Below are 57506 nucleotides of genomic sequence, written 5' to 3'. Positions count from 1 at the left end.
GGTGGCTCGTATCATGCCCAGCAGGATGCGGATGGTGGTGCTCTTTCCCGCCCCGTTCGGGCCGAGAAAGCCGTGCACCTCTCCGGCGGCCACGGTGAGGTCGAGTTCGTTGAGGGCGCGTGTCGGCCCGTAGGCCTTGACGAGCCCGGAAATGGCGATAGCAGAATCCATGAGGTTTCTCCGATGGCGGATCTTGTTGAATACGGGTGTCAGGCGAGCCGGCCGGTCACCGTCGCGTCGAATTCGCGGTCGGAGAGGGACCTGTTGAGGTTGAGGAGTGCCTCGGCCTGCCAGCCCACGACGTAGCGGGTCTCCGGCCGGGCCGACTCGACGGCCTGCCGGATCGTCGTCGCGACCACCTCGGGGTCCGAGGCCGGGCTGTCCACGCCTGCCTGCGGCTCGGCCGCCTGTGCCATGGCCTCGGCCATATCCCGGTAGGCGCCGGCCCCGGAGATCTCCCGCAGTTGCCGCGCGGTCCCGGCCTCGAAGTCGGTCTTGATGATGCCCGGCTGGACGACGACGACGTCGATGCCGAACTGTCCGACCTCCATGCGCAGGGTGTCGGAGAAGGCCTCCAGGGCGTGCTTGGAGGCGTAGTACCAGGCGCCGAGCGGAAGGGCGATCTCGCCGCCGATCGAGGAGACGTTGACGATCGTGCCCGAGCCCCGCGCGCGCATGTGCGGGAGGACGAGCTGGGTCAGCCGGGCCGGCCCGAACACGTTGACCTCGAACTCGTCTCGCGCCATCGCCATCGGCGTGTCCTCGACCGCGCCGTGGACGACGGCTCCCGCGTTGTTGACCAGGACGTCGATCCGCTCGTGCGCATCCAGGACGGTACGGACGACCCGCTGGAGGTCCTCTTCCTTGGTCACGTCCATCGGCAGGGCGTGACCGCCCGCTTCGCGGATCGCCTCCATCTGGTGCACCCGACGCGCGCCGCCGTACACGATGTGGCCGCTCCGTAGGAGTTCGAGTGCGGTGGTGTGGCCGATGCCGGATGAGGCGCCGGTTACGAGGCATACTTTGGCAGCCATGTCGATTCCCTCCACGTGAACGGTCATCGTTCACGTATAAGGAAAGCTACGGATGCGTTTGTGGATTCGGCAAGTTGCGAATGTCGTTATCGCAGGTCAGGAGGGTGCAATTGGCGAAATGACGGTGCTGGCAAATGCAACAACTCCCTGCTGTGTGTCGCAATCAATGAGAACCGGACGCATACTTGGGCGTGCGGTCCGCCGCCCATCGACAAGGAAGTGCCGGGAGGGCGCATGCCAGGAGGCCACCTCACGTACGAGGACCGTCGCAAGATCGCTGAGGGGCTGGTGGAAGGACTCACCTATGCGGAGATCGCCCGTCGCCTGGGACGACCGAGGTCGACCATCGGCCGCGAGATAGCCCGCAACGGTGGCCCGCACGGCTACCGTGCGGCTCGGGCCCAGCAGGCGACCGGACGGCGTGCCCACCGCCGGCCGCACTCGCCGCTGAGTACGCCGGCCACCGCGGATATCAGCGGGCGTGACCCTCAGGCCGTACAGGAATTCGAGCGGAAACTCGCCGGGGCGATGTCAGGGATCCCGCCGATGGCGGCCAAGGTGATGGTCTGCCTGTTCACCAGCGACAGCGGCGACATGACCGTCGTCGACCTGGTCGAGCGGCTTCGGGTCAGCCCCGCGTCGATCTCCAAGGGGATCGGCTGGCTTGAGGAGGTGGGGCTGGTCAAACGCGAGCGTGACAACCGGCGTGACCGGTACAGCATCGACGTTGACGTCTGGTATCGGGCCTGGTTGGTGGGCATCCGGTCGATGACGCTGTGGGCCGACACCGTCCAGGAGGGCGTCGACGTTCTCGGCGTCCAGACTCCGGCCGGCTCCCGGCTCCTGATGGCAAGCCGGTTCTTCCAAGTCCTCAGCAACGACATGAACCAGGCAGCCGAACATTACCGGCAGATCTTCTCCGGCGCCGGGGACGTCAAGGACTGAACCGCCATGGGAGGTCAGGCGGCCGATCGGCGTACGCCGGGGTGCGCATGGGTGAGTTGCACGATCACCGGCATGTCCGAGACGACCGCGACCGCGTAGGGAGTGCCGGGGGACAGGGCATCGGAAGCCGCCAGGTCTTCCAGGCTCAGGTCGCTGGTGCGCTGCGCGGGCACCGTCGCGCGGTAGGGGCCGAGCGGCTCCTCGCCCGTCGCGCAGAACGTGAGCTCGACGTGGGCGTTCTTGGGGCTGACGTTGAACAGGCAGAGCCGGTCGCCCCTGACGCACCCGTCGGCGATCGCCATCTTCCAGTTTCCCACCAAGGTGCTCATTTGCGACTCCTGTCCTCTCCTGCGACATTCGTCCAGCTACCCCGACAAGAGCGGATATATCGGATTAAGAGCCGGTGAATGAGTCCAGCGAGCATCCGCGAGCGTATTGTCGGGGATCATCGGCGGTGTGAAGATCGGGGAATGGCCCCTTCAAAAGCCGTTCTCTCCGCGCTCGCCGTCGCCACTTCCGCATTGCTGATCAGCGGAAACGCCGAAGCGGCCGCGGATGTGCCGTTACCCTCGGCGATCTTCCGTGCCACGCACAACAGCTACTCGGGCAACGTCAGCGGCGCCAAGAACTCGATCGCCTACCAACTCGACCACGGCATTCGCTTCCTCGAACTCGACATCCACGACAACGGTTACGCCACCTCGCACGACTACTCCGTCGGCCATGACTCTCCCGGCAACCAGGTCGACCACAACGGAAACCCCGCCTCGAACCTCCTGCGCGACTGGCTCGGCGTGATCAACACCTGGTCCGCCCAGCATCCCACCGCCGCACCGATCGTCGTCGCGCTCGACATCAAAGACGACCTGACCGACAACACCTCGTACGCCGCCGGCAACCTGGCCGCGCTCAACCAGGAGCTCACCTCCGTCTTCGGCTCGCGGCTGTTCTGGGCCAAGGACTACCCGGCGAGCCCGCCGTCGGTGGACACGCTGCGCGGCCGGGTGCTCCCCGTGATCTCCGGCGACGGCACGACCCGCGCCCAGTACAAACGCGACGTCGGCTACCACCCGGCCGTCGCGATCAACGGTCGCGGCCAGGTCGTCGAGGTGCACGACTCGGGCGCGGGCGCGCTCTGGTACTGGAGCGGCACGTACGGCGCCGACGGCCGCGTGACCTGGTTACGCCACGGCAAGTACGACAACGGCGTCACCCCGTCCGTCGCGCTGAACGACAACGGCGACCTGGTCGAGGTCCACCAGTCCCAGACCGCGACCACCCTCTGGTACCGCGTCGGCCGCCTCGACGCCGGCGGCGAGATCACCTGGTCGGCCAGCCACCAGTACGACAACGGCGTCCTGCCGACGGTCAGGTTCACCGACGCGGCGGGCACCCAGCTACGCGAGATCCACCGCAGCCAGAGCAACAGCCAGAACTGGGACTGGGACGGCGTGCTCGACGCCGCCGCGGCGACGGTCTCCTGGAGCGGCAACGCCAAGACCTCCGACGCCCGCTACGACGCGACCACCTCGACCAGCGGCTCGTCGCGCGTGCACGTGTGGACCGGCGCCGACGGCCCGACCCCGGCCCAGACCCTGCGCCTGGACACCGACAGGGTCGCCGGCGAGCGCATCCGCTACCAGCAGACCGCCTTCGACGAGTTCCAGAAGGGCGACAGCGCGGAGCTCCAGCAGGGCGCGCTGTTCTACGCGGCGTCGGCCGGCGAGTCCTCGTTCATCACCGCGGCCCGGCAGGCGGGACGGCTCGTGCGCGGCTGGGACTTCGACTCCGAAGACGACGCCACCGACCCACTGGCCAACTATCCGGCGTCCAACCACCCGTACGACAGCTGGTACCAGGACCTCCTCACCCGCTCGGGCGCCGTCGAGTAGTCAAGCGGAATTGGCCCGCGCGGCCTCACACGGCGTTCGGCGAAGCAGGGCCGAGACGTGGTCGCGCACCAGATCATGGAAGCGGTACCGGCAGGGTGCGGGCTCCTGCAAGAGGTGGACGTCCAGCAGCTGGTCCAGCTGCCGCCTCGCCCGCACCACTGTCGTGTGCTGCACGGCCGCGGCCTCGTCGACCCCGAACTCGGTACCGGCCTGTGACCCCAGCACCCGGTACACGCATCGCTGATCCTCCGAGAGTCGCTGATAGGACAGATCCAGGGCGGCGGTGACGCTGTGGCGCCCGGTTGTCAGCTCGGACAGCCGATCGTCGTTCAACCGGTCGAGCAGATGCCGCACGCTCCACGTCGGACGTGCCCGCAGCCGGACGGCGGCGATGCGGATGGCGAGCGGGAGCCGCCCACACCGCTCCACGGTCTCTGTCAGCACGCCCGCCGGCGCGTCCGCGACATGCTCCCGCCCGACCATGCGGGTGAACAGGGCGACCGCCTCCTCCAGCGGCAGGACGTCCAACGACCAGGTTCGCGTGTCGTCCAGGCCGATCAGCCTGCGGCGGCTTGTGACGATCAGCAGGCAGCCCGGTCCGGCGGGCAGCAGCGGGCGGACCTGGTCCTCGTCGGCGGCGTTGTCCAGCACGATCAGGACTTCGCGGTCGGCCACGACACTGCGATACAGCGCCGCGCGGTCATCGATATGCCCAGGTATGCGGTCATCAGGGATGCCAAGTGCGCGGAGCATGCGGGCGAGCGCGTCACGCGGATCGACGGGTGTCATTTCCCGGGTATGTCCGTGGAGGTTCACGAACAGCTGGCCGTCGGGAAACCGAGAGCTGAGCAGGTGGGCGGCATGAACGGCCAGCGCCGTCTTTCCGACGCCGGCCATGCCGTCAATGGCGATGACCGTCGCGGTGTTCGCATTCTGATAATCCGACAAAGCCGTCAATTCATGCTTTCGGCCAACAAACGCCGCAACATCGGCCGGTAGCTCTCGCGGAATGGTCACCGCTGCCGGCGCTGGGCAGGTCTCTTCCGGATCAACGCGTTCAGGGGAAGCCGACGGGCCGCGAGCGACGATGGCGAGCATCGCGCGCTCCTCGCTGTCCAGCTCCAGCGCCTCCGCCAGCAGCAGGATCGAGGTGATGCGCGGCTGCTGAAGCACGTTGTGCTCCAACCGGCGGACGGTCCGAACGTTGAGGCCGGTACGTTGGGCCAGTTGCTCCTGGGTCAGCAACGCCCGCCCCCGCCATCGGCGCAGCAGCGCCCCCAAAGACAACTCGGCCTCGGGACACCGTATGACTTCCGTCGGTAGGGAAGTGGTCAACCGAACGTGATTGCCGTTCATCGATTTGTGCTCCTATCCAGGGAGCCGCCCCGTTTTCTCTCGCCGCCCCTGGTCGGCGAGATCCCCAAGTACATCGAAAGCGCTTTCCAGCTGTTCACGCCACTGTTGGACGAAAGCAAACGGAATCGGACGGCCTTGAGACGGATGAGACGATCGCGACCTGCGGTTATCTCTCGGCTCGGCCGCGACCGATGTCTTGCGGTTTGAATGCAATTGATGAGCATCGCCGCAATTCGCCAGAATGAAGGCCATGAGCGACGGGGACGAGGGCGGCAACCGCCAAGCCCAGGTGCTGTCACCGTCCGACGACGGGGGCGAGGTATGCCCCTACCAAGGACTTGTGCCGTTCGAGAGGGAGAAGACCGAGTTCTTCTTCGGCCGCGCGCGGGCCACGCACAGCCTCGTCGACCGCCTGGGCGCGCGCCTGGACGGGCACGGGACCGTCCTGCTGGTCTCGGGTGCCTCGGGCGTGGGCAAGTCGTCGCTGTTGCGGGCGGGGCTGCTGCCGGCGCTGGCTCAGGAGACGCTGCCGGGCTCGCGGCATTGGCCGCGCCTGCTCATCACACCGACCTCGACGCCGCTGCGGGCGCTCGCCGAAGAGTGGGCGAAGGCGTTCGGCGAGTACGTCGAAACGGTGTACGAGCAGCTGCGCGATGATCCAGGACGGATGGCGTCTCTCCCGGCGGACGGCCGTCTCATCCTGGTGGTCGATCAGTTCGAGGAACTGTTCACCCTGGTGAGCGACGAGCAGGAGCGCCAGGTGTTCGTCAGGGCGCTGCACGCCCTGGCCGAAGGCCCGCGGGGCGCCGGAGTGATCGTCGGCGTACGCGCGGACTACTGGGACCGCTGCGCGGCCTATCCGCAGTTGGCCGAGGCCATCCAGGACGGCCAGGTCATCGTCGAGCCGATGTCGGAGTCGGACCTCCGGCTGGCCATCACCGGTCCCGCGGCCGCCGTGGACCTGGAGATCGAGCCCGGTCTGGTGGAGACCATCCTCGGCGAGCTACGCGTCGACCAGGCCGCCGGGGACGGCTACGAGGCCGGCGCTCTGCCCCTGCTCTCGCAGGCGCTGCGCAACACCTGGGAGAGACGTGAGCACGGCCGGCTGACCGTCCGGGGGTACGAGGAGTCCGGCCGGGTCCGCGACTCCGTACAGCGCACGGCCGATGAGATCCTCGACCGGCTGTCGGCGGAGGACCGCAAGACCGCACTCAGACTCTTCCGGCGCATGACACTGATCACCGCGGGCGGGCGGGTGGCCCGGCGCAGGGCGACGCTGACCGAGATCCACGCCGCCGCGTCGGCGCTGTCGGCGGATCGGCGCGGCCAGGTGACGGCGCTGCTGTCCGCGTTCGCCGACCAGCGCCTGCTCACCCTGTACGAAGACGCCGTCGAGATCGCCCATGACGCGCTCCTGATCGCCTGGCCGACCCTGCGCCAGTGGCTCGAACCCGACTTCACCGCGCAGACGGTGTACGACAGCCTCATCGACGACGCCGCCCAATGGCGCGAGCACCACCGCGACCCCGCCTTCCTCTACCGGGGCGCCCGGCTGCTGGCGGTACAGGACAGCCGGCACCGCTGGGACCGCGACCCTGACAGCTTTCCGCCCCCCGGCCCGGCCGCCGAGGGCTTCGTCGCGGCATCGACGCGGGCGGCACGACGTACCGGCCGCCGCCGCCGGCTGGTCATGGCCGGTCTCGCGGTGCTGTCGGTCCTCGCTCTCATCGCGGCCGGCGCCGCCGTCAACGCCGCGAACGAGGCCGATGTGCAGCGCGGGGTGGCGCTCTCCCGCCAGATAGCGGCGCAGAGCGAGATCACCGGAGACGTCCCCCTGTCCTCACTGCTGGCCGTGGCGGCGTGGCGAATCGCCGACACCGACGAGGCCCGCAACCGCGTGCTGGTCGCGGCGACGCGTACCGGCCGGGGGACCCTCACCGGGCACACGAGAGGCGTCACGGACCTGGCGTTCAGCCCCGACGGTTCGTTCATCGTGACCGGAAGCGACGACGGCACCGCGCGGTTCTGGGACGTGGCGAGGCGGCGGCAGCTCGGCGCCCCGATCACCCGCCCGAAGTACGAGTGCTCAGAGGTCAAGCTGGCCCTGAGCCCCGACGGGCGTACGCTGGCCACGGCATGTCTCGACACCGTCCGGTTCTACGACGTGGCCACCCGTCGCGACCTGGGCGCCCCGCTGGATCACGAGGAGGTCGTGTCGGCGCTCGCGTACAACCCGGACGGGAAGACCCTCGTGACCGGCGACTTCAGAGGCGTCGTCCGGCAGTGGGACGCGACCACGCACCGTCCGCACGGGACTCCCATGGGCCGCGCTGACCACGGACCGGACCTCGCGTCCATCATCAGGGCGGTGGCGTTCAGCCCGGACGGAAAGACCCTGGCCGTCGCGAGCAAGAAGATCGCACAGCTCTGGGACACCACCACGTCCCGCCGGCTCGGCGCCCCGCTCGCCGGGCACACCGAGAACGTCATGAATCTCACCGTCAGCCCCGACGGCACTACCCTCGCGACCGTGAGCTGGGACCACACCGTCGGGCTGTGGAACGTGGCCACGCGGAAGCAGACGGGTGCGCTCAGGGACCGCAATACCGGTTTCAACGCGATCGCCTTCAGCCCCGACGGCACCCGGATCGCCACCGCCGGAGCCACCGGCCGTACCGTCCTGTGGGACGCGGTCAGTCGCCAGCAGCTGACCGCGCTCGCCGACAATGGCAGCGGTGTCGAGCGCGTGGCGTTCGGCCCGGACGGGAAGATGCTCGCCGCCGCCGGCGACGACGGCGTGATACGGCTGGCCGACCCCCAGATCCACCTGCAGGTCGGGACCTCGATGCCCGCGCAGTCCGCCGTCGCGCTGAGCCCGGACGGACGGATCCTGGCCACCGGCGTCGCCGACGCGATGGACCCCGCGATCCAGTTGTGGGACGTGGCCACCCAGCGTCGCCTCGGCCCGCCGCTGCGCCCCCAGGGCGCGCGTCGTTCCGTGTCCATGATCGAATTCACCCCCGACGGGCGGACGCTCCTGACGTCCGGCTCGAACGGCCTGCGGCTCTGGGACGTCGCGAGCCGCCGCGAGATCGCCCATGAGGCGACGTTCAAGGGCCTGGCCAGGCTCAGCCCCGACGGCAGGTACGTCGCCGTCCAGCAGGACAAGGCCATCGCGTTCTGGGACGTCGCGCGCCGCCGGGAGACCGGGCCGCGCATCAGCGTCCCCGGGCACACCGACCTCGTCACGGCGATGGCGATCAGCCCCGACGGCTCGACCCTGGCGATCACGGGATACGACAACCAGGTGCGCCTCTTCGATGTGGCCACCCGCCGCCCGATCGAGGGCTCGCCGCCCGCGGCCAACGGCGGGTTCGTCAACGACCTGGCGTTCAGCCCCGACGGGCAGACGCTGGCACTCACGGCCGCCGACTCCAGCGTCCGGTTCTGGGACGTGGGGCGGCACCGCACGCTCGGCATCGCCCTGATCGCCGAGGACGGCGCGATCAACACCTTCGCCTTCAGTCCGGACGGACAGGTCCTCGCCACCGGCTCCGCCGACGTGGTGCGGCTGTGGGACGTGCGGAGCCACCGGCAGCTGAGCACCCCGTTGACCGGCCACACCCGCGCCGTGACCGCGATCACCTACAGCCGGGACGGGACGACCATCGCCACGGTGGCCGGTGACGGGACCGCGCGGCTGTGGAACGTCCGCCTGCCCGCCGACCCGGTGGCCGCGGCGTGCGCCAACGCGGGCCGCACCCTCACCCGCGACGAATGGGCGAGCTACGTACGGGGGGAGGCATACCAGCAGACGTGTCCATGACCCAGGGGAACCCCACTGGAATCCACGGAGAGAGAGCGAGCATGTTCCTGCGAGGCTTCCGGCGACGGACGGGTAAGCCCGTCCCGGAACTGGCCACGTTGTTCCGCTCGATCGTCACAGAAGGCCGGGACTTCCACCCGATGGCGTCCGACTTCCTGGAACACTTCATGGACGGCGCCGGTGCCTCCAGGACGATGTCGCTGCGCTGGCTGCGCTCGTTCAAAGTGATCAAGAAGGCTGAGCGCAAGAACCAGAACCGGTTCGAGCGGCAGCTCGTACGAGAGGCGAAAGTGTTGCGCGACGGCGCGTCGACCTGGCTGCACGACTACTGGGACGCCCGGATCAACGCGTTCATCGGCACGGAGCTCTTCTACGTCAGCCGGATGAGTCTGCTGCGCTCGCAGGGCTCGTTCGTCCTGACCCGGGCCGGGCTGGAGGTGCGGATGTCGGGCACGGTCCGCCATCACTGGTTCGATCCCTATGACTGGGACCGCGGCCGATGGGTCTACATCCCCCGGCACGGGTTCGTGCCCATCGCGGTCGGCCGGGAGCTGGTGGAGTCCGACGAGGCGCGCGACTTCCTGATGGAGTCACGGCATGTCCAGACGTTGGCGGGCACCTACCTGGACGGCCGATGGCCCTGGCGCGGCAGCACGAGGTTCGAGTGGTCGCTGGTGAGGACGAAGCACTGATGGCCGCCGACCACCCCCGTCCACCCGACCCCACCGAGGCCGGCAGCGCCGCGGACTTCGTCCGGTCGCTGGTCCGGCTCAAACGGTGGGCGGGCGAGCCGTCGCTGAGCAGGCTGCGCTCTCTCGGCGGCCAGACGGTGACCTCGGACGGAACCACGATCGACGCGTTGCCCAAGAGCACGACCTCGCATGTTCTCCGGCAGACCGACAGGTTGCCGCGGTGGGACTTCGTCAAGGCGTTCGTCACCGCCTGCTTCCGTTACTGCGACTATCCGGCCGAGCTGATCCCCGGCGAGCTCGAACGCTGGCGGGTGGCCAGGACCGCCTTGGCCGGGCCGGTCCCCCGTACACCGCCCGCCTCGGACGCGGAGCGGCGGACGCCGCCGGCGGTGGACCCGGCGGAGGCGATGGCGGCGGAGGTGTCCGCGGCGGTCGCGGCGGAGGCGATGGCGGCGGAGGCGTTCGCGATGGTCGCGGCGGAGGCGGTCGCGGCGGTCTCGATGGGCGGCGCGGTCCAGATCGCGGCGACCGACGCGGAGGCCACCGATCGTCCCGGGCGCGATCACGCCGCCGAGCTCCTGGCGCGGCGAGTGGCCCGGGAGGAGGACAGGGCACGTAAGGGGCTGCTCGGCGGCTACACCATCGCACCGGTCTCCTTCGGCCCGTACGAGGACCCGATCCACCTGGACGACGCCGGCGGCGAGATGAAGGACGGCCCGCGGTCGATCGGCCGCTTCTTCACCGACCTGCACCCCCAGCGCCTGCTGATCGTGGGCGAGTCGGGAGCGGGCAAGACGGTGCTCGCCATAGAGCTGGTGCTGCAACTGCTGGAGCCCTTCCTGACCGGCGGCGAACGACCCGGCCACCCACAGATGGTCCCGGTACGCCTGGACGCCGCCCGATGGACCTTGGGCAGCCCGTTCGAACCATGGCTGGCCGAACAGCTGGCGCACGACTTCGGCCTCACGGCCAAGGACGCGGAGCGGCTGGTACGGGACCGCCAGGTGCTGCCGGTGCTGGACGGGCTCGACGAGCTGGACCCCGAGCCGTCCATGGGCCCGCCGCGCCGGGCGATCGGCCTGCTGACCGAGCTCAACCGGTACAGCGACCTCTCCGGCCGGCGGCCGGGCGCGGTCGTCGTGACCTGCCGGGCCGCCCGCCACACCGAGCTGTCCCTGGTCCGCGCCGGGCTCGACAACGCCACCCGGATCCATCTGTACGACCTGACCATCGAGCAGATCAACGCCTACCTGCGCACCCGCTGGCCGGACGGCCATCCCTGCGACATCCACCGCGACGGCCTGCACGCCGCGCTGTCCGGACCATCCGGGAGGGCCGTGCACGCCGCTCTGGCCACGCCGTGGCGCCTGTTGCTGACCGTGACCGCGGTGGAGTCCGGCGCCGATCCGGACGAACTGCTCCGCGTCGACCAGAACCCCGATACGCGTTCGGCGGCGGCGCGGATCGCCCGCAGGCTGCTCGGCGCGTACGTCCCGGCGGCGACCGCACTGGCGCCACGCGCCGCCCACGGCACTCCGTACCGTCCTGAACAGGTGCGGTCCTGGCTGGAGAACCTGGCCGCCCACCTGCGGTGGCAGGCCGCCCGTACCACCGAGACGGATCGGCCGCCGCCCGGCATGACGCCGATCGACATCGTGCCGCACCTGCTGTGGCCGATCGGCGGCCAGCGTCGGGTACGGGCGGTGCACTGCCTGTGCTGTGTGATCTTCGCCGTGGTCGCCATGCTGGCCTTCTGGGCGGGGTCGGCGGTTGACCGGCCCGGTGACCCGCGCGACTGGCTTGGAGAAGGGCTCACCTTGTCCCTCATGGCGGGCTGGGTGGTCATCGCCACCGGCCTGTCGATGTCGCAGTGGCCGACCGCTGCCGGTGGGCGGGCCAACGTCCCCCGTCGGCGACGCGTGATCGGCGGCCTGTTCGGCGCCCTGGCGGGCGGCCCGGTCGGTGCGCTCTGCGGCCTGACCGGGCTCGTACTGACCGAAGGCAGGGTCTTCGGTCCCGTCTTCGCCATCGCGGCGGGGGCGGCAGGGGGCGCGGTGTTCGGCGCGGTCATCGGATTGACCGCCGCCGCCCGGCAGGGCGAGCGCATGACCATATCCGAGGCGGTCCGCGCCGAGCCGGTCACCCTGCTGGGCTTCGGACTGTGCGGCGCTCTGACCGGACTGCCGCCGCTGCGCCTGGCAGGAGCCGGTCCGGTGGCGCTGACCGCGGAGATCATCGGGGCATTCGCCCTGGCCTTCGCGCTCGGGGTGCTCTTCAAGATCACCACGGGCGGCTGGAGCGAGGACGCGGAGCTGGCCCACCCCCGAGAGGCCCTCCACCGCAACCCGATGATCGGAGTGGCCTTCGGGCTCACCGGAGGTGTCGCGGCCTTCCTCGTGTTCGTCATGAACCAGGGCATCGTCCAGTCACTGGCCTGCGCGCTCGTCGGTGGGGTGACCTTCGGCCTCGCCTTCGGCGCGGTCGCCTGGTCCCGCACCATGATCGGCTTGATCATCGCGGCCGCGCGCGGGGTGCTGCCGTTGCGGCTGTGGACCTTCCTCGACTGGGCCTGCGAGGCACGGCTGCTGCGCGTCAGCGGCGCCACCTATCAATTCCGGCACCGCGAACTCCAAGACTTCCTGACCCCCTCCGAGCCTGACTGACCCGCCCGAGACTTCCCGACCCAGCCTTCGTACGTAGGACCGAGCCTTCGTACGTCTGACCCGTCCGAGTCCGGCTGACCCGTCAGAGGCCGGCGCGACGTAGGGTCCAGGACAGCAGCCACTTCACGGCCGACCGCGTCGGTCCTGGCGGAGATGGGAGCCTTCATGACCGTCACTCCGGCGCAGCTGCGCGCTCTCGCGAGTCGCGCCGAGGCGCTCACCGCGGAGGTACGCGCGCTCTGCGGCACCGCCTTGAACGGATCGCCGGAACGCGAGCACCTGGCTGGGGCTTGGCAGGCCGCGGACTGGCTGGCCCGAGGTGCCGAGGATCTCCAGCAGGCGGCCGCGGACCTGGCCAGGCTTCAGGACCAGCCGTGCGGCCTGCCGTGGGGCGTCTGCCCCGAGCACGGCAACACCTTGTCCGCCGGCGGGGGCGTCTCCACATGCCGGGTGTGCCGTCGCTCCTGGACCGGCGACCTGCTCGGCCAGCCATGTCGGGAGCCGAGGACGTGGAAGGTGATCGACCGAGCCGGGACGGAGACGAGGATGTGCGACGGGCACGTTCTCGGCGCCCGCGCCGCCGCCGCGGGCGCCACCTTCATCCGCCTCGACGAGGCGGCCGCGCAGATGTGACGCTATTGCCGGGCTCGTGGATTCACCCGGCAATTGGTGTGGAGATACTGGGCGGCTCCATTCTGGAAGTCGTAGATCGCGACGGTCTGGGTGTCTTCCAGGGGATCGGTGGAAGGCATCAAGAAATGCGTGTCACTTACCGGCAGCAGCTCGTACGTTATGCGTTCCGGTTTGCCGAGGAAGCTCGCGTGCATGGGGTTGAGCGCGAAGGTGAGTGAGAGCTTTCCGTCTTCGGCCGCCACCTCGTAGTGGGTGCCGAGCCGCCGGTACGTGCCCTCGTACCTGGACAGGTCGAGGTTCAGCGAGGGATCGGGTTTCGGCAGTTCCGGGATCGTGACCGCGCCGAGCTCGGCCAGGATGACGTTGAGCACCTTCTTGTAGAAGCTGTCTCGCGGTCCCGCGTTGGCCAGCATCGAAATGGCGAGATTCGAGTCCGGGAGAATGCGCAGCCGGGCGCTCTGGCCGATGGTGCTGCCGTCGTGGGCGTAGACGGTCTCGCCGTGCCAGTCGCACACGATGAGCCCGAGGGCCCACTCCGGGCCGTACATATAGGGGTCGGGAATGGAGACGCGAGATCCCATCATCTCGCGGATGATCTCGGGTGCGGCGATACGGGTGCCGTTCGGCGCCTTTCCCTCGTTGAGGAAGACGTGCGCCATCGTGAGCACTTCCCGCGCCGTCGAGTTCACGTTGCCGCCGGGGCCGAAGGAACGCGGCAGATGATCCACCGGTGAAACGATGGGGCCCTCGCCGACGGACCGGATGATGTGGCCCGTCGCGGCCCGGCCCGGGTCCACCTGCTCGTGCCGGCTGGTCGTGGAGGTCAATCCCAGAGGGTCGAAGAGACGATCCCGCATGATGTCGTCCCACTTTTTCCCGTCGATCACCTCCATGACGCGGGCGAGGATCGCGTAACCCAGGGCCGCGCTGTAGCCATGGGTATGTCCGAGGGGGTGAACCTGCGGCGCGCCGGCGATGTTCGCGACCATGCGCTCATATACGTCGTCGTCCTCGCCGGGGTCGCCGTAGTCCTCCTCGATGCCGTTCGTGTGGTTCAGGAGATGGCGGGGCGTGACTTCGGCGCTCACCTCCGGGTCGGCGACCCGGAAATCACGAAGGTACGTCCGCAGCGGCTCGTCCAGGCCGACTTTTCCCTCATCGACGAGCTGCATGAAAGCGAGAGCGGTCCATGTCTTGGACAGGGAACCGCACTGGTAAATGGTGTCGGTCGTCGCGGGTTCTCGCGTCGACAGCTCCTTGACGCCCAAGGCGAAGTCGGTGATCTCCCCGTCCTGGAGAATGCCGATCGCGACGCTCGGGACCTGGTATTCGGCGAGGAGCTCGGCCGTCCGAGCCTTGATCCGCGTTGTGTCCAGCCCTTTCGCCATCGGGGCCTACTTCGGGAGGCCGACCGCGTTGGCGGCGTCGGCCTCGAAGTATTCGGTGGTGGCGAAGGAGCCGGCGTACTCCTCGAAGAAGCCCTTAACGCCGTCGATCGAGTCGTGCACGATGACGTTCACCGCCTTGGTCCCGTCGGTGCTCGACACCGCCAGGGTCCACTTCGCTCCCTTGGGCAGCTTGCCGTGCGCCTTCTTCAGTGTGCCCCAGAATCTGTCCTCGTCGGAGATCGTGGAAACCGCCATCACATGCATGCTCGTGTCCTCTCGCGAATGTTTCCGAATGAACAAAGGCTACGTTGCATTCGATTTATGGTCAACGCTTGGCAAGGCCGGTAATCGCATTGACCTGCATACATGAGTGACAATCGTTGCAACAGCCTTGTGGGGAAATGCAATATCGACAGGGCTCGTCGTTGCAATGTCCTGTCGATGAAAGCACACTGGACCCCGCGGACCGTTCACGACAGGAGAGGCGCCGATGCCCGGAGGCAGGCTGTCCCATCAGGACCGCCGGCGGATCGCGAGCTGGCTGGCCGACGGGCTGGGTTACGCCGAGATCGCCAGGCGGCTCGGCAGGCCGACCTCCACGATCAGCCGTGAGGTGGCGCGCAACGGCACGTCCGGCGACTACCTGCCGGACCGCGCCCAGCAGGTCGCCGCACGGCGCGCCCGCCGGGCCAGGCCGGCCCAGGCGGCGGAGCCGCCCGAGGGGCTGCCGACCGAGGCGGCGCGCGGCTTCGTGGACGAGTTCGCGGCCCTGCTGGCCGCGATCGGCGTGCCGCGGATGGCCGCCCGGGTGTTCGTCTGCCTGCTCACCTCCGACGGTGGGAGCCTGACGGCCGCCGAGCTCGTACGCCTGCTCCAGGTCAGCCCGGCGTCGGTGTCCAAGGCCATCGGCTACCTGGAGGCCATGGACCTGGTCGGGCGCGAACCGGATCCCGGCGGGCGGCGCGAGCGCTACGTCATCGACGACGACACCTGGCTCCGGGCGTGGCGAACCGACACCGGAGCGCACGCCGAACTCGCGCGGGCCGCGCAGCGCGGAGTCGCCCTCTTCGGCGCCGACTCGCCCGCCGGGACCCGGCTGGGCCAGATGGGCCAGTTCTTCGACTGGCTCAGTGGCGAGATGAGCGGCAGCCGCCTGACCGACACCGTCAAGGGTGATGCGCTGACGGTGCTCGCCGCGCTGGTGCACGCCGCCCGGCCGCTCACCGTGGACGAACTGGTCAGGGCGTTGGGACTGTCTGTGAACCGGGTCGCCGACGCCCTGGCCGCGATCGAAGAGCACCCGGTCGTCGCCGACCCGCTCGCGTTGTTGCACACGGAGCCCGGCACGTACACCGTCACCACCAGATCGGATCGCCTGAGCCCGGCGCAACGCGCGGCGCTCGTGCCCAGCTGAGCAAGCCCGTCATGCCGCAGGAGGGCGGTGAACGGGCGCTGCGAAGCGTGACGGCCAGGAGATCATCTTTACCGTGTCGCAACGTCACTCTCTGTGCCGGAAAACTACAGTGAGTGCTGGCTCCGGACCGGCCGGAAGATCATCGTCTGGCCTGATGAGCAGCCCTGTGCCCGTACTGTCAGTCCCTTTCTCGAAAAGAGAACCAGCATGTCGCGCATCAAGAAGACCGCTATGGCCGTTGCCGTGGCCCTGACCTCCTGTGTCGGCGCGCTCGGCGCCTTCGCCGTCCCGGCGCTGGCCGATCTCGGCGGTGCCTCCGGCCCAGGGGTACGCGCCGCCGCCATCGTCAACGCCAACGGCTTCGTCGTCCGCTCCAAGGGCGTCACCGGGGTCCGCAAGATCGCCACCGGCCAGTACTGCATCCGGCTCGACGCCGACATCAACGCCGCCAACACCGTCCCGGTCGCCACCACCCAGTGGACGGGCTCGCCCTGGGACTCCAGCATCTTCGTCCGCCCCGACGGCAACATCGTCTGCGGGGACTCCCGCGACATCTTCGTCGGCACCGGCAGCGCGTCCGGCGCCCGCGACACCGGCTTCCACGTGATCATCCCCTGACCGAAACCGTCCTTGAGTGGCCGACCGGTTCGCCGCCTGGGCGAACCGGTCCCCTTACGGTGGGGCGGAAACGGCGGTGATCTTGGCCGGGTTCATCATCCACAGCACCTGGTCGATGCCCTGCTCCGAGGCGTTGACCGTGAGGACGGCGAACACCTCTCCGTCGCGGCTCAGCAGCGCGGCGCTCTGCCCGTTCGTGCTCGCATACGCCACGTCGACCCCGGTCCAGAAGTGGCTCGCGAACGCCCTGTGGAACTTCGCCACCCGCGACGCCCCCACCACCGGAAAGCGGGAGGCGCGCACGGCGCCGCCGCCGTCGGAGTAGCTGATCACGTCCAGGGCGAAAAGCTCTTCCAGCGCCGTCAGGTCGCCGACGCGGGCGGCGGCGACGAATGCCGTCAGCAGCTTGCGTTGTTCGGCCTTGGCCACGGGCGTACGTCGTTCGACGAGCACATGCTTACGCGCCCTGCTGACCAGCTGCCGTACGGCCGGCTCGTTGAGCCGGATGATGTCGGCGATCTGCCGGTACGGATAGTCGAAGGCCTCCCGCAGCACGTACGCCGCCCGTTCGGTGGGCGTGAGCCGCTCCAGGAGCAGCAGCACCGCGAGCTCCAGGGCCTCACCGCGCTCGGCGCCGAGGTGCGGATCGGCGCTGGTGTCGACGGGTTCGGGCAGCCACGGGCCGACGTAGGTCTCGCGGCGGGCGCGCGCGGACCGAGCGGCATTGAGGGCCAGCCGGGTGATCGTCGTCGCCAGGAACGCGGCCGGATTGTCCACCGTGGCGCGATCGTAGGCCTGCCAGCGCAGCCAGACGTCCTGCACCAGATCCTCGGCTTCGGTGGCGCTCCCCAGCATCCGGTACGCGATCCCGAACAGGCGAGGCCGCACGCCGCCGAAGACCACCGCGGCCTGCTCGAGATCCTCCGGATCGCCCGATTCGGTGTCCGCCACTCCCATCGCCCCCGCCGAGACCTTTCGCACCGGGATGTGTTTCCACCGACCGTACCCTCCGACCCACCTGACCCGAGGAACCACCCCACGCACAGCCGACGGTAATCGACTCCTTTGCCACCCGGCGTGCGCGAGAAGAGACAGCGGAGGGAAGGAGGGCCCTGGGAAAGATTTCGCCGGGGCTGTCACAGGCCGAGAGGCTGCCCTGTCTTAGCTCGCGGACCGGCTGGCACATGGGTGCCCCGGCGGGCAGGAAGGCTCATCATGAAGATCGTGGTAATCGGCGGGACCGGCCTGATCGGGTCGAAGCTCGTGACGAAGCTGAGAGAACACGGCCACGAGGCGGTGGCGGCCTCGCCGAACACCGGCGTCAACACGCTCACCGGCGAAGGCCTGGACGAGGTGCTGACCGACGCGGCCGTGGTGATCGACGTGTCGAACTCGCCGTCCTTCGAGCGGGCCGCGGTGATGGAGTTCTTCGAGACCTCCACCCGCAACCTGCTCGCCGCGGAGGCCGCGGCCGGTGTCGACCACCACGTCGCGCTGTCGGTCGTGGGCACCGAGCGGATGCCGGACAACGGCTACTTCGCCGCGAAGATCGCCCAGGAGCAGCTGATCGAGAAGTCGGGGATCCCGTTCTCGCTCGTGCACGCGACGCAGTTCTTCGAGTTCGTCCGCGGCATCGCCGACGAGGCCACGGACGGCGACCAGGTACGGATCGCGCCCGTGCGGTTCCAGCCCATGGCGGGTGAAGACGTCGCCGAGGCGATCGGCCGCGTCGCGGTGGGCTCGCCGCTGAACCACCGGATGGAGATCGCCGGGCCGGAGCAGTCGCGGATGGATGAGTTCTTCCGCGACGCCCTGGCTGCCTGGGGCGACCCGCGTACGGTGGTCACCGACCCGCACGCGCGTTACTTCGGCACCGAGCCGGGCGAGCGGACGCTGGTGCCCGCCGACGGCGCGAGCCTCGGCCGAATCCACTACCGCGACTGGCTGAGCCAGAACGCCACCGGAAAGTAGAACTACGCAGGCGGAGCCACCAATTCGGCGTCGACAGAACCGCAGGCTCTCGCCAGGCGGTATTGGGCGGGCGTGACGCCGTACGAGCGGGTGAACCAACGAGTCAGATGGGCCTGGTCGGTGAATCCGACCTCGCTCGCGACCCGGGCCGCGGGCCGTCCCCGGGCGAGCAGGCGGCGAGCGGCCCGCAGGCGCAGCTGGCGCTGGTAGTCGCTGGGCGCCAGCCCGTACGTCGTGCGGAAGGCCCGATAGACGGCGTACCGGCTGGAGCCGGTCCAGGCCGCGAGGTCGTCGGCGTTGATCGGCTCGGTGTAGCAGTCGTCGATCAGCTCGCGGGCCTTCAGGGCGAGATACGCGGCAGTGGCCGCGCGGAGGGTGGCGGGCGGTTCGGGAGGTCTGCGCGCGGCGAGGTGGACAAGGGCGGCGATCGTGCCGGAGAGCAGTTCGTCGCGCTCGAGCGGGTCGGCGCCGCCCAGCAGCGCGGTGTGCAGGTCGCGTAGCCGCGTCGCGAGGGTGGGAGAGTTGAGGACCGGGCTGGCGAACAGCGGCAATCCGGCGGGGCGCTGCGTCACGTCGGTGAGGACGTCGGTGATCAGCTCCTGGCCGATGTGCACGATCCGATAGGTGAACCCCAACTCGTGGGCCGCATGCCCGTCGTGCACCTCGTCGGGATTGAACACCATGACCATCCCGGCCGCGCTCGTATGCCCGGCGCCGCGACAGGTGAAGGTCTGCGCGCCCTGCTCGGTGACACCGAAGGAGTAGGTCTCGTGGCTGTGGCGGTGATAACGGTGGCTGAGGAAGCGCGCGTACATGGCCTCCAACGGCATCTCGGCCGAGCGCCAATAGCTGGTCCATTCCCGGGCCGCGTGGCCCCTGCCGGTCATCTCGTCATCACCTCGTTCCATGTGCGTACGACTCGCGGCGCACGAGCGTACAAGACCAGCCCATCACCTGAAGCACAGGATGGTCGCTGCTGTCGCGCCCGCCTCCTCGATCCTCGGGCGCGGAAAGACGCGTTGCGGAGGTTCCCCATGGCAGACACGGAAACGAGTGGCGCGGGCCGGACCCAGCCCTACCTACTGCTGGCCACGACGATGCTGTTGTGGGGAAGCGGCTTCAGCAGCTCCAAGGTGATCGTGGATCACCTGCCCCACTCGGTGGTCGCGACGTTGCGTTTCGGCGGTGGAGCTCTGGCACTCCTGGTCGCCCTGCGGTTGTCCAGGCAGCTCGGTGGTGCCCGTCGGCGGTCGTCGCCGCGGGACTGGGCACGGGCCGCCGGAGCGGGCGTGATCGGGGTTTTCGCCTATAACCTGTTCTTCTTCTGGGGGCTGTCACTCGCGCCGGCGATCGACGGAAGCAGCATCGTCCCGGTCATGAGTCCCGTACTGACCACCGCCTTTCTGCTGATCACCCGGCAGGAGAACGCGTCAGTGGCGCGGGTGGCCGGGTTGGCGACCGGAGCGGTCGGCGCGCTGATCTTCTTCGCGGGTTCGGCCGGAGCCGCGGGCGCGGGCCAGGCCCGGCTCGCCGGTGATCTGTTGTTCCTGCTCAGCGCCTGCTGCTGGGCGGCGTTCACGCTGTCCGGTCGCCGCGTACTCGCCGGCATCGAGCCGCTCAAGGCGACGACGTACGCGACGCTGAGCGGGGCGGTGCTGCTGGCGATCTACAGCGCGCCGGCGGCCACCGAGGTCGCCTGGCAGGATGTGCCCGCCTACGTCTGGCTGAACGTCGTCTTCGTGGCGCTCGGCCCGACCGCGGTGGCGAACCTGCTCTACTACCGGGGCATTCACGCCGTGGGTCCCGCGTCGGCGTCCATCATGATGTTCGTCGTGCCCGTTGTCGGGACCGCGTGCTCGGCCGTGTTCCTGGGTGAGTCCTTCGATACGGTGCAGGCCACGGGAGCGGCCGTGCTCCTCGTCGGCGCCGTCCTCGCCGTCACCCAGGGCAGGTTCCGGGCGCGGCGACCCGACACCGCCGCTCGGCAGCCCACCTCGTAACCGCATCGGATGGCGACGCCGCGCCGATATGCGTGGGATATGCGAGTGATATGCGGGGCCTCGATTACGGTCTGCTTCAGGAGTGACCTGGTCGACATTCGCCCTGAAGGCGGCCTTCCCTTCCGATAGAACGGGATCACCATGCCGCCAACGTAGCCCTGTCCCCACAGGGCTCTTGGCATCAAGCAACTGGGCGCCTAACCGTATCCCCCCATACGCACCTGTTCAGAGAGAAGTGAGCATGCTCGCAATCGGCAGGCCGACCTGGCCGAAGACGCTGAAACTTGCCGTCCTTGCCGTGTCGGTCACTTTCGCGGCGGCAGCGCTGATCCCCCAGGCCGCCTCAGCACAGAGCACCAGCGCCCTGGCCGTGTCCCACAAGAGCCCGTTCAACTGTGGGAAGACCTTCTACGCCAACAACTGGACCCCCACCCACAACCCGTCGGGCTCCATCGACTGGCAGAACTACGGAAGCGACGCCATCAACGGTGAGACCGTACGGGCCACCGCCGCGGGCACCGCGACCTTCCACGACGAGGGAAACACCAGCTACGGCAAGTGGGTGGAGATCCGTCACAGCGACGGCACCAGAACCCGATACGCCCACCTCTCGTCCATGGTGAAGGCGGCCGGCGGCTCGCTGAGCGTCGGCCAGGGCACCACGATCGGGACCGTCGGTTCGACGGGCGGCTCCAACGCTCCGCACCTGCACTACGAACAGCGGACCTCGGGCGGCGCGATGGACACCAGCCCGACCGTTGAGGGCGTGACCGTGTCCTTGGGCCAGAAGAAGGCCATCAAGAGCACCAACGGTTGCGGCGGTGGCGGCAACCCCAACACCCCCGAGAGCGTCTGCGGCGCCGGGTTCACGGTCATCGACTCGGCCGCCCTGACTGGTGGCCGCACCTACCTGTTGTACAACTCGGGCACCGGCACCAACTGCGTCGCGACGTTGAAGACGACGAGCCTCGGCACGGCGTCGGCGGTGTCGGCCTTCCTGGAGCCGGAAGGGGCGACCAGGACGACCGACTCGGGCAGCTTCGAGTACTACGCGGGACCGGTCAAGCGCAGCGCGCCCGGAAAGTGCGTCAAGTGGGGCGGCTCGGTCGGCAGCAGCACGTACACCAGCGGCTTCGAACACTGCGACTGACCTGATGGCCGGTCGCTGAAACGTTCTGTCGAGGGCCACTACCCCATCATGAGTAGTGGCCTTTGACGTGCGGTGAGGGTACGCACCGCGGCCGCCAGCGCCGCCACCCCTTCGACGATCCGGCCCTCGGCCAGACCGCCGTAGCCGAGGAGGGCTCAACCGGCGGCGAAGGCGCCGACGGAGGCCGCGCACAACAGCAGCCCCGCGGCGTGCGCCAGGCTGGTTCGCTCCCGCAGCACCACGGCGGCCAGGCCACCGATCGCGGCGGCGGACTGCCCGATGAGCCCGACCAGCGCGTAGTGGGTACGGCGCGACAGCAGCCCACCGAGGAAGTCCGAGGCGCCGTACAGGGCAGCGGCGGCCAGGGCGAGTAGAACCGCCGTTGGCATCAGTGCTCACCGGCCGACGCGGTAGCGAGGTGGCACGCGTTCGGGCTCGTCATAGCGCTGTCCACGATGGTCCGTCTCTCTCAGGAGTCATAGGGAGTACATGAGCCATGCTTCCGGCAGATTGGACGGCTGGACAGGGCCGATTCCAGTCTGCGACAGAGGTCCGATTTCCGCATTCGCTGGACCGATGATTGACGAGGGCCACAGGCTGAGAACGTGCTAGATGACGCTTCTTCCACGACGGCTCTGCCGTGGTTCGCGCGGCCCGCTGCCCGGTCCTGGACCTGCGCGCCCGCCCCTGCCGGCGTGCGGGACTTCCACGCCGCCTTGCCCGGCTACGCGCCCACCCCACTGACCGAACTTCCGTCCCTGGCCACCGAGCTGGCGGTCGGTCGAGTGTTCGTCAAAGACGAGTCGTCCCGTCTTGGGCTGCCGGCCTTCAAGGCGCTGGGCGCTTCCTGGGCGGTGCACCGGGCCCTGGCGGAGCGTACCGCCGCGGAGCCCGTCACGCTGGTCAGCGCCACCGACGGCAACCACGGCCGTGCCGTGGCCAGGACGGCGCGGCTGCTCGGCCGGCGCGCGCACATCTTCGTCCCCCGGGGTGTCCATCCGGACGCCGTGGCGGCCATAGCCGCTGAGGGGGCGGAGATCACCCGCGTTCCGGGCTCGTACGACGACGCCGTGCACCAGGCGGCCGAGGCGGCCACCATCGCCGCCGACGCGATCCTGATCCAGGACACCGCCTGGCCCGGCTACGAGACGATCCCGGGCTGGATCGTCGAGGGCTACTCCACGCTCTGCGTCGAAATCGACGAGCAACTCGCCGCCGCCGGAGCCACGGCGCCCGGGCTCGTCGCCGTCCCGGTGGGCGTCGGCTCCCTGGCCCAGGCCGTGGTCACTCACTACCGTGGTCGTTCGTCCGCACCGGCGCCGGCCTTGCTGTCGGTCGAGCCGGAAGCCGCGGCCTGCGTCATCGAGAGCCTCACCCGTGGCGAACCCGTCAGCGTCACCACCGGCCCAACCGCCATGGCCGGGCTGAACTGCGGCACTCCGTCCAGCATCGCCTGGCCCTACCTGTACGGCGGGCTGGACGCCGCGGTCGCCATCACTGACGCCGCAGCCGCTCGCGCGGCCGGTGACCTGGTGGAGCTCGGTGTTTCAGCGGGCCCGTGCGGGGCCGCCGCGCTCGCCGGTGTCCGCGCGGTGCTCGCCGGGGAGGGCGCCGACGAGCGCCGTGAGACGCTCGGGCTCGGTCCGACCTCGGTGGTCGTCCTGCTCAGCACCGAGGGTATGGCGGCCAACCCGCACGGGGCCTGTCCTTGAACCTGCGATTCAGCCGAGGTCCGGATGGGGGACGTAGCGGTCCGGTTGGATCAGGTCGAGGCCGGCGTCGTCGGCCATCAAGGTGTCCATGTCCGCGATGCGCCATGCTCCGCGATGTCGTCCGTACCCGTTCGCCGCACTGGTGGCGTGGGCAGTCCCGCCGTCGGCCCGGTCAGGTAGAGCAGCGGGACCCAGGGACGCAGCCCGTGCCGGACATAGAGGGCCATGGCGCGTGGGTCGGAGGCTCATTTTAGAACGCCGGCCATTGGAGGACGGGCCGGAGCACCCCGGCCCCTCAGTCGCGTCAGCCCACGATGACCGTGAGGTCGAACGTGCCCTGGTGAGGGATGCGGAGGGCGTGGAAGCGGCGGGCGCCGTCGCGGAAGTAGCGTACGGAGCCGGCCGCGACGGTCGCCTCCATCGGGGTGCCCCAGCGGAAACGGATCGTGGTGCGGCCCCGGCGGATGTCGAAGCCGTCGGCGCTGGTCGTGGTCGAACCGCCGAACGCGGCCTGCGTGCCGTTGGTGAAGGTGAGGACGTCCGTGGGGCGGAGGACGAGGGGGATCTGCTCGGTGGCGGCGGCGTTCGCCTTGACCGTGCGCCGGATCGTTCGGCGGGTGACCAGGACGTCCGTGGTGACGTTCGCGTTGCCGTAGCGGATGCCCAAGGCGGCGGGGGGCGGGCCGCCGGTCCACTCCTTGCCACCGGGGGCGCCGTGGAAGTAGGTGGCGGGCAGCGGGCCGTTGGAGTCGGGCGCCTGGCCGGGGAAGACGGTGGCCCAGCAGGCGTAGTTGTTGTCGTTGAGCCCGCAGATGATCGTGCCGGCTTCGGGATGCCACAGGAAGGTCAGGCCGGTGCGGGCGAGGGAGGCGCGCTCGCCGAAGTAGCCGCCCAGGTACAGGCCGGGCTTGCGGACGTACAGGAAGTCCTGGCCGCGGTCCTTGCGCAGCTCGACGAAGTTGTCGGAGCGCAGGTAGGGCAGGTCCGCGATGGCGGCGGCCCGCTGCCGTCTGGTGGGGAACCCCTCGCCGTAGAGGCCGTGGGTGAGGATGCGCGGTGAGGTGTCCTGCTTGGCGAGCGGCGTCACCGGCTCGGTGGAGCCGGCCCAGGCGGCGCGGGCCTCGGCGAGGTCCTCGCGGGCGGTCAGGAAGGCCGACAGCAGCGGCACCTGGCGGATGAACGTCCAGTTGAGCGCGGTCCTGTCGGGGTCGGGCCGGACCTCGTCGTACCAGCGGGCGCTGGTGCGGGTGGAGGGGGCGACGTTGACCATGTACCCGGCGCCGTCGGGCTCGCGCAGCAGGTTGTAGGACAGGAAGCCGGTGAAGGCGCGGGCCATGTTCACCAGGTTCAGGTCCGAGGTCTGCTGGTAGGCGTCGGCCATCTCGGGGAGCATGACCTCGAAGTTGTAGTTCATGTCGTGGCCGCCCTTCTCGTGGAAGAAGCCGACGGTGCTCAAGCCGGTCGCGGCGAGCCGGGGGAACGCCTCGGTCAGGCCCTTGGCCAGCGCGGGGTCGGGGTCGAGCTTGAGCGCGAGCGCGGCCCCGGCCAGACCCGAGGTGGTCTGGTTGGCGTAGCCGAGGGGTTCCTGCCAGACGCTGTGGTTGGTGGGGTCCAGGAACCAGGTCATGGCCGTGTGCAACGCGGCGGTGAGCTGGGTCTGCCTCGCGGGCAGCACCTTGGCCGCGCGCAGGATCCGCAGGGTCTTGGCCAGGTAGCCGATGCCGAACCCGGTGGGCGCCAGGCCGTGCTCGTTGCGGCTGTACTCGGGGAAGGAGCCGTCGGGGTGCTGGAGCGACAGGTAGTGGCCGAGCGCCGCGTCGAGCGCGGCCAGCAGGTTCGCGTTCCCGGCGTACGGGTTCCACGGGCGGGCGTTGGCGTAGAACCAGGCCAGCGTGAAGACGTGCTCCTGCACACGGGCGTTGTACGACGCCGCCGGCGAGCGCCACCAGCCGCCGGCGAAGAAGCCGCTGTCGTCCATGTCGTTGACCATGGGAGCGAGGGTGGCCAGGTACGGCGCGAAGCGCTGCTCCTGGGGGGAGAACGAGGCGCGATTCAGGGTGGACAGTGGCGGCAGGTCGGGGACCGCCGCGAACGCGGTGCCGGGCACGAGCAGGGGGGTGGCGGCCACCGGGAGCAAGGCGGTGGCTCGGAGGAGGGTGCGGCGAGAGAGCATGATCAGCCTTTCAGACCGGTGTGCGCGAGCCCCTCGATGAACTGCCGCTGGGCCAGCACGAAGACGACCAGGATGGGGAGGGCGGTCATCGTGGCGGCGGACAGCTGTACGTTCCACAGGGGCGAGCCGTAGGCGTCGACGAACTGGGTGAGCGCCTGCGGCAGCGTGAACTTCGACGGAGTCGACAGGAACACGATCGGTTCGAGGTAGAGATTCCACGAGTGCAGGAACGTGAAGATGGCGACCGCACCGAGCGCCGGCCTGGCCAGCGGCAACGCCACCCGGCAGAAGGTGCCGAAGCGGCCCAGCCCGTCGACCCTGGCGGCCTCCTCCAGCTCCCCGGGCAGCGTGATGAAGAACTGCCGCATGATGAACGTGGCCAGCACGCTGGGCGCGCCCAGGATCGGCACCAGGATCAGCGGCCAGTGCGTGTCGGTCATCCCCAGCCCGTGGAACATCTGGAACAGCGGGACGATCGTCACCTCGCTGGGGATCAGCAGGCCGACGAGCACGACCAGGAAGAGCACGTTCTGGCCGGGGAAGCGGACGCGGGCGAAGGCGTAGCCGGCCATCGCGGCCACCGCCATCGTGCCGACGGTCACCACCGCGGCGATGTAGAGGCTGTTGAAGTACTGCTGTCCGAACGGCTGCAGCTCGAAGACCCGGCTATAAGTGGAGAAGTCAAACCTGGAGGGCACCAGCGCGGGCGGGAAGGCGAAGATGTCGCTGATCGGCTTCACCGACGAGGTGACCATCCACCAGGTCGGGAAGACGAACGGCACGCACAACACGCACAGCAGCGCGTACAGCGCGAGCTTGACCCTACGACTCATGGAAGACCCACCTCCGGCGCAGCCGCCACTGCAGCAACGTCAGCGCCGCGACGATCAGGAACAGCAGGACCGACAGGGCGGCGCCGTAGCCGAGGTGCCGGAACTGGAAGGCCTGCTGGTACAGGTAGTAGACGAGGACAGTGGTGGACATACCTGGCCCACCCTGGGTGAGCACGGCGATCTGGGCGAACACCTGCAGCGACCCGACCACGGTGACGATCGAGGTGAGCAGGATCGTCGGGCTGATCAGGGGCACCGTGATGCGCACGAACCGGGTCCAGGCGCCGGCGCCGTCGAGCTGCGCCGCCTCGTACAGCTGGCGCGGTACGCCTTGGAGCGCCGCCAGGAACAGGACCATGTTGAGGCCCACGTTCTTGACGACCTGGACGACGATGACCGACAGCAGGGAGGTGGTCTCGCCGCGCAGCCAGTTGGGACCGTCCACGCCCACCACGCCGAGCACGCCGTTGACGCCGCCGTCCTGCTGGAGCAGGAACTGCCAGACGATGGTCCAGGCGACCAGCGACACCAGCACCGGCGAGAAGAACAGTGTCCGGAAGAACGTGGTGCCGCGCAGCCGCTGGTTGAGCAGGATGGCCAGGAGGAGGGCGAGGGCGAGGTTGAGCACGACCAGGCCGACCGAGAAGAGCGCGGTGCTGGTCAGCACCTGTCCCATCTTCGGGTCGGCGAGCAGCTTGGCGTAGTTGTCGCCGCCGATGAACTCGAACGTGCCCGCCAGCACGTTCCACTCCTGGAGGCTGTAGTAGACGACCAGGCCGAGCGGCAGCAGGACGAACAGCGCGCTTCCCACGAGCTGCGGCGAGATCAGCAGGTAACCGACCAGGGCGTCGCGCCGGGGGATCGTCCAGAAGGGGCGGCGCCGGGTGGCGGCGCGCTCAGCCACCCGGTTGCCCAGATCCGTCACCGTCACGTCATCCGCCCAACAACGGCTGGATCTTCGCGCATACGCCGTCCAGCACCGCCTTGACGTCGGCGTCCGGCTTCCACAGCGGGTCGAGCGCGGCCCTGGCGGTCTGGGCGAGCTCGGCCTGACCCTTGTGGCTGGGCTTGACCACGCCCTTCTCGATGCCGTCGATCACCACTTCCTGGAGCTGGTCGCTGTTCAGCATGGGACTGGTCTTGGCCATGGTGTCGGCGGTCAGCAGGGAGCTACGCGCGGGCGGGAAGTACGCGGCGAGCTTGGCGGAGTTGGCGGCGTTGGTGAAGTAGGCGAGGAAGTCGGCGGCCTGCTCGGCCCTCGGCGACTTCTTCAGCACGCCGATCCCGGCCTGGCCCATGACCGCGTACTTGCCCTTCGGCCCGGCGGGCAGCGGCACCAGGTCCCACTTGAACGTCGCGTCCTTCAGCATGGCGGCGCGGGAGATCTGGGCCACGGCCATCGTGGTGTCGCCGGAGAAGAAGTCGACGGCGGTGCCCGGTCCCGGCATGGACTTGTCGGTGAAGATCGCCTTGTGGACGAACGTCATGGCTTCCACCATCTCGGGAGCGTTGAACTGGCAAGTGCTGCCGTCGTCGCTCCACGCCTTGGCGCCCCAGCCCTGCCAGATGGTGGCGAGGTTGTCCCAGGCCTTGTAATCGAAGTTGAGGATGGTCAGGCCGTTCTTGCCCTTCGCCGCGACGGCCTTGTTGATCTCGTTGGCGTGCTCCCAGTCCCACTGGCCCGCCTTGAGCAGCTCGCGCGGCGACTTCTGGCCCGCGGACTTGACCAGGTCGGTGTTGACGAAGATGCCGAAAGGCGAGGTGGAGAACGGGTAGGCGTACAGCTCGCCGCCGTTCTCCCACAGCCGGGTGGCGGCGGGGACCAGCTCGTCCGCTTTCTCGATCTTGCTCTTGAGCGGGACGAGGGCGCCGGAGCCGACGAAGTCCGGGGCGGAGTTCTCCAGGATCCACGCCAGGTCGGGGGCGTTGCCGCCGGCGATCTGGGTGGTCAGTGTGGTCGTGTAGTTCTCGAACGGGATCGGGTCGAAGGTGATCTCGCCGACCTGCGGGTGGGACTTGCGGTACTCGGCGGCGATCTCCTTGAACAGCTTCAGGTGGGCCTCGTTGGAGGTCCAGATCGACATGCGCAGCGGCTGCGGGCCCTCGGCGGCCGGCGCGGCGTCACCGCCGCCGCAGGCGGTGAGGGTGAGGAGGGCGGTCAGCGTGAGGGCCGCCAGCTTCCCGGGTGCTTTCATGGGGGATTCTCCTTGTACGTCAGTAACCGGTGACGTCGGGCCAGCGCAGCTCCACGCCGTCGCCGGCGAGCCGGTGCTGGTAGTCGGCCAGGAGCCGCCCGTCCGCGCGCACGGCGTGCGGCGTGGTGGCCTGGTCCAGGCAGAAGGCGGCGAGCGCGCCGGCCGCCTCGCCGACGTTCCACTCCACCGGGTGCAGACGGTAGGCGCCGTTGGTGATGTGGGTGGTGCCGATGTTCTTGGAGGCGGGCAGCAGGTTGGTCATCCGCTGCGGGATCAGCGCCCCGAGAGGGATCTCGAACGGGGAGCAGGCGACGTCGATGTAGTTGTCGCCGCCGGTCGAGGGGTGCAGGTCGATGCGGTACATGCCCACGCCCACCGAGTCGTGATAGGAGGCGGCGCCCTTGTCGCCGCGTACCGCCACGGACAGGTCCTGTTCGGTGACGGTGGTCAGGGCCCGGATGCGCCGGGACTCGCGGATGTAGGGGGCCTGGGCGAGCCCGTCGGCGCTGCCGGTGACGTCGCCGCGCAGCCGCAGGCCCGGGTAGCCGGTGCCGCCGTCGTGGCGGGGGGCCTCGGTCTGCAGCCAGTACATCACCGACATCGACAGCTCGCGGGCCGCCGCCAGATGCCGATCGGCGTCCGGCACGTCGATGATCGGCCCTTCCAGGTAGTCGATCATCGGCCAGTTGACCAGCGTGATGTCGCTGTCGTACGCGCCGGGCCGGAAGTTGTCGCGGGCGGCGATCCGGCGGAACGTCCACAGGTTGCCGTCGCCCGGATTGACCCGCTGGTCGGCCTCCACCAGGCGGGGGTCGTCACCCGGGTTCGGGGTGAAGGAACGCTCCACGATCTCCAGCGTCCGCGGGCTCGGGCAGCGCCACGACAGCAGCCGGTCGCCCCAGAAGGGCGGCTGGTAGGCGCGCCAGAAGTCGTACGAGGCGGGCCTGTCCACGGTGTGGTCGCCGTCCACGTGGTCGATCGCGAAGCACACGGACACGGCCTGCATGTTCATCGGCTGCGCCGTCGCCGGGGCGCTCGGCTCACCGGTCTCGTCCCGCGACTCGAACCCGGTCACGTACTCGGTCCCGGTCAGCGGCAGCAGCTCGCCGGTCTCGGTGGCGTCCAGCACGTACGCCGCCACCGCGGTGATCTCGTCGCCGCTGTCGCGGTGCGCGAGCCGCACGGCCGTGACGCGGTCGCCGTCCACCTCGGCCCCGACCGGCCGGTACGGCTGCAGTACGCGTAACCTGCCCGACCCCCGGTAGGGGGCCAGCATCTCCTCGATGACCGCGACGGCGACCCGCGGCTCGTGGCACAACTTGCTGACGTGCCCGGCGCCCGGATTCAGCTCCCGCCACGCCCGCGCCCGCTCGGTCAGCGGGTAGTGGTCGCGGTAGTAGCGCCGGATGCCGTCGCGCAGCGCGCGGTAGCTCGCCGTGACGCCGAACCGCTCCACCCAGGTGTGCTCGTCCGGGGGTACGGCCTGGCTGGTGAGCTGTCCGCCCAGCCAGTCGTACTCCTCGGTGATCACCACCGAGCGCCCGGCCCGCAACAGGGCCAGCGCGGCGGCCACGCCGCCCAGCCCGCCGCCGACGACGAGCGCGTCTGCCGATATCTCAACCACGTGGGGTTTTACCTCTCCTCAAGTACGGTCTGTGTCAGGTACGGGGGCCAGGGTCATGTCCGGGGTGCGGGTGCCAACGTCGATCCCTCGACCAGCTCGCACGCCAGCAGTTCCTGCGGAACACCACCGCGTTCCAGCACCCCGGTGAGCAACTCGACGGCCCTGCGCCCCATCTCCCGCCGCGGAATGCGGAACCCGGCGAAGTCGATGTCGGTCGACACCGGCCTGGTGGACGCGCCCAGCGCGAGGATGGACAGGTCGCGCGGCACGTCCAGGCCACGGGCTCGGGCGCTCTCGACGATGGCCACGCCGTCGGCCAGCTCCTCGGCGAACACCACGGTCGCACCGGAGTCGAACAGCCCGTCCGCGGTGGTGAGGTGCAGCCCTTCGACACCGGTCGCGGCCACACCTTCGGTGAAACCGCGCAGCCGGTCGGCGAAGGACTCCGCGCCCGTCCCCGCTCCGACATAGGCCATCCGGCGGTGCCCGAGCGCCGCCGCCCGCTCGACCAGCGCGCGCATCGCGGGCGGGTAGTCGGCCCCGACGTACGGCACCGGCCCACCGGCGTCGTCGCGACGGCCGACCGAGACGAACGGGATGCCTTCGGTCAGCAGCCGGGACAGGTCGTCCCGGTCGATCGTCCGGCCGAGCAGAACGCATCCGTCGGCCAGTCGAATCCGGCTCTCCCCACTGAAGATCCGCCGCCGCTCACCCTGCTCCACCTTGGCACTGGTGAACAGCAGCAGGTCACAGCCCGCCTCCTCGGCACACTCCTCGATGCCGACCAGGAACGGGTGGTAGAAATCAGCACCTTCCGCCGGGAAGACGGCCTCGTAGGTGAACACGCCGTAGATACGGTTGCGCCGCTCGGCCAGCCCGCGCGCCGCCGGGTCGGCGACGTATCCGGTCTCCCTGATTACTTGGAGTACTCGGTCGCGGGTCTCGGGCGAGATCCGCACCTCGCCGTCGGCCCTCCCGTTGAGCACCAGTGACACCGTCGTCTGGCTCACTCCAGTCATGCGCGCGATGTCCTGCTGCGTCAGACGCCGCCCTGAACCAGTCACTGTGCGTATCACCCATCGTCCTGCTAATGCGCATTAGTTCGGTCATTGTGAAACCGGACATAAGAGGATGTCAAGGGGTAATAGCTGAAGTAATCCGTATTATCAGCAGTGCTGGTCTTCGCGGGTGTGACGACACCCAGTAACGCCGCCAAAACCCGCCGACGGTATCTGACCTGGCCTTCCGGGACCGTGACCAGTCCAACCTCGACGCCCTTGGCCGCTCAGCAGACGGGCGGTCCCGGCTACTGTGCGGCGAACGGGCAGAAAGCCGAACCGGGGAGTGAACGAGTGCGGTCGCCCCTCCTCATGGCCCAGTGATCAGTCCTGGAGAGCACACGTTCCGTTCTGTCGGAGCGCTGCTCTACGGTTTGCGTCCACGGACTTCCTGATGATCGGAGTGAGAAGGCGTGCGACTGTCGACCCCGCCTGCGCCAGTGGATGTGGCGGCGATCTTTCCGGAGCTGGCTGACCAGGTGAAGACCACGGTCCGGCTGCACCCGCGCCGTGGAGCTCCGGCCATCACGGATAGTTCCATGGGCGGTCCTCTGCTGTGGCCCGCCGACGAGGCATGGCCGTACTGTGAGGCCTCCGAGCATGCGGACCCGTCAGGGCTTTGGGGGCGGGTAGCGATGGTACCCGTCCTGCAGCTTTACGCCCGTGATACCCCAGAGCTGCCGTTTCCCGCCGGAGCGGACCTGTGCCAGGTGCTGTGGTGCCCGGTGACCCACCGGCCCGATCACGTGCCCGTACTCTACGTGGCCTGGCGGGACTCGCGGCTGGTTGCGAAGGTCCTCGCCAAGGCTCCCGAGCCGGTGGAGAGCGAGAAGGAGTACCTTCCCTCGCCATGCGTGCTGTCCCCCGAGCGCGTGCGGGAGTATCCGTCCGTGTGGGTATTGCCGGCGGAGCTGGACAAGAAGGTCGCCGAATGGAGCGACTCTTCGCACAATCCCGAGGAATGGAGCTACCAGGACCACCTGTCCACGGCCCCGGGAACCAAGGTCGGCGGGTGGGTTGACTGGATTCAGGACCCGATCTCGATGGAGTGCGACCGCGGACACGAGATGTCGCACCTGCTCACCATCGCGAGCTGGGAGCACGATGGGGGGTCGGACAAGAGGTGGGTACCTCTGGAAGAACAGCACCTGCTGGGCCCCCACCAGGTCTCCGAACTCCAGGAACCCGCAGGCATCATGATCGGTGACGCAGGATCGATGTACGTGTTCACCTGCTTGGAATGCTCTGACCGACCCGTGGAGACAGCCAGTCAGTGCTCGTAACCTCAGGCGCGGAGCGGACGGATCACGCTGATCGCTGGTCGGAGGAGGCGGCGCGCAGTTGCGCCAGGTCCAGTTCGATGCGGCGTCCGTGGACGGTCACGACGATGCTGGCGCCTTCGGCTCCTGTTGCCGTGAGGTAGTCGAACAGAGTGGACAGCAGCATGTCGCTGCGATTCTCCAGCCGGGACACCACAGCCTGTCCCACACCGAGTCTCTTGGCCACTTCGACCTGGGTCATCTGTCCGGCTTTGCGGATCATCGCTAGGTTCATGGCATAGGCGCGGTCCATTTCCTCGGCCGCCTCGTGCGCCTGGGCCACGTCAGCGGCGAGTTCGGGATCGGCGAGCAGTCGGTCCAGGTGTTCGTTGCCGCGGACGAAGGTGTTGTCAGGCTCGGTCATGGCTTCTCCTCAAACGCTGTCTCCCGTTTCCACTGATCGATCAGCCCGTCCGCGCGTGCGGCCACGCTGTCGTAGAACAGATCGCCCAGCTTGGCCTTGTCCCCGGCGAACAAGGCCACGACGACCTTCCCGGTGTTCGGTGGAAACCAGCAGATCAATCGCACCGCCACCTCCGGATGGTAGGCGTGCGACACCCGCCACAGCTGATGACGGCGTGACTGGCGAACCCACCGCAGTGTGGCCGTTTCCGCATCCGGGGTGAGTGGTCCAGTCATATTCCGAGCTGATCCAGGGCGCGGGCGGTGAACACCAGGAGCAGCCGCGACCGCTGGTCGCCGGCGCGGGCTTCTGCTTCGAGCCGGTCAAGCCACGCACCGAATTCGGCTGGCCAGTCAATGTCCACATACTCCACTATGCCATCGGAGTCATATGCCCTTCAAGTCATATCGATTCGGAGGTGTCGCCTTAGATCAGCACGCTGATCGGATGATTCCCAGTGCCTCCTCGACGCGGTCCGCGTGGGTGCGGAAGCTGAGCACGCACAGGCGCAGGAAGAACCTGCCGTCGATGGCCGTACTGCTCAGATACACGCGCCGACTGGAATTGATCTCGGCCAGGAGCCGCCTGTTGTCCTCGTCCGTTCCGCGCAGCCGGAAGAGCACCACTGTCAGGTCCGGTTGCCACGGCACCTCGAAGCGTGGGTCCCCGGCGAGCTGGCGGTGGACATAGGCGGCGAGGTCGAGCTTTTCGTCCAGCTCCCGTTCGAAGGCCCGTACGCCGTGCAAATGCAGGGGCAGCCACAGTCGCAGCCCCCGGAACTCCCGGGTCAGCTCCACCCCGAGGTGGCCGAAGTCGGGCAGGTCGTCCACCGGGCTGAGGTCCTGCAGATACCGGGCGTCGGCCGCGTGGGCGGCATGCAGTACGGCGGGGTCGCGCACCAGGAGCAGGCCCGTGCCGTACGGCAAGAACAGGCTCTTGTGCGGATCCAGCGCGATCGAGTCGGCCGCCTCGATCCCGGCGAGCCGGTCCCGGCCCCGCTCGGTGAGCTGGAACCCGCCACCGTAGGCGGCGTCCACGTGGAACCACAGCCCCTCGCCGCGAGCCAGTTCGCCCAGCTCCACAAGCGGGTCGATGGTGCCGGAGCTGGTGGTTCCCGCGGTGCCGACCAACAAGAACGGACGCAGCCCTGCGGCGCGGTCGGCGGCGATCATCGTGGCCGCCGACGAGACGTCCATGCGCAGGTCCGCGGTGGCGGGCACGGTCCGGATCCGCTCGGCGGGCAGGCCGGCGATGCGGGCGGCCTTGGCGACGCAGTAGTGCGTGTGCTCGGTCACGTACAACATGCCGTCGCCGTCGCCGTCGCCGTCGCCTCCCCCGTCTCCGTGGGCGTGGCGGGCGGCGAGCAGTGCCGAGAGTGTTGCCACCGACGCGCCCGTCGTGGCCAGCCCGCCCGAGCCCTCCGGCAGTCCGAACCGGTCGCAGAACCAGGTCAGCACCCCGTGCTCCATGGCGACCAGCGCGGGCGCCACCTGGGCCACGCCGGTGAAGCGGTTGACGGTCTGGGCCAGCAGTTCGGCCAGCGCCGCTGTGACCAGCCCGCCCGCCGGGAAGTACGCGAGATAGCCCGGACCGGCCGTGTCCACGCCTTGCCCGGCGGCTTGGCGGAAGAGCTCCAGGAGGGCGGCGAAGTCGCCGGGGCCTTCGCCGGGCGGGCGCCGCAACGTGGTGACCAGTTGTCCGGCCTGCCGGTAGTCGCTCGCGGGCGCCGAGTCCAGGTCGCGGACCCAGTCGGCCAGGAAATCCACCGCGTGCCGGCCCAGGCGCTGAATGGCGGAGGGGTCGAGTTCGAGGGGGAGAGCGCGTTCGTCGGTCGTCATGCGGGCACGGTAGATACGCGGCGTACGCGAAGGATTGGACGTTATTGCACCCCACGCTGGTAGGCGCGCGGCGGCACTCCGACGAGGCGCCGGAAGTGCCGCGAGAGGTGCGACTGGTCGCAGAACCCCACCGTGACGGCCGCCTGCGCCGGCGGCATGCCCTGCCGCAGCAGCTCGCGAGCCTTCGCGACGCGCAACTGGGTCACGTACGCGTGCGGCGGCATGCCGTACGCGCGCCGGAAGGAACGCAACAGGGCGTACGGAGTGACCTCTGCCACCGCCGCCAGTTCGGTCAGGCCCGGCGGGTCCGGCATCGTCGCGTGCAGCAGATCCCGTACCTGGGACATGCTCCTCCTGCCGGTCCGGCGGGCCTGGCGCTGCGGTCGGCGCGTGCCGTACGCGCGGAGCATGAGGGTCAGCAGCGTGTGGAGCTGGGAGTCCGCGGCCAGTGACGCGCCGGACTCCGCCACGCGATGGGCGGCCGCCACTCGCCGGGCCATTCGCGGGTCGGTGATCACCCGCCGCTCGAACGACGGGGTCCCGCCGGGCACGCCGATCTCGTCGGCGACCTCCCGCACCTGCTCGACGCTCGGATACAGCACCCGGTACGTCCATCCGTCGGTCGTGTGGGGCCCGCCCGTGTGGACGACGCCCGGTTCGATCACCACGACCTCGTCCGTCCCCGCGTACTGCACGCCGTCGGAGAACCGGATCTCCTCCTGACCGGCCTCCAGCGTTCCCATCGCGTACGTCTCGTGGCTGTGCCGGGCGAACCGGTGCTGGACGAACTGCGCGCGCATCAGGTCCAGGCCACCGAGCCCGTGGTAACGCCAGTAGTGGGCAGATTCCACATATCCCTTCATAGCGCGTAACCGTGTGAAACACGCCGCTGGCATCACCCGGATGGAGGATGCCGGGGCGGCGTGATGGGCGATGTCGCGAGACCCGCCCCGACGGGAGTCTTGAGGCATGGAAGCCATCGAGGTGACAGACCTGCGCAAGACGTACGGGGACACCACCGCCGTGGACGGCGTCACGTTCACGGTCCACGCCGGGGAGACCTTCGGCATCGCCGGCCACAACGGGGCGGGCAAGACCACCACCGTCGAATGCCTCCTCGGGCTGCGGCGCGCCGATGGAGGCAGCGTGCGCGTCCTGGGCGAGGACCCCGCGCGGCGGCGCCGGGCCCTGGCCCAGCGCATCGGCGCCCAGCTTCAGGAGAGCGCACTGCCAGAGCGGATCAAGGTAGCCGAGGCGCTGCACGCCTTCGCCTCCTTCTACCACCAGCCCGCCGACTGGCGGGTGGTCATGGAGCGCTGGGGACTGACCCCCTTGGCGCGCAAGGCGTACGGCGACTTGTCCGGCGGGCAGAAGCAGCGGTTGATGCTCGCCCTGGCCCTGGTCGGCGACCCCGAGGTGGTCGTGCTGGACGAGCTGACCACCGGCCTGGACCCCATTGCCCGCCGGGAGACCTGGCGGCTGGTGCGGGAGCTGAAGACCTCCGGCACCACCGTGGTGCTGGTCAGCCACTACTTCGACGAGACCGAGGCCCTGTGCGACCGCCTGGCCGTCTTCGCCCGCGGCCGGATCCGGGCCATGGGCACCCCGGCCGAGATCATCGCCCGGACCGGCACCTCCAGCCTGGAAGAGGCGTACTTCGCCCTGGAAGGAGCGGACCAATGAAGGCGTTCACCGCGCTCACCACGACCGAACTGAGGCTGCTGCTGCGCGATCCCGCCTCGGTGTTCTTCATGATGGCCTTCCCGCTGATGCTCCTGGTGCTCAAGCGCGGTGACAGCGGCGCGGTTCCCGGCTACATGGCGATGATCGCGGCCATCGGCGGCATGGGCGCCATGCCCGGCATCGTGGCCGCCTACCGCGAGCGCAAGGTGCTCAAGCGGCTGGCGACCACGCCGATCTCCCCGGTCCTGCTGCTCGGCGCCCAGCTGGTGGCGCAGGTCGCCGCGGCTCTGGTCGGCTCGGCGCTGCTGGTGGTGGCCGCGATCGTGGGGTTCGGCGCGAAGCCGCCCACGAACGTACCCCTGCTGGCCGTCGCCTTCGTGCTGTGCTCGGTGACGGTCTGCGCGCTCGGCTTCGTGATCGCCGCGATCGTCCGCAACACCAGGGGCGCGAGCCTGATCGGCATGATGGTCATGTTCCCGATGGTCTTCCTGGCCGGCGCGGCCGTGCCCCGCAAGGCCCTGCCCGACTCGCTGCGCGCGATCGGCGACTTCCTGCCGCTGACTCCGGGCGTGGACCTGCTGAACGCCGCCTGGACCGGCGCCGCTGCCCTCTTCCCGATGATGATCCTTACCGGGATAATCGTGGCGGGTACGGCGGTGGCCGCGGCGCTGTTCCGATGGGAGTGACGGAGCGGGGGAGCGACGGGGTGAACGTATGGGAGGCGCGCTGGGTGCGCGCCTTCCACCTGTTGTTCCATGCCTGCCTGGCGCTGGGGCTGATCCTGTCGATCGGCGAGAACAAGAGCCCGGCCCCCGTGACTCTGGTGGTGCTCGCGTCGCTGGCCGGCTGGCACTGGTTCTTCGTCGTCCGCCGGCCGCACCTGCTCGGCCGGCTCCGCCCCATGGCGCTCCACCTGGCCGTGCTCTGCGCTCTCTACGTCGCGCTGGTGCTCACCGACCGCTCCTTCGATGTGGTGATCTTCGGGCTGATGCCCCAGCCGTACGTGCTCCTGACCACCCCCTGGTCGTACGCGGGGGCCGTGACGACCATCCTGTGCACGTTCGCGGCGAGGGGCTACCTCGACGACCCCGACGCCCTGTGGCGGCTCGCCGGGAGTTGCGGCCTGGTGGTGGCGATCGGCATGTTCCTGACCTACGTCCTGCGCCAGAGCGAGCAGACCAAGACGCTCGGCGTGCTGGAGGAGCGGGCCAGACTGGCCAGAGAGATTCACGACACCATCGCCCAAGGGCTGAGCGGGATCATCACCCAGCTTGAGGCGGCCGAGCAGGCCATGCCCGAACCGGGCATACCCGACCTGCCCGCCGTACGCAGGAGGATCGCGCTGGCCAAGGAGCTGGCCCGCGACAACCTCCAAGAGGCCCGCCGCTCGGTGGACGCGCTCCGGCCGGGCCCCCTACAGGACGCGCGCCTCGACGCCGCCCTGGCGCAGGTCGCCGAGCGGTGGTCACGTACGTCCGGGGTGAGCGCCACCGTGACGGTGGAGGGCCCGCCCCGGCCACTGCCCGGCGAGGTGGGCGCCACGCTGCTGCGCGCGGCGCAGGAGGGGCTGTCCAACGCGGCCAAGCACGCGCGGGCGGGCCGGGTGGCGATCACGCTGACGTACATGGACGACGAGGTGATGCTGGACGTGTTCGATGACGGTAGGGGCTTCGACCCGGCCGCGCGCGGCTCCGGTTACGGGCTGGCGGCCATGCGCGAGCGCGCCCGCGGCGTGGGCGGAACGCTGACGGTGGAGACGGCGCCGGGAGAGGGGACGGCACTGTGCCTGCGTATCCCCTCAAGCTGATGATCGTGGATGACCATCCGGTGGTCCGCGACGGGCTGCGCGGCATGTTCGACCACGTGGACGACATCGAGGTGGTGGCCGAGGCGGGCGACGGGTACGAAGCGCTGGCCATGGCCAGGCAGGCACGGCCGCACGTCATCCTCATGGACCTGCGCATGCCCGGCCTGGACGGCGTGGGCGCGATCGAGCGGCTGCGCGTGGACCACCCGGAGATCAAGGTGATCGTGCTGACCACGTACGACACCGACGCCGACGTGACCCGGGCCATGGCCGCCGGGGTGGCGGGCTACCTGCTGAAGGACGCGCCGCGCGAGGAACTGCACCGGGCGGTCCGTACGGCCGCCGCGGGCGGCGCGGTCCTGGCGCCGTCGATCGCCTCCGCGCTCATCCGCGGGCCCGCGACGCAGGCGCCGAGCCCGCGCGAGCTGGAGGTGCTGCGCCTGGTGGCACGGGGCGCGGCCAACAAGGAGATCGCGAGAACCCTGCTGATCAGCGAGACCACGGTCAAGACGCACCTCAAGCACGTCTTCGCCAAGCTCGGCGTCGAGACCAGGGCGGCGGCGGTCGTGGTGGCCATGGAACGTGGGCTCCTCTGACGCGGTCTGTCATTCAGCGGACACATCGTAGGGAATCGGGAATCTCCCCGGTTACCGTTCATGGGGAGCGTTCCAATGAAGGGAGCCGTCCGTGGATGCAGCGGTGACGCCCACGCGCAAGGTGCTCATCAAACTTGACGAGATCAGGACCTCGTTTAACGAAACGGACGGTCGTCTCGTCGATCGCCCGACGCGGACAAAACGCCTCACGGACGTCGACACACTCCTCCTCGCCGGGCGCACCGCCTACGAGCAGGACAAGGACGCCGTCGGCTTCGCCGTCTTCCTGGCCAAGTGGCCGGAGACCTGTCCGGTAACGTCGGCCCAGCTGGCCGGGGTGGCTCTGGCCGCTGATGACGGTGCGGCCCTGGGGGATGTCTGGGAGCGCGTCTTCGGCGCGTACCTGCGACTGCTGGAGCAGAAGTGGGCCGAGCTGAAGGTCAGCGACCGGCGGGTCCGTGACCGCATCCTGGCAAGTCTGCGCCGCTGCGCCGTCACGGTACGCCCCGGCGCCGACGGCGTCGTACGGTTACGCGCGCTCACCCGCCAGGATCAGCACCAGAACGAGTCCTTCCTCCTCCTGCTGCGCCGAGTGGTTAACCTGCTGCTCGACAACGGTAACGGTCCGGCACCGACCATGCTCAGGCTCGTCCCCCCAGCCGAACCGCTGCCCCGGGACTTCGGGGACACCGGCGCCGCCATCCGCGATGCCAAGTACACCACCAACCTCACCTTCGTGCCCGTTCACGAACGCGACGCCGTCCAGTACATGATCATGCGTGTCACCACCCGCATCTCCTGGCCCGACGGCCAGCCGCTGGAGCTGTCGGGAACCGTCTGGCCGCTGACGATCCCCCTCCGGAACGGGTCCGCCCGCTACGAGTTGATCACCGACGACAACCGCGTGGTGCGTGCCGAACGGCTGGGCGACGTGGTGGACCGGCCGCTACCGGCGTGGTACCCACGGCCGGGTTCGATCAAGGAGGGCAAGGACGCGCTGCAGGGGCGGTTCGCGCTCGGCGGCGTGGGCGACCGGCCGCCTGCCGACAATCGTCCGGCGAAGGCGTGGAACTTGGCCGAGCTCGGCCAGGTCGCGTCGGCGTTCGAGCGCATCCCGGCCGGCGACCTCGAGGCGCTCAAGGGCACCTCACTGATCCGCGACAAGCCCGTGGATCCCATAGCGGCCGGCCGGCACGGCGGCGAGACCCACGTGAGCACGGGAGGCCTGGACCTGATCGGTCCGAAGCCCGCCGAACCGACGCCGCACGTCCACTACTTCGACCTCGCCTTCGACGACATGGACCGCGCGGCGTGCGGTCCGCCGGGCGACTGCGGGCCGGGCGGTGACTGGACCCTGCTGCACGAGATCGGCCACGTGGTCACCATGTGCCCCCACGAGCAGGCCTCACTGGCACTGGCTCGGCTCAGGGACAAACCGCGGCAGGCGTACGACCTGCTCGACCAGCGGCTGCGCGCCTCCTTGGCGAACGCCGACAATCGGCTCATCCAAGCCTTCAACACCTGGACCACCGCGTATGGGGCCTACACCGACGCGAACGACGACTTCGTCCCCGTGGCGAACCAGACCTGGGCGGCACTCCGGGAGACCGTACCCGCCAACGTCAGGGATGTCATAGCGACCTTCGCCAGGGCGCAGGCGGCGGCCGTCGCTCAGGCGGCCCCCACACTGGCCGCCGCTCGGACGCTGGACGCGCTGCTTCCTGAGGGGCAGCGCGATGTCGTCAAGGTGACTACGGTGCTGCTGCTGCGGCATACGTATATCGCGGGGTTGGCGGCGCCTGGGCTGCTGTTGGCGCGGTTCGCCGCCTATGCCGCACAGGTCGGGTTCCAGTCGTGCACGCCGTACGGGCGGACGTCGACCAAGGAGTTCTTCGCTGAGACCTACGCGCTGTTCACGTCGGATCGGGAGCGGTTGTGGGAGATCAACTGGCGGATGTGCGCTTGGCTGGAGGACGGCTATCCGGCTGTGGAGGGGTACGACCCGCGGATCCGCTGATGGCGCGGACGGTCGGGAGATCGTAGCCGGCAGTGACTCTCCGTGCTCGCCGACTTGGCGAGCCGGCCGATTGACTTGAGGGATTACCCTGCCGGATGAGAAATTGCCGACTGTCGACTGTGTGGTTACAGAAGATGTCAAGTCGGCGTGGTTCTGCGGTGTCCGAATATGCGAATCGAAGGATTACGGAGTGTCCGCCTCTCGTCACTTGGATCTCACTCATGCCAGTTCAGGGGTGGCTTAGATCACCCACGAACCATCCTCCCGGGGGTGAACGCGCGGGTTATGGCTTCATTGACTCGGATTCTGGTAAACGCGGGAAAGTCGGGTCTGACTTTCCAAACGTCTGACGGGGCCATTGACGGTCGCTTCGTCCGACGAGTACGGCGATGGCGCGGCGGCTCCGGCCTTCCCGCCCGACGGCGGGCCCTGCACCTTGGGTGGCGATCATGCTGCGCACCGTATTCGAGCAGAACGACGAATGGTGCGAATGGTCGCCGGGTTATAGGTGGCCTTCTCAAGCACCGTCTCACTGGGATTGTCCGTTTCGGTTGATGAACACCATGGGTGCTGTTAACTTCACACGGTGGACGACACGCGGGTACGGACGGAGGCGATCGAGGACTTCGCGGTGGCCCTGCGGGAACTGCGCACCTCGGTCGGCAACCCGTCTTTTCGGGAAATGTCCGGCCGGTCAGGGGCGATTTCTCACACAACGCTGCACGAGGCTACGAAGGGTAACCGGCTGCCGAGCTGGGAGACCACCGTTGAGTTTCTCAAGGTGTGCGGCGCGGACCCGGCCGCGTACCGCGAACGCTGGGAGCGAGCGAACCTGGCGGTCAGATCGGGGAGCGCCGGGGAGCTTTCGATTCGCACGGACACCTCAGTGGATCATCTGCCCGGCGGAGTCACGGAACCCCATACCGTGCGGCTCGCCAACGGATGGTCGACCGGCGAGATCGTGGGCGAGGTCCCCACGCCGGGGGGACAAGGGCGATCACGGTGGATCCGCCCGGCCGCGTTCGTGGCGGCGGCCGTCACCGTGGGGTCGGTGGCCGTCATCGTGACCACCATCAATCGCGGCGCCACGCCCGACGTACAACCCGGCCCGGCCCTGTCCGGCTCCTCAGCGATGGCCGCGCTGTCCCCGGCCGATTGCCCGGTGCGTTCGACCAGCCCGCCTTTGGCCGCGCCGCTGCACAAGGGTGACGCGGTGACGTTCATCGAGGACGTCACGCTCCCCGACTGCTCGCGCGTCGAAACCGGTAAGAGCGTGACCAAGACATGGCGGCTCAAGAACGCCGGGACCGTGCCGTGGAAGGGATATTCGCTGCGTCGCCTCGACGTCACGCAGCAGGCCGATCAGTGCCAGACCATTTCCCACGTGCCGATCAAGGACACCCAACCCGGCGAGCTGGTCGACATCCAGACCGTCGTCACCACGCCGAGCAAGCCGGGCCTGTGCTACGTGCGATTCAAGATGGTGGACGCTTCGGGAACGGTCCTTTTCCCCGGAAGCCGGCCGGTCAACTTCCAGATCATCGTAGACGCGCCATAGTTCCCCGCCGCGCAGGATACGGCGGGGAACTATGGTCTTCGGAGGGGTCAGGAGCCGATTACGATCCCCGTGTAGTAGTTCTTGAGGATCCTGGAGTAGCTCCAGCCCGCTCTGGCCTTGTCGCGGGAGCCGTACTGCGACATCCAGTCGCCGTTGACCCAGTTACCGCACGCCGTCGTCGTTGAGCAGTACTGGGCCCGGAAGATCTTCCCGCTGCGAGTCAGCCGGGTGCCCCAAGTCGCGTCCACCGCGGCGTTCGTCACCGCCTTCGCGGAGCCGGGCTTGTACACCTGGCTCGACGTGTGGTCATAGACGTCGAAGCACTGGCCGCTCGGCGTCTTGCTGGCGGAGTGCAGCGCCCAGTACCAGCCGAAGTTCTTCACGGCCATCGCGCCGGCCTTGAGGGACTCGCTCGGCCAGCTCGTCACCCACTCGTTGGGCAGGACGTTCTTGACGTAGGTCTTGAAGTCCACCCGCTCCACGCGATTGAGGGACTCGCGGTACACGAGGATCGTCGTGGGCAGTTTGCTGTCCGTGCCGTCGGTCTTGCATTGGGTCGGCGGCAGGGAGCTACCCAGGAACTCGTGCGAGGCGTTCTGGTTCTTGAGAGTGGAGTTGAGGTTGGCCTTGGCGCCCGGGGCGAAGTCCTGGTAGCTGCCGGTGAGGCCGGTGTTGAAGTAGACGCGGACCTTCTTGCTGCTGCGGTTCCAGGCGGAGGCGGCGGCGTTCTTGATGCACTTGCCCTTGCCCGCGCCGGGGCCCTTGAAGTCGTAGCAGCTGGGCTGCGTGGTGGAGTAGTCGGGGATCGAAGTGGTGAAGTCGGAGACCGATCCCTGGTTGTTGCTGTTGAAGTAGTAGCAGAACTCGCCGGTGTCGCAGACTCCGTCGCGGCTGGCCGCCGAGGCGGGCGTCGCGGTGGTCAGCATGGTTCCGCCGAGCGCCATCGCCGTGGTGAGCCCCGAGATCAGCCGTACAGTTCGTGAAGGCACAGGTGTCTTCCTCTCTTGTCAGCGGTCGGGGTTCGCTATCGGACGTTGTAGCCCTGGGAGTTCCAGAACGAGGTCGGGTTCGGGTTCTCCAGGGTCGGGTCGCCGACGCTCTTGGACGCCCGCGTCTGCCGTCCGGGGCGCATCTCGACGTGGGTGTGCGCGGACGAACTGCTCGAAACCCCGTGCCACGACTCGTCAGCGATGATCTGGCCGCGGCTGACCGACTGGCCCACCCGCAGGGAGGACCGCGGAGCGGAGTGCAGGTAGATCACCGTCTTGTTCGCCGCGGCGTTGTAGACGGCGATCGTGGACAGTCCGGCCCGGCCGGTGGATCCGAACTGGACATTGGTGATCGTGCCCGCCACCAGGTTGTGAACATCCGCGCCGATGCCGCGGGCGATGTCGATGCCCTCATGCCGGCCGGAGGTGGAGGTGTAACCGTCGAAGCCGCAGGTGATCCCGCCGCCGGAGGACGCGTACAGCGCGAACGACATGTTGGTGCGCGCTGTTGACGACGGGTTGAACTCGTGCGAGGCGTTCTGGTTCTTGAGGCTGGCGTTCAGGTTGCCCTTGGCGCCAGCGGCGAAGTCCTGATAAGTGCCGGTATTGCCGGTGTTGAAGTAGACGCGGACCTTCATGCTGCTGCGGTTCCAGACGGAGGCGGCGGCGTTCTTGATGCACTTGCCCTTGCCCTCGCCGGGGCCCTTGAAGTCGTAGCAGGTGGGCTGCGTCGTGGAGTAGTCAGAGACCGATCCGGTGAAGTCGGAGACCGAGCCCTGCTGGTTGCTGTTGAAGTAGTAGCAGAACTCGCCGCTGTCACAGACGCCGTCGCGGTTGGCCGCCGAAGCGGGCGTCGCGGTGGCCAGCACCGTTCCGCTGAGTGCCATCGCGGCGGTCGTCGCGGTGAGGATCCTGGTGAAAGTTCTCATGCTGTTTCTCCTTTGTCTGCGGTGCTTCTAGGTCTCGGATGGTCAGCGGAGCTTGGTTTCGGAGGACTCAGCGGCGCTGGTACTCCTCCCAGGTGCGGATGGTCACCTTCGGCCCGTCGTCCGGCCCGCGGTTGGCGAGCCCGTTCTGGCCCAGGTAGTAGTCACCGATCTGGTGCTGGGCCTGGCTGGAAAGACTGGTGTCGTTGATGGCGGCGGCGTGGATGTGCCACGGCCAGTCGCCCTGCTGGGGGCTGCGCACCCAGGCCGCGAAGCCGACCCGGCGCAATGCGCGGCAGACCGCGGTGCGGGTAGCCGCGGTCATCCTCTTCACCGAGACGTCGATGACGCCGCCGCCGTCGTGGGTGCCCACGGAGGTCGGGTCGCCGCCGGGGTTGTACGAACCCTGGTCCAGCGCGAGATCACGGCCGAGCAGGCGCTTCGCCTCGGCCAGCATGTTCCGGGTACGGGTGTTGACGACGGCAGCGCCGTAGGACACCCGGGCGCCCGGGTCGACGGTGGCGGTGACGGTGAAGCGGCCGGCTCCGAGCTTGGCGAGCGACCCCTTGCCCGGCAGGCCGTTGGCGTCGAGACCGGTGAGGCCGAGCGACTTCTGGTACTTCGCGTAGGCGGTGACCGTCGTGGAGCCGAAGTAACCGTCCACCCATTTCGCGTCGAGCAGGCTCCGGTCGCGCAGCGCCTGCTCAACGAGGAGCACACTGGCTTTGGCGCCCGGGGTCTGCGTGCTGTCAGGTCGCCTCGGGTCGATCAGGGCCGCCTTGACGGTGGCTTCCATGTTCACGCTCGGAAGGGCCCTCATGCCGGCCGCCTCGGCCGCCGACATCACGGACCCTTCGGCCAGTGATGTGAGCAAGGCGGCCGACAAGAGGGCAGCGGCGCATGAGGCCAACTTCATCGTTACTCCTGGGGTGGGGTTGCTGGGCGGCGGGATCAATCTCGCCGGTTACCCAACGTGTCCACAAGGAGATCGGTGTTGTCAGCCTGTCCGCATGCGATCTGACAGCCCTGGCCATACGCCATCTGACAGGCCGTCCGGTGGCGCTGACAGGGCCTGACCAGGCACGTCGAGCACCATGACGTCGGCCAAGGGCTGACGGCAGAACGGGCCGCTACGCGGGTGCGGCAGCATCGGCGGCGGTTACACGCAGTGGCCGACGGCGCGCAGCGAGTGGGAGGTGGGGCGCTAGAGCGTGTCCCGTGGATCTTTGATGGCGGTTTGGTGTAGATCATCCGTGTGGATGAGGAGCGCCTAAGTCGTCATGATCTGACAGACGAGGAGTGGGAGCGGCTGGTGCCGTTGTTGCCCCTTAATCCGCGTCAGGGTGGTCGTTGGACCGATCACCGGATGGTGATCAATGGAGTGTTCTTCCGGACGCGGACCAATATCAGCTGGCGTGATCTGCCGCCTTGCTATGGGAACTGGAAGACCGTCTACAACCGGCATCGCCGCTGGTCGATGGACGGCACCTGGGCGGAGATCCTGGATGGTTTACGGGCTGGATGCGATGCAGAGGAGGGTGCGGACTGGACGGTGAGTGTGGATTCCACTGTGGTGCGCGCCCACCAGCATGCCGCAGGAGCGCGCCTGGCGCCGCCGGCCGACTTTCCGGTAAAGGGGACTCCGTAGATCACAAACCGGTGAAGGGCCGGGAGGCGCTGGGCCGCTCTCGGGGTGGGTTCAGCACCAAGCTTCACCTGGTCGCTGACCGGCGCTGCCGCCCGATCGCGACGATGGTCAGTCCTGGCCAGCATGGGGACAGCCCGTACTTCCGGCGCGTGCTGGAGCGCGTACGGATCCTGCGTCGCGGCTTGGGCCGCCCTCGTCAGCGTCCTGGGCGGGTGCTGGCCGACAAGGCGTACTCCTCGCGTGGCAACCGTGCCTACCTACGCCGGCGCGGGATCAAGGCGGTCATTCCAATCAAGAAGGACCAGCAGGCTAACCGCCGTAAGCGAGGTCGCAAGGGCGGGCGACCGCCCGGCTTCGATGCCGAGCGGTACCGCGAGCGCAACACCGTCGAACGCTGCGTGAACAAGCTCCGCAACAACCGGGCGGTGGCCCTGCGCACCGACAAACGTGAGCGGATCTACCAAGGCACCATCGACGTAGCCTCGATCAGGATTTGGCTCCGTGACCCAACTCCATGATCCACAGAACACGCTAGTTGCTAGCGGACGCGGGCGCACTCACCGGGACGTATCCCTCGGTAACACGCCACCCGATGTCGTTGCGGGTGGGAGTTATGGCCGCGCCAACTGCTTCTCCTCATCGGCGCACGGGTGCCCCGAGTTCAGTCGAACTGGCTGACCGTGGCGGCGAGCCCGCACGGCGCGTGCAGGAAGAGGAAGTGGACGCCATGGTCCTGCCCGATGGTGTCGCCTCCGGCCACGGCGCCGATGTAGCTCATCAGCTTTCCGCAGGCGGGACAATCAGGAAAGTCGGGGTCCTGGACCCAGCCGGATCGTCCGCCGAGCGTGGACCCGCCTTCGCAGTCGTGTCCTTCGTACTCGCCGTGCCGTTCCTCTCCCGGCACGAGGCGTACGGCAGGCGGATCTTCAGGTAGCGGCTTTCGCCCTTTCAGGTGCGCGGGCTGAGTGGTGTAGGCCGACCAGGTCGCGTCGCCATCCGGGCTCACCTGCGTGAAGATGGTGGCATAGGTGGTGCAGAAGAAGCAGGTGAGAATCCGCAGCCGTCCCTGCCAGTCGGTGTGGGCGAGGGCGGCGGCGAATCGCGGATTGGCCGTGTCGCCGTCGAGTGCGACCCACAGTGGGCTGGTGCACCATGGGCATCTCTCCTCAGCGGGTGCGCCACCGGCAGGCAGGGGCTCGGGCACCAGGCGGTATGCGACGTTTCCGCAGATCTCCCGTCGACGTCCGCGATCATCGAAGTCCCAGCCGTACTGGTGCAGGAATCGGGCGAGGTCGTCTGGATCCATGTCGTACGGTGGCCGTTCCAGCCAGCGATGGAATGCGGCCTCCACGACAGGACCGCGGGCCGCCGTGAGGGCCGCCACGAGGCTCCAAGCGGATTGGTCGCCCGACTCGATCCGCAGCACGGCTTCCCGCTGGAAGGCCTCATCCGCTTCGCTGAACAGCTTTATGGGGATGTAGGCCTCGGCATCGATGAGGCGCACGAGGTGTGGGCGCAGCCGCCGCAGGATGGTCGGATCGTCGTCGACCTCGTCCTCCAGCTCGAAGACTGCGTGGTCATCGCCGGTCATGATCCGGTCGACAAGCTCAGAGATCACGAAAGGATCCTACCGAGGGTGCTGTTTCGCGGGCGCTAACCGGATTCTGGCATCCACGGTGACCGTGTCTGCCGATTTGACGATGACCGGGTTGAGGACGCGCCGCCAGCCACATCAAACCAGCATCGAAGATCCACGGGACACGCCCTAGTGCCAGTTGTGCGGTGCGCGTTTGAGAGTGTAAGCCGCCTCTGGCAGGTCGTCCCGGACGCGAATCATCCAGCGGACGAGATCGGTGGTGAGGTCGGCCCGGATGGCGGCGAGCGCGGGATCGTCGTACCGGTTGTCCAGCTCCGCGGGGTCGGCGTCCAGATCGTACAGCTCGCCGGTGCCGCGCTCGTCCAGCAGCAGCTTCCACTGCCCGCGCCGGAGCATCACCGTCGTGCCGGACTGGGTGACGGTGTTGAGTTCGTCGAAGGTGCGGCCCTCGTACGGGAAATGCAGCGGAGGACGCTCGTCGACGTCATAGGACAGCCCACCGAACCCACGTTCGCCGTACCCGCTGGCGAACTCCTCGGCCGGATACGGCTCCCCGGTGAGCATGGGCCACAGGCTGCGGCCCTGGACGCCGGGCGGGATCTCGACGTCGAGGGCGTCGCAGATCGTGGGGAACAGATCGGCGAGCGAGACGAAGTCGGCGTTGTTGACCATCGGCCGCACGCCCGGCCCGGCCACTGCGTACGGGATGCGCATGAGGCACTCGGCCATGCCCGCGCCCTTGCGCTGCAGACCGTAGTCGCCGGTGTAGTCGCCGTGGTCGGCGACGAAGAACACCAACGTGTCCCGATCACCCAGGTACGCGAAGAACCGGCGCAGTTGGTCGTCGATGAGGCGGAGCATCCCGCAGTAGTTGGCCCGGTATCGCCGCCACTCCGCGTCGTAGCCGGGCCGTTTCTCCTCGATCAGCTCGCGCAGCCAGGTGTACGTGCCGCCCTTGCGCTCGGCGCCCTCGGGCCCGACCAGCCGCTCGGGCATCTGCTCCGGCGCGAAGAGGCTGAAGTACGGCTCCGGCACCTGGTACGGGTTGTGCGGCTCGGGGAACGACAGCCAGGTGAAGAACGGCCGGTCGGCGGGCGTCCGGTCGATCGCGCTGATCGCGTCGTCGACGATCCGATACGGAAACTGGCACTCCAGCGGAAACGGCGTCGGCTCATGGCTGACCGAGTGGTCGAGCGCGCCGAGCCACTGCTCGAACCGGGCCTGCTCAGGCGTGCCCGCCGGGCCGCGATTGTGCCAGTACGGTGCGGCGAAGGTGTCGAAGTCGGCGGGCTGCCGGTAGAAATGCGTCTTGCCCGCCAGATGCAGCGCGTAGCCGGCCTCACGCAGCACGTCCACCAGATCGGCGCCGCGCAGCACGTGCTGCGCGGCGCTGTTCTGCCGGACCCGGTGCGCGGACGGATACCGCGCGGTGAGCAGGCTGACCCGGGCGGGCACGCACGCCGGCGACGTGGTGTAGGCCCGCTGGAACTGGGCGCCGGTGCTCATCAACCCGTCGAGGAAGGGCATGGTGTCCAGCGGAAAGCCGCTCGCGGCCGTCCAGCCGGCCCGCTGCTGATCGGTCATGATCAGCACGATGTTCGGTCGGTTCACGGGTTGCGGGCCTCCGGCTAGCGCTTCGCGTACATCGGCTTGAGGTAGTCCGCCCGCGGCTTCCAGTTGGGAAAGGCGTAGTCGTCCAAACTGACCTGCGCGCCCTTGCTCTTGGCCGCCGCGATGGCCAGGTCCCGCTGCTTGGCGCTGTCGCTGGACAGCTTGGTCAACGCCGCGCGGACGTCGGTGACGTCGCCGGTCAGCGCACCCTGGACGATGTCCCCGAGAGTGGGGGTCACCCGCTTGAGCTCGACCTGCACCCGCTGGAGGTCCTTGTTGCCGGCGATCGGTTCGGGGGCGAGGAAGACGCTCTCCTTGAACCAGCCGATCAGCTTCTTGTACGCGGGATGCGCCTGGGACTGCTCGACGACGGAGATGTCGCGTGGGGGCTGGGACATGGTCCCGGCGACCGTGCGTGAGTATTCCTCGGAGGCGAAGTGGTCGCTCAACAGCTTGTTCGCCGCCGCGGCGTGCTTGCTCGTCGGCGACAACCAGTAGTCTCCCGGCTGCGGCGCATGGTAGGTGGCCACGGTGGTGCCCGCGTCAGGCACCAGTATCGGCCCCACGCCGAGCTTGTCCCCGAAGCCCGGCGTGTCCTTCAGCGCCACGCCGGGGCACCAGGGGCCGTCGAAGTAGTATGCCGCGATCCCGGCGGTCCATCGGGCCCGCGCCACGTCGTCGAGCCAGGAGTTCGCCCCCGGCACCAGCACCTTGTCCTGCCGCAGCGAGATCAGGAACTCGATCACGTCGAGGTATTCGTCGGCGTGGTAGGCGTACTCGCCGGTCTGGTACCTCAACCCGCCGCCCCCGGCGAACCCGGCCGCCTGCGCCAGGTCGTGGACCTGGTCGCCGAGCCGGTCCGGCATGCCGATGTTCCACACCCAGCCGTACGACTGGCCGCCGCCCTTGCTCTGGACCGCGCGGGCCGCGGCCCGGAACTCGTCGTACGTCCTCGGCGGCGCGTCCGGGTCCAGCCCGGCGCGCGCGACCAGCTCCGTGTTGAACCACGTCACGGTGGAGTAGGTCTGGTGGCTGAAGATGGGGAAGGCGTAGATCTTGCCGTCGAAGACGTGCAGGCCCTCGATGAGCGAGTCCTTGACCCGGGCCTTCGCCGGGTCGCTGAGGTCCAGCGGCTGCGCCCACCCGCCGGCGACGAGCGCCGCCGCGGGAACGTTGAGGCCGGCGTTGGTGCGGATGTCCGGCAGCTGGCCGCTCTGTTTGGCCAGCTGCAGCGCCTGGCCCATCCTCCCCGGGTTGTAGTAGGTGTACTGCACGGGAACGCCGCCGGGGCTCTTGGCGAACTTGGCGAAGATCTCCGCCTTCGCCTTCTGGAGCTGGTTCTGGTGGTCCCACCAGGTCAGCGAGTTGCCGCCGGCACCGGCGCCGCCACCACCGCCCGCGCCGCACGCGCCGGTCGCCGTCGCGGCGGCCAGAGTGCCCGCCGCGGCGAGGAATCCCCGCCGAGTCATCCCGGTCATCGGTCCTGCCTTCCACCCCGCAGCGTGAAGGTCTCGTGGAAAAATATTGCCGCGTGGCAAATTCATTCTTGCCACGCGGCATGCCGCGTGGCAAGACTCTTCTTAGCAACTAGGAGGATGAACGACTGTGGTGACACAACGTGATGTGGCGCGGCGGGCGGGAGTCTCAGTTCGGACCGTCTCCAACGTCGTGAACAACTTCGCCTACGTGGCCGAGGAGACCCGCGCCCAGGTGCAACAGGCCCTGGACGAACTCGACTACCGGCCCAACCTCGCGGCGCGCAGCCTCAACCGGGGGCGGTCCAACCTGGTGGCCCTCGTCCTGCCGCTGGACGTGCCGTACTTCACCGAACTGGCCGCCCACGTGGTGGACCGCGCCGAGGAGCGCGGGTACACGGTGCTCATCGACCGCACCGAAGGCGTGGCCGAACGCGAGCGGCAGATCGTCATGCGGCGAGACCGGTCGGCCCTGTTCGACGGGTTCATCTTCAGCCCGCTCGGCCTGACCAAGGACGAGCTGCGCGACTGGGCGGGCAAGTGCCCGGCGGTGACGCTGGGTGAGGTGAGCGTGGAGGGCGTGGACCACGTCGCCATCGACGACACCGCCGCCGCCCGCGCCGCCACCGCGCACCTGGCCTCGCTGGGCCGGACCAGAATCGCCGCCATCGGCGTGGTGGAGAAACCGCACGGCAACACCTCCGCACACCGCTCCGCCGGCTATCGGCAGGCGCTGGAGGAGGCGGGTCTGCCCCTGCGGCCCGAGCTGGCGGTACCCGTACGCCGCTACCAGCGCCAGGACGGCCGGCTGGCGATGGATCGGCTGCTCGATCTGGCCGAGCCGCCTGACGCGGTGTTCTGCTTCAACGACCTGCTCGCGCTCGGTGCGATGCGGGCGGTGCTGGCCCGAGGGCTACGGGTGCCGGAGGACGTCGCCGTCGTCGGGTTCGACGCCATCGACGAGGGCCGGTTCGCCACTCCGCCGCTGACCACCATCGCGCCCGACAAGGAGCGGATCGCCGAGCTCGCCGTGACCCGCCTGCTGGCGCGCATCGAGGGTGACAAGAGCCCGGCCGTCCAGCTTGAGGCGCCGTGGCGGCTGATGGTCGACCAGAGCACCACGGGCGTCGCCGGAGCGAGCGGATGACGGTCGCGATCCCTTCCGCGGCGCGACCGCGCCGCGGCCGCAACACCCTGTACGTCTGGCTGTTCCTGACGCCGACCGTGCTGCTGTACGGCGCGTTCACCGTCTACCCGATCGCCGGCAGCTACATCTACTCCTTCACCGACTGGAACGGGTTCGACGCGAGCCCGTCGTTCATCGGCGTGGCCAACTACCGCGAGGTCCTGGCCGACCCGATGTTCTGGAGCTCGTTCCGGCTGACGCTGACGTTCATGGTCTTCGCAGTGCCGGTCCAGGTGTTGGCTACCCTGCTGCTCGCGATCGTGCTCAACTCGCCTCGCATGCCGCTGCGCAAGCTGTTCCGTACCGCCCTGTTCCTGCCGGTGGTCACCACCACGGCGATCGTCGGCGTGGTCATGCAGTTCGTCTTCGACCCGGCCAGCGGCCCGGTGAACCTCGCGTTGCGCGAGGCCGGTCTGGCGCCGGACGGCATCGATTTTCTCGGGCAGTCCTCCTCGGCGCTGGGCACGACGATCGCCGTGTACGTGTGGAAGTGGTTCGGGATCACCCTGGTCTACTGGCTGGCCGCGTTGCAGACCGTACCGAACGAGGTGTACGAGGCGGCGCGCCTCGACGGCGCCGGCGCGCTGGCTACCTTGCGGCACATCACCGTGCCCCTGCTCAAGCCCTTCCTGGTCATCATCACCCTGCTGTCGATCGAGGCATCGTTGCAGGTCTTCGACCTCGTCCTGACCATGACCGGGGGCGGCCCGTTCTACTCGACCGAGGTGATCGAGGTGTACATCTACCGCTGGGCCTTCGCCGCAACGATCCCCCGGCTCGGCTACGCCTCCGCGGCCGCCGTGCTGTTCGGGCTGTTCGTCTGCCTTGTCGGGTTGCTGCAGCTGCTCGCCATGCGCGCCACCCGCCGGACCAGGAGCGCGGCATGAGTCGTACATTGCGCCGACTGCCCTGGTGGCTGGCCGCCGCCGCGCTCGCCATCGGCTGCCTGATCTGGATCTACCCGTTCCTGTGGATGGTCTCCGCGTCACTGAAGACCTCGGCCGAGGTGTTCACCAAGGGGCTCGATCTGCTGCCCGGCGGCGATCCGGCATGGGACAACTACGAGCGCGCGTGGGTCAGCGCGGACTTCGGGAAATACCTGCTCAACACCGTGATCGTCACGGTGTGCACGGTGGTGGTCGTGGTCGTCAGGTGCGCCATGGCCGGCTACGCCATCGCCCGCCACGACTTCCGCGGGCGCCGGATCGTGATGGGCGTCCTGATCGCCACGCTGTTCGTCCCGGCCGGATACACCATCATCCCGCTGGTCGACCTCGCCCAGCGGCTCGGCATGCTGAACTCGCTGACCGGCATGGTCCTCGCGATGTCGGGCGCCGCGCACGTGGCGGCGATCCTGCTCTACGTCGGGTACTTCCGCGGCATACCCAAGGAACTGACCGAGAGCGCGCTCCTCGACGGCGCCGGGTTCGCGACCGTCTTCTTCCGCATCATGCTGCCGCTGGCCAAGCCCGTGACGGCCACGGTCACCGTGCTGACCTTCCTGTCCACCTGGAACGCGTTCTTCCTGCCGCTGGTCTTCACCTTCTCCCGGCCCGACCTGCGCACCGTCAGCGTCGGCATGCTCGCCTTCGTCGGCGAGAACACCACCGACTGGTCGGGGATGGCCGCCGCGGCGACGATCTCGCTGCTGCCGGTGGTCGCCCTGTTCATCGCCTTGCAGCGCTACTTCGTCGAGGGCATCGCCGGCGCCGTCAAGTCCTGAAATTTCCCGATATTTCAACCGAGAAAGCGAGCACTGTGAGCATTCCGCGTCCTGAGTACCCGCGTCCGCAGTTCGTCCGTACCGAATGGCAGTGCCTGAACGGAGCCTGGCAGTTCGAGCGGGACGCCGGCGACTCCGGGCTTGAGCGTGGCCTGGTCGACCGGGACCTGACCGGTGAGATCGTGGTGCCGTTCTGCCCGGAGGCACCGCTGTCCGGCATCGGCGACCCGGACTTCCATCCGGCCGTCTGGTACCGCCGTACCGTCCGGGTGCCGGAAGACTGGGCCGGGCAGCGGGTGCTGCTGCACTTCCAGGCGGTGGACCACGACGCCACGGTGTGGGTGGACGGTGTGGAAGCCGGTCGGCACCGGGGCGGGTTCACCCCGTTCAGCTGTGATTTGTCCACAGCGGCCGACCCGGCGCACACGTACACCGTGGTCGTGCGCGCCCGGGACCCCCGCACCGGCCCGCAGGCGCGCGGCAAGCAGGCGGTCACTTTCGAGGGCGCCGGCGCGTGCTACGGCCGCACCACCGGCATCTGGCAGACGGTGTGGTGCGAGCCCGTGCCCGACGCGCACCTCGGCCGGCCGCGGATCACGCCGAACGTCGCCGCGTCCGCGTTTCGGATCACAGTGCCGGTGTCGGCCAACCGCCCGGGGCACCGGGTCCAGGTGACGGTGTCGGACCAGACCGGTGACCTCGCGCATGCGACGGCGCGCGCCGACCTCGACCTGGCCCCCGAAGTGTGGCTGCCGCTGCCGGACGAACGGGTCCGGCTGTGGTCTCCCGAGGATCCGCACCTGTACGACCTGCGCATCGACCTGTTCGACGGCGACGACGCCGTGGTGGACACCGCCACGAGCTACGCCGGGCTCCGCTCGGTCGCCATCGACGGGCACGCCGTCCTGCTCAACGGCGCGGTCCGCTTCCAGCGGCTCGTGCTCGACCAGGGCTATTACCCGGACGGCCTGATGACCGCGCCCACGGACGAGGCGCTGCGCCGCGACATCGAGCTGGCCATGGCCGCGGGGTTCAACGGCGCCCGTTTGCACCAGAAGGTGTTCGAGGAGCGGTATCTCTACCACGCGGACCGGGCGGGCTTCCTGGTCTGGGGCGAGTTCGGAGACTGGGGAGCCAACACCGGCGGGCCTTCGGGGGACAACCAGCGACCGACCGCGTCGTTCGTGACCCAGTGGCTGGAGGCCGTCGAGCGCGACTACTCCCACCCGTCCATCGTCGGCTGGTGCCCGCTCAACGAGACCTGGCAGCGGCTGACCGACCAGATCACCGTGCTCGACGACGTCACCCAGGGGATGTACCTGGCCACGAAGGCGGCCGACCGCACCCGCCCGGTGGTCGACGCGTCCGGCTACGCGCACCGGGTCCCGGGCGCCGACGTCTACGACTCGCACTGCTACGAGCAGGATCCCGAGGTGTTCGGCAAACTGATGGCGGGCCTGGCCGACGGGACGCCGTACGTCAACGCCGATCCCGACGGCACGGCATGGTCGGTGCCGTACCAGGGCCAGCCATACTTCTGCAGCGAGTTCGGGGGCATCTGGTGGAACCCGGACGTACGCCCCGAGGAGCACTCCTGGGGATACGGCGAACGCCCCGCGAGCGAGGAGGAACTCCAGCAGCGGTTCGCCGGGCTGGTCGGCGTCCTGCTGGACGACCCCCGGATGTTCGGCTACTGCTACACCCAGCTGACCGACGTCTTCCAGGAACAGAACGGCATCTATCGCTTCGACCGTACGAGCAAGCTGGACGTCTCGCGGATCCGCGCGGCCCAGCTACGTCCGGCCGCCATCGAGCAGGTCTCCTGACTGAAACGCCAAGAGGTCGGCGCCGACGAGGGCAGCGATGGAGCGCTTCAACGGGTTCCTCCTCGACAGGATGGACGGGAGGAGCCTTCCATGCCTTGATCACGGCAGGACGTACGGCTGGGCACAAGATCGTCTCTGGTCACCCTGCTGACCGATTTACATACGCCACTGACCGGATCCGATCAATATGATGCTCCGATCTTGTCAGGCCGATCGGTCTGGTCAATAGTTGCGGCAAAGCAGTCAAATTCGGTCCGCTGCCCGATCGAACGTGACTAAGGAGCCGCCCAGTGCGACCAAGCCCCTTCCTGCGCCTCGTAGCCGTCGCGATCACCGCGGTGGCCATGTCGGGCATCGCCCCCGCTCCGGCGGAGGCGATGCCCGACAGCAACCGGATCAAAGCGGTGATCTCAGGAAACGCCCGCTTCGAAGTGCTGTCCCCAACCCTGAGGGAGAACCTGGTCCCCTACACCTACACGTTGGCCCAGGAGGCCAACGCCACCGGCGTCCCGATCGTCCGCCCGACCTACCTGGAATATCCCGAAGAGGAGAACGCGTACGCCACCGCCGCCGGCCAGTACTTCTACGGCCCCGACCTCCTGGTCGCGCCCGTGACCACGCCCGGCGTCACGGCCACGACCTCGGTCTGGTTCCCGCCCGGGCAGTGGACCGACTACTTCACCGGCCAGACCTACTCCGGCGGCACCACCCGGAACATCACCACCGGCCTCGACACGATGCCCGTGTTCGTCAAGGCCGGGGGCATCCTGCCGACCAGGACCGCTGACGTCGCCAACGACGTCCAGAACCCCCTGGACAAGGTCACCCTGAACATCGCCTCTGGGGCCTCCGGCTCGTACACGCTGTACGACAAGACCACGATCCGATACTCAGAGTCAGGAGGGCGGCGGACCGTGAAGATCAGCGGCAAGGCGCGCCAATGGACGCTCAACTTCCTGAACGCCGCACCTCCCACGGACTTGCCCGCCGAGGCGTACCGCTATGACAGCGCCACCCGCACCCTGACCGTCAAGCTCCCCAAACACACCACCCGGCTCAGCTTCACTTCCGGCTGACACCCGAGGCCCTGTCGGGGCAGGGCCTCACACCTCGGCGACTGAGCGCCTTGACGCGGATCAGTTCGGCCATGGCGGCATAGATCGACCCCCTGTCCGCGTCCTTGCTTGGCGACATCGCGAGGAGGACAGGTGGATCCAGGATTTGCGGCGGACTTCCGGGAGTTCGTCATCGATCGATCAGGGGCGCTGTTCCGTACCGCGTACCTGCTGACCGGTGACCGGCACGCCGCCGAGGACTTGGTCCAGTCGGCGCTGGCGAAGACCGCCGCGAAGTGGCGCGGCCTGCGCGACACCGCGGCCATCGAGGGCTACGTCCGCCGGGTCATGTACCACGAGCAGGTGAGCTGGTGGCGGCGCCGTTCCCGCGTCGCGGAAGTGTCCACCGGATGGCTGCCCGAACAGATCGACGATGGGCACGCCGAGATGGTGGATCTTCGCCTGGTGATGCGCGCGGCTCTTGCCCGGCTGACACCCCGGCAGCGGACCATGCTCGTGCTGCGCTACTTCGAAGACCTGTCCGAGACCGAGATCGCGCGGCTGCTCGGCGTCAGGGTCGGGTCGGTGCGCAGCCAGATTTACCGATCGTTGGAGCGCCTGAAGAAGGCCGCACCTGAACTGAGCACCGTGAGGGAGTTCGGATGAACATCGAGGATCTGCTGCGAGAGACCCTCTCCGACATGGCCCATGAGGAGCAGCCACCCCCACCGGGCCGGTTCCTCCAGGTCAAGCAGGGTCGATCCCGTCGGCGCGGCCTGGCCCTGGCGGCAGCAGCGGCCGTAACCGTGATGGCGGTCGGATCCACGCTCGTGGTTCAGGGGCTGTCCTCCGTCTCCAAGGACGTCGCCGGGCAGGGCTCTGGCGAGACGCTTGTGGAGACCAAACAGGGACAGATCACCCTGACCGTGAAAGAAGGACTACGGCTCTCACAGATCTTGGAGCAGCTGTCGACCGCCACCGGCAGACCGCTGGTGGAGTTCCAGCGGGCCGCCAAGGACGGCAGGGCGCTCGGCCTTCCGGCCTACGCCAAGGGCGCGCTGGAAGGATTCGC

At 68.8% G+C, this 57506-nt stretch carries 53 protein-coding genes and 1 pseudogene (2 of these 54 running past the window's edge); 28 read left to right on the top strand and 26 right to left on the bottom strand.

What is annotated here, in order from left to right; genetic code table 11:
• Both AB0L53_RS44095 and AB0L53_RS44090 read right to left on the bottom strand, forming a co-directional pair.
• Window positions 1-171, bottom strand: partial view of an ABC transporter ATP-binding protein gene (locus AB0L53_RS44095; protein WP_364008019.1) — the beginning only. It extends 723 nt beyond the left edge of the window; only the first 171 of its 894 coding nucleotides appear in the window; it begins with the start codon at window positions 169-171; its stop codon lies beyond the left edge, outside the window.
• Between the two features lie 38 nt (window positions 172-209).
• The gene (locus tag AB0L53_RS44090; protein WP_364008016.1) at window positions 210-1034 is read right to left on the bottom strand and encodes an oxidoreductase; all 825 of its coding nucleotides are present in this window, start codon (window positions 1032-1034) and stop codon (window positions 210-212) included.
• Between the two features lie 234 nt (window positions 1035-1268).
• On the opposite strand from AB0L53_RS44090, the gene AB0L53_RS44085 reads away from it, so the two are divergent.
• Window positions 1269-1979: a helix-turn-helix domain-containing protein gene (locus AB0L53_RS44085; RefSeq protein ID WP_364008013.1), complete on the top strand. Its 711-nt coding sequence runs from the start codon at window positions 1269-1271 to the stop codon at window positions 1977-1979.
• Window positions 1980-1993: 14 nt separating this feature from the next.
• Here the strand turns inward: AB0L53_RS44085 and AB0L53_RS44080 are convergent, their stop codons facing one another.
• A complete protein-coding gene (locus tag AB0L53_RS44080) occupies window positions 1994-2308 on the bottom strand; it encodes a sensory rhodopsin transducer (RefSeq protein ID WP_364008010.1) in 315 nt (104 codons plus the stop codon).
• Between the two features lie 141 nt (window positions 2309-2449).
• Between AB0L53_RS44080 and AB0L53_RS44075 the strand changes: the two genes are divergently transcribed.
• Window positions 2450-3871: a hypothetical protein gene (locus tag AB0L53_RS44075; RefSeq protein WP_364008007.1), complete on the top strand. Its 1422-nt coding sequence runs from the start codon at window positions 2450-2452 to the stop codon at window positions 3869-3871.
• On the opposite strand, the gene AB0L53_RS44070 is transcribed toward AB0L53_RS44075, so the two are convergent.
• Complete coding sequence (locus AB0L53_RS44070; RefSeq protein WP_364008004.1) at window positions 3872-5227, bottom strand: NB-ARC domain-containing protein; 1356 nt, start codon at window positions 5225-5227, stop codon at window positions 3872-3874.
• A gap of 250 nt (window positions 5228-5477) precedes the next feature.
• Between AB0L53_RS44070 and AB0L53_RS44065 the strand changes: the two genes are divergently transcribed.
• The 4 genes from AB0L53_RS44065 (at window position 5478) to AB0L53_RS44050 (ending at window position 13041) form a co-directional block, all read left to right on the top strand.
• Window positions 5478-9053, top strand: coding sequence for a WD40 repeat domain-containing protein (locus tag AB0L53_RS44065; RefSeq protein ID WP_364008001.1), 3576 nt, complete (start codon window positions 5478-5480; stop codon window positions 9051-9053).
• A 41-nt stretch (window positions 9054-9094) separates the two neighbouring features.
• Window positions 9095-9745, top strand: a complete 651-nt coding sequence (locus AB0L53_RS44060; RefSeq protein WP_364007998.1) for a hypothetical protein — start codon at window positions 9095-9097, stop codon at window positions 9743-9745.
• Window positions 9718-12408 (top strand): NACHT domain-containing protein, encoded by a 2691-nt coding sequence (locus AB0L53_RS44055; RefSeq protein WP_364007995.1) that lies wholly within the window; start codon window positions 9718-9720, stop codon window positions 12406-12408. The genes AB0L53_RS44060 and AB0L53_RS44055 overlap by 28 nt, the downstream gene beginning before the upstream one ends.
• A 165-nt stretch (window positions 12409-12573) precedes the next feature.
• Window positions 12574-13041: a hypothetical protein gene (locus tag AB0L53_RS44050; protein WP_364007992.1), complete on the top strand. Its 468-nt coding sequence runs from the start codon at window positions 12574-12576 to the stop codon at window positions 13039-13041.
• A gap of 2 nt (window positions 13042-13043) precedes the next feature.
• On the opposite strand, the gene AB0L53_RS44045 is transcribed toward AB0L53_RS44050, so the two are convergent.
• Together AB0L53_RS44045 and AB0L53_RS44040 are read right to left on the bottom strand one after the other, a co-directional pair.
• Window positions 13044-14429, bottom strand: a complete 1386-nt coding sequence (locus AB0L53_RS44045; RefSeq protein ID WP_364007989.1) for a serine hydrolase — start codon at window positions 14427-14429, stop codon at window positions 13044-13046.
• 6 nt (window positions 14430-14435) lie between these two features.
• Complete coding sequence (locus tag AB0L53_RS44040) at window positions 14436-14684, bottom strand: hypothetical protein (RefSeq protein ID WP_364007986.1); 249 nt, start codon at window positions 14682-14684, stop codon at window positions 14436-14438.
• A 235-nt stretch (window positions 14685-14919) separates the two neighbouring features.
• On the opposite strand from AB0L53_RS44040, the pseudogene AB0L53_RS44035 reads away from it, so the two are divergent.
• The 3 genes and pseudogenes from AB0L53_RS44035 to AB0L53_RS44025 form a co-directional block, all read left to right on the top strand.
• Window positions 14920-15141 (top strand): annotated as a pseudogene (locus AB0L53_RS44035) (helix-turn-helix domain-containing protein); the annotation flags it as partial.
• 84 nt (window positions 15142-15225) lie between these two features.
• The gene (locus tag AB0L53_RS44030; RefSeq protein ID WP_364008123.1) at window positions 15226-15843 is read left to right on the top strand and encodes a MarR family transcriptional regulator; all 618 of its coding nucleotides are present in this window, start codon (window positions 15226-15228) and stop codon (window positions 15841-15843) included.
• A gap of 207 nt (window positions 15844-16050) precedes the next feature.
• Entirely contained in the window at window positions 16051-16461 is a 411-nt protein-coding gene (locus tag AB0L53_RS44025; protein WP_364007983.1) for a hypothetical protein, read from the top strand.
• A gap of 54 nt (window positions 16462-16515) precedes the next feature.
• Here AB0L53_RS44025 and AB0L53_RS44020 read toward each other — a convergent pair whose 3' ends face one another.
• Window positions 16516-17442: an RNA polymerase sigma-70 factor gene (locus AB0L53_RS44020; RefSeq protein WP_364007980.1), complete on the bottom strand. Its 927-nt coding sequence runs from the start codon at window positions 17440-17442 to the stop codon at window positions 16516-16518.
• Window positions 17443-17676: 234 nt separating this feature from the next.
• On the opposite strand from AB0L53_RS44020, the gene AB0L53_RS44015 reads away from it, so the two are divergent.
• Window positions 17677-18432, top strand: a complete 756-nt coding sequence (locus tag AB0L53_RS44015) for an SDR family oxidoreductase (RefSeq protein ID WP_364007977.1) — start codon at window positions 17677-17679, stop codon at window positions 18430-18432.
• A 2-nt stretch (window positions 18433-18434) separates the two neighbouring features.
• Here AB0L53_RS44015 and AB0L53_RS44010 read toward each other — a convergent pair whose 3' ends face one another.
• Window positions 18435-19319, bottom strand: a complete 885-nt coding sequence (locus tag AB0L53_RS44010) for an AraC family transcriptional regulator (protein WP_364007974.1) — start codon at window positions 19317-19319, stop codon at window positions 18435-18437.
• A gap of 147 nt (window positions 19320-19466) precedes the next feature.
• Between AB0L53_RS44010 and AB0L53_RS44005 the strand changes: the two genes are divergently transcribed.
• Entirely contained in the window at window positions 19467-20432 is a 966-nt protein-coding gene (locus tag AB0L53_RS44005) for a DMT family transporter (protein ID WP_364007971.1), read from the top strand.
• Between the two features lie 241 nt (window positions 20433-20673).
• Complete coding sequence (locus AB0L53_RS44000; protein WP_364007968.1) at window positions 20674-21582, top strand: M23 family metallopeptidase; 909 nt, start codon at window positions 20674-20676, stop codon at window positions 21580-21582.
• A 155-nt stretch (window positions 21583-21737) separates the two neighbouring features.
• Here the strand turns inward: AB0L53_RS44000 and AB0L53_RS43995 are convergent, their stop codons facing one another.
• The gene (locus AB0L53_RS43995; RefSeq protein ID WP_364007965.1) at window positions 21738-21971 is read right to left on the bottom strand and encodes a hypothetical protein; all 234 of its coding nucleotides are present in this window, start codon (window positions 21969-21971) and stop codon (window positions 21738-21740) included.
• A 216-nt stretch (window positions 21972-22187) separates the two neighbouring features.
• Between AB0L53_RS43995 and AB0L53_RS43990 the strand changes: the two genes are divergently transcribed.
• On the top strand, window positions 22188-23294 hold the full coding sequence (locus AB0L53_RS43990; protein ID WP_364007962.1) for a diaminopropionate ammonia-lyase: 1107 nt from the start codon (window positions 22188-22190) through the stop codon (window positions 23292-23294).
• A 304-nt stretch (window positions 23295-23598) separates the two neighbouring features.
• On the opposite strand, the gene AB0L53_RS43985 is transcribed toward AB0L53_RS43990, so the two are convergent.
• From AB0L53_RS43985 to AB0L53_RS43960, 6 genes are read right to left on the bottom strand one after another with little or no spacing between them, the layout of a single operon-like run.
• Window positions 23599-25467, bottom strand: coding sequence for a hypothetical protein (locus AB0L53_RS43985; protein WP_364007959.1), 1869 nt, complete (start codon window positions 25465-25467; stop codon window positions 23599-23601).
• Between the two features lie 2 nt (window positions 25468-25469).
• The gene (locus tag AB0L53_RS43980; protein WP_364007956.1) at window positions 25470-26300 is read right to left on the bottom strand and encodes a carbohydrate ABC transporter permease; all 831 of its coding nucleotides are present in this window, start codon (window positions 26298-26300) and stop codon (window positions 25470-25472) included.
• Window positions 26290-27231, bottom strand: a complete 942-nt coding sequence (locus AB0L53_RS43975; RefSeq protein WP_364007953.1) for a sugar ABC transporter permease — start codon at window positions 27229-27231, stop codon at window positions 26290-26292. The genes AB0L53_RS43980 and AB0L53_RS43975 overlap by 11 nt, the downstream gene beginning before the upstream one ends.
• Before the next feature lies 1 nt (window position 27232).
• On the bottom strand, window positions 27233-28495 hold the full coding sequence (locus AB0L53_RS43970; RefSeq protein ID WP_364007950.1) for a sugar ABC transporter substrate-binding protein: 1263 nt from the start codon (window positions 28493-28495) through the stop codon (window positions 27233-27235).
• A 19-nt stretch (window positions 28496-28514) separates the two neighbouring features.
• Complete coding sequence (locus tag AB0L53_RS43965; RefSeq protein WP_364007948.1) at window positions 28515-30119, bottom strand: FAD-dependent oxidoreductase; 1605 nt, start codon at window positions 30117-30119, stop codon at window positions 28515-28517.
• A gap of 53 nt (window positions 30120-30172) precedes the next feature.
• Window positions 30173-31183 (bottom strand): LacI family DNA-binding transcriptional regulator, encoded by a 1011-nt coding sequence (locus AB0L53_RS43960; RefSeq protein ID WP_364007945.1) that lies wholly within the window; start codon window positions 31181-31183, stop codon window positions 30173-30175.
• Window positions 31184-31590: 407 nt separating this feature from the next.
• Between AB0L53_RS43960 and AB0L53_RS43955 the strand changes: the two genes are divergently transcribed.
• Window positions 31591-32460 (top strand): DUF1963 domain-containing protein, encoded by an 870-nt coding sequence (locus tag AB0L53_RS43955; protein ID WP_364007942.1) that lies wholly within the window; start codon window positions 31591-31593, stop codon window positions 32458-32460.
• Between the two features lie 22 nt (window positions 32461-32482).
• Here the strand turns inward: AB0L53_RS43955 and AB0L53_RS43950 are convergent, their stop codons facing one another.
• The 5 genes from AB0L53_RS43950 to AB0L53_RS43930 form a co-directional block, all read right to left on the bottom strand.
• Window positions 32483-32860 (bottom strand): helix-turn-helix domain-containing protein, encoded by a 378-nt coding sequence (locus AB0L53_RS43950; RefSeq protein WP_357939483.1) that lies wholly within the window; start codon window positions 32858-32860, stop codon window positions 32483-32485.
• Window positions 32857-33030, bottom strand: a complete 174-nt coding sequence (locus AB0L53_RS43945; RefSeq protein WP_357939484.1) for a hypothetical protein — start codon at window positions 33028-33030, stop codon at window positions 32857-32859. Before AB0L53_RS43945 ends, AB0L53_RS43950 begins: the two co-directional genes overlap by 4 nt.
• Before the next feature lie 101 nt (window positions 33031-33131).
• Window positions 33132-33263, bottom strand: a complete 132-nt coding sequence (locus AB0L53_RS43940; RefSeq protein ID WP_364007938.1) for a hypothetical protein — start codon at window positions 33261-33263, stop codon at window positions 33132-33134.
• A 67-nt stretch (window positions 33264-33330) separates the two neighbouring features.
• Window positions 33331-34737 (bottom strand): pyridoxal-dependent decarboxylase, encoded by a 1407-nt coding sequence (locus AB0L53_RS43935; protein ID WP_364007935.1) that lies wholly within the window; start codon window positions 34735-34737, stop codon window positions 33331-33333.
• 41 nt (window positions 34738-34778) lie between these two features.
• Window positions 34779-35600 (bottom strand): AraC family transcriptional regulator, encoded by an 822-nt coding sequence (locus tag AB0L53_RS43930; RefSeq protein ID WP_364007932.1) that lies wholly within the window; start codon window positions 35598-35600, stop codon window positions 34779-34781.
• 106 nt (window positions 35601-35706) lie between these two features.
• On the opposite strand from AB0L53_RS43930, the gene AB0L53_RS43925 reads away from it, so the two are divergent.
• From AB0L53_RS43925 to AB0L53_RS43900, 6 genes are all read left to right on the top strand, one after another.
• The gene (locus tag AB0L53_RS43925) at window positions 35707-36420 is read left to right on the top strand and encodes an ABC transporter ATP-binding protein (RefSeq protein WP_358193010.1); all 714 of its coding nucleotides are present in this window, start codon (window positions 35707-35709) and stop codon (window positions 36418-36420) included.
• Window positions 36417-37106 (top strand): ABC transporter permease, encoded by a 690-nt coding sequence (locus tag AB0L53_RS43920; RefSeq protein ID WP_364007928.1) that lies wholly within the window; start codon window positions 36417-36419, stop codon window positions 37104-37106. The genes AB0L53_RS43925 and AB0L53_RS43920 overlap by 4 nt, the downstream gene beginning before the upstream one ends.
• A gap of 20 nt (window positions 37107-37126) precedes the next feature.
• Window positions 37127-38227 (top strand): sensor histidine kinase, encoded by a 1101-nt coding sequence (locus AB0L53_RS43915; RefSeq protein ID WP_364007925.1) that lies wholly within the window; start codon window positions 37127-37129, stop codon window positions 38225-38227.
• A complete protein-coding gene (locus AB0L53_RS43910) occupies window positions 38227-38823 on the top strand; it encodes a response regulator transcription factor (protein WP_357939496.1) in 597 nt (198 codons plus the stop codon). The genes AB0L53_RS43915 and AB0L53_RS43910 overlap by 1 nt, the downstream gene beginning before the upstream one ends.
• Before the next feature lie 91 nt (window positions 38824-38914).
• Window positions 38915-40840 (top strand): hypothetical protein, encoded by a 1926-nt coding sequence (locus tag AB0L53_RS43905; protein WP_364007922.1) that lies wholly within the window; start codon window positions 38915-38917, stop codon window positions 40838-40840.
• Window positions 40841-41426: 586 nt separating this feature from the next.
• Window positions 41427-42398, top strand: a complete 972-nt coding sequence (locus tag AB0L53_RS43900; protein WP_364007919.1) for an NBR1-Ig-like domain-containing protein — start codon at window positions 41427-41429, stop codon at window positions 42396-42398.
• A gap of 47 nt (window positions 42399-42445) precedes the next feature.
• On the opposite strand, the gene AB0L53_RS43895 is transcribed toward AB0L53_RS43900, so the two are convergent.
• From AB0L53_RS43895 to AB0L53_RS43885, 3 genes are all read right to left on the bottom strand, one after another.
• On the bottom strand, window positions 42446-43387 hold the full coding sequence (locus tag AB0L53_RS43895) for a SpoIID/LytB domain-containing protein (RefSeq protein WP_364007916.1): 942 nt from the start codon (window positions 43385-43387) through the stop codon (window positions 42446-42448).
• A gap of 35 nt (window positions 43388-43422) precedes the next feature.
• Window positions 43423-44316: a peptidase inhibitor family I36 protein gene (locus tag AB0L53_RS43890; protein ID WP_364007913.1), complete on the bottom strand. Its 894-nt coding sequence runs from the start codon at window positions 44314-44316 to the stop codon at window positions 43423-43425.
• 67 nt (window positions 44317-44383) lie between these two features.
• Window positions 44384-45229: a peptidoglycan-binding protein gene (locus tag AB0L53_RS43885; RefSeq protein ID WP_364007910.1), complete on the bottom strand. Its 846-nt coding sequence runs from the start codon at window positions 45227-45229 to the stop codon at window positions 44384-44386.
• A gap of 339 nt (window positions 45230-45568) precedes the next feature.
• Here AB0L53_RS43885 and AB0L53_RS43880 point away from each other — a divergent pair.
• Window positions 45569-46479 (top strand): IS5 family transposase gene (locus tag AB0L53_RS43880; protein ID WP_364007907.1). Its coding sequence is split into 2 segments (ribosomal slippage): window positions 45569-45959 and window positions 45959-46479, totalling 912 coding nucleotides; the frame shifts between segments, so codons are not numbered across the junction.
• A gap of 143 nt (window positions 46480-46622) precedes the next feature.
• Here AB0L53_RS43880 and AB0L53_RS43875 read toward each other — a convergent pair.
• From AB0L53_RS43875 to AB0L53_RS43865, 3 genes are all read right to left on the bottom strand, one after another.
• Complete coding sequence (locus AB0L53_RS43875; RefSeq protein WP_364007904.1) at window positions 46623-47579, bottom strand: hypothetical protein; 957 nt, start codon at window positions 47577-47579, stop codon at window positions 46623-46625.
• Window positions 47580-47726: 147 nt separating this feature from the next.
• Window positions 47727-49151, bottom strand: a complete 1425-nt coding sequence (locus AB0L53_RS43870) for a sulfatase-like hydrolase/transferase (protein WP_364008120.1) — start codon at window positions 49149-49151, stop codon at window positions 47727-47729.
• A 35-nt stretch (window positions 49152-49186) separates the two neighbouring features.
• Window positions 49187-50443: an extracellular solute-binding protein gene (locus AB0L53_RS43865; protein WP_364008117.1), complete on the bottom strand. Its 1257-nt coding sequence runs from the start codon at window positions 50441-50443 to the stop codon at window positions 49187-49189.
• A gap of 334 nt (window positions 50444-50777) precedes the next feature.
• Here AB0L53_RS43865 and AB0L53_RS43860 point away from each other — a divergent pair, with 334 nt between their 5' ends.
• From AB0L53_RS43860 to mltG, 7 genes are all read left to right on the top strand, one after another.
• The gene (locus tag AB0L53_RS43860; protein ID WP_364007901.1) at window positions 50778-51791 is read left to right on the top strand and encodes a LacI family DNA-binding transcriptional regulator; all 1014 of its coding nucleotides are present in this window, start codon (window positions 50778-50780) and stop codon (window positions 51789-51791) included.
• Window positions 51788-52717 (top strand): sugar ABC transporter permease, encoded by a 930-nt coding sequence (locus AB0L53_RS43855; protein WP_357652384.1) that lies wholly within the window; start codon window positions 51788-51790, stop codon window positions 52715-52717. Before AB0L53_RS43860 ends, AB0L53_RS43855 begins: the two co-directional genes overlap by 4 nt.
• Window positions 52714-53553, top strand: coding sequence for a carbohydrate ABC transporter permease (locus AB0L53_RS43850; RefSeq protein WP_364007897.1), 840 nt, complete (start codon window positions 52714-52716; stop codon window positions 53551-53553). Before AB0L53_RS43855 ends, AB0L53_RS43850 begins: the two co-directional genes overlap by 4 nt.
• A 35-nt stretch (window positions 53554-53588) precedes the next feature.
• Window positions 53589-55379 carry a sugar-binding domain-containing protein gene (locus AB0L53_RS43845; protein WP_364007894.1) on the top strand — a complete coding sequence of 597 codons (1791 nt, stop codon included), beginning with the start codon at window positions 53589-53591 and terminating at the stop codon, window positions 55377-55379.
• 290 nt (window positions 55380-55669) lie between these two features.
• Entirely contained in the window at window positions 55670-56455 is a 786-nt protein-coding gene (locus tag AB0L53_RS43840; protein ID WP_364007891.1) for a hypothetical protein, read from the top strand.
• Window positions 56456-56587: 132 nt separating this feature from the next.
• Complete coding sequence (locus tag AB0L53_RS43835; RefSeq protein WP_364007888.1) at window positions 56588-57100, top strand: SigE family RNA polymerase sigma factor; 513 nt, start codon at window positions 56588-56590, stop codon at window positions 57098-57100.
• On the top strand, window positions 57097-57506 hold the start of the coding sequence (gene mltG / locus AB0L53_RS43830; RefSeq protein WP_364007885.1) for an endolytic transglycosylase MltG. Its footprint extends 535 nt past the window's final position; 410 of the gene's 945 nt are visible here — the first part of the coding sequence; the start codon lies at window positions 57097-57099; the stop codon falls past the right edge of the window. The genes AB0L53_RS43835 and mltG overlap by 4 nt, the downstream gene beginning before the upstream one ends.

The sequence above is a fragment of the Nonomuraea sp. NPDC052129 genome, from assembly GCF_040680095.1.
GTDB lineage: Bacteria > Actinomycetota > Actinomycetes > Streptosporangiales > Streptosporangiaceae > Nonomuraea.
Note: the sequence above shows the minus strand (reverse complement) of the source record. Positions and strands in the feature narration are given on the sequence as shown.

Coding starts and splice junctions, on each gene's coding strand:
- AB0L53_RS44025 (WP_364007983.1), top strand. CDS start 16,051: ATGTCGCGCATCAAGAAGACCGCTATGGCCGTTGCCGTGGCCCTGACC.
- AB0L53_RS44050 (WP_364007992.1), top strand. CDS start 12,574: ATGACCGTCACTCCGGCGCAGCTGCGCGCTCTCGCGAGTCGCGCCGAG.
- AB0L53_RS44070 (WP_364008004.1), bottom strand. CDS start 5,227: ATGAACGGCAATCACGTTCGGTTGACCACTTCCCTACCGACGGAAGTC.
- AB0L53_RS43855 (WP_357652384.1), top strand. CDS start 51,788: ATGACGGTCGCGATCCCTTCCGCGGCGCGACCGCGCCGCGGCCGCAAC.
- AB0L53_RS44015 (WP_364007977.1), top strand. CDS start 17,677: ATGAAGATCGTGGTAATCGGCGGGACCGGCCTGATCGGGTCGAAGCTC.
- AB0L53_RS44030 (WP_364008123.1), top strand. CDS start 15,226: ATGGCCGCCCGGGTGTTCGTCTGCCTGCTCACCTCCGACGGTGGGAGC.
- AB0L53_RS43985 (WP_364007959.1), bottom strand. CDS start 25,467: ATGCTCTCTCGCCGCACCCTCCTCCGAGCCACCGCCTTGCTCCCGGTG.
- AB0L53_RS43925 (WP_358193010.1), top strand. CDS start 35,707: ATGGAAGCCATCGAGGTGACAGACCTGCGCAAGACGTACGGGGACACC.
- AB0L53_RS43885 (WP_364007910.1), bottom strand. CDS start 45,229: ATGAAGTTGGCCTCATGCGCCGCTGCCCTCTTGTCGGCCGCCTTGCTC.
- AB0L53_RS44010 (WP_364007974.1), bottom strand. CDS start 19,319: ATGACCGGCAGGGGCCACGCGGCCCGGGAATGGACCAGCTATTGGCGC.
- AB0L53_RS44000 (WP_364007968.1), top strand. CDS start 20,674: ATGCTCGCAATCGGCAGGCCGACCTGGCCGAAGACGCTGAAACTTGCC.
- AB0L53_RS44040 (WP_364007986.1), bottom strand. CDS start 14,684: ATGGCGGTTTCCACGATCTCCGACGAGGACAGATTCTGGGGCACACTG.
- AB0L53_RS44060 (WP_364007998.1), top strand. CDS start 9,095: ATGTTCCTGCGAGGCTTCCGGCGACGGACGGGTAAGCCCGTCCCGGAA.
- AB0L53_RS43890 (WP_364007913.1), bottom strand. CDS start 44,316: ATGAGAACTTTCACCAGGATCCTCACCGCGACGACCGCCGCGATGGCA.
- AB0L53_RS44065 (WP_364008001.1), top strand. CDS start 5,478: ATGAGCGACGGGGACGAGGGCGGCAACCGCCAAGCCCAGGTGCTGTCA.
- AB0L53_RS43910 (WP_357939496.1), top strand. CDS start 38,227: ATGATCGTGGATGACCATCCGGTGGTCCGCGACGGGCTGCGCGGCATG.
- AB0L53_RS43970 (WP_364007950.1), bottom strand. CDS start 28,495: ATGAAAGCACCCGGGAAGCTGGCGGCCCTCACGCTGACCGCCCTCCTC.
- AB0L53_RS44080 (WP_364008010.1), bottom strand. CDS start 2,308: ATGAGCACCTTGGTGGGAAACTGGAAGATGGCGATCGCCGACGGGTGC.
- AB0L53_RS44085 (WP_364008013.1), top strand. CDS start 1,269: ATGCCAGGAGGCCACCTCACGTACGAGGACCGTCGCAAGATCGCTGAG.
- AB0L53_RS43930 (WP_364007932.1), bottom strand. CDS start 35,600: ATGAAGGGATATGTGGAATCTGCCCACTACTGGCGTTACCACGGGCTC.
- AB0L53_RS43995 (WP_364007965.1), bottom strand. CDS start 21,971: ATGCCAACGGCGGTTCTACTCGCCCTGGCCGCCGCTGCCCTGTACGGC.
- AB0L53_RS44075 (WP_364008007.1), top strand. CDS start 2,450: ATGGCCCCTTCAAAAGCCGTTCTCTCCGCGCTCGCCGTCGCCACTTCC.
- AB0L53_RS43850 (WP_364007897.1), top strand. CDS start 52,714: ATGAGTCGTACATTGCGCCGACTGCCCTGGTGGCTGGCCGCCGCCGCG.
- AB0L53_RS43920 (WP_364007928.1), top strand. CDS start 36,417: ATGAAGGCGTTCACCGCGCTCACCACGACCGAACTGAGGCTGCTGCTG.
- AB0L53_RS44090 (WP_364008016.1), bottom strand. CDS start 1,034: ATGGCTGCCAAAGTATGCCTCGTAACCGGCGCCTCATCCGGCATCGGC.
- AB0L53_RS44005 (WP_364007971.1), top strand. CDS start 19,467: ATGGCAGACACGGAAACGAGTGGCGCGGGCCGGACCCAGCCCTACCTA.
- AB0L53_RS43935 (WP_364007935.1), bottom strand. CDS start 34,737: ATGACGACCGACGAACGCGCTCTCCCCCTCGAACTCGACCCCTCCGCC.
- AB0L53_RS43980 (WP_364007956.1), bottom strand. CDS start 26,300: ATGAGTCGTAGGGTCAAGCTCGCGCTGTACGCGCTGCTGTGCGTGTTG.
- AB0L53_RS43950 (WP_357939483.1), bottom strand. CDS start 32,860: ATGACCGAGCCTGACAACACCTTCGTCCGCGGCAACGAACACCTGGAC.
- AB0L53_RS44045 (WP_364007989.1), bottom strand. CDS start 14,429: ATGGCGAAAGGGCTGGACACAACGCGGATCAAGGCTCGGACGGCCGAG.